Source organism: Clostridium sp. MD294 (assembly GCF_000364165.2).
Taxonomy (GTDB): domain Bacteria; phylum Bacillota; class Clostridia; order Lachnospirales; family Anaerotignaceae; genus Coprocola.
This window is the reverse complement of record NZ_CP097810.1, coordinates 2,767,809-2,825,479: the sequence shown is the minus strand read 5'-3', so window position 1 is coordinate 2,825,479 and position 57,671 is coordinate 2,767,809. Positions and strand designations below refer to the sequence as shown.

General features: G+C 34.9%; 53 protein-coding genes and 5 pseudogenes (2 of these 58 cut by a window edge). 23 read left to right on the top strand and 35 right to left on the bottom strand.

The annotated features are described in order from the left end of the window. The 11 genes from C820_RS14055 to C820_RS14005 form a co-directional block, all read left to right on the top strand. Positions 1-299 carry the end of a site-specific integrase gene (locus C820_RS14055; RefSeq protein ID WP_251855602.1) on the top strand. Its footprint begins 784 nt before the window's first position, so only the last 299 of its 1,083 coding nucleotides appear in the window; its start codon lies off the left edge, out of view; it ends in the stop codon at positions 297-299. 24 nt (positions 300-323) lie between these two features. After that, positions 324-584, top strand: a complete 261-nt coding sequence (locus C820_RS14050; RefSeq protein ID WP_004036612.1) for a plasmid mobilization protein — start codon at positions 324-326, stop codon at positions 582-584. A 109-nt stretch (positions 585-693) separates the two neighbouring features. Next, positions 694-1,809 (top strand): AAA family ATPase, encoded by a 1,116-nt coding sequence (locus C820_RS14045; protein ID WP_035296235.1) that lies wholly within the window; start codon positions 694-696, stop codon positions 1,807-1,809. Positions 1,810-2,257: 448 nt separating this feature from the next. After that, positions 2,258-2,491 (top strand): hypothetical protein, encoded by a 234-nt coding sequence (locus C820_RS14040; RefSeq protein WP_035296238.1) that lies wholly within the window; start codon positions 2,258-2,260, stop codon positions 2,489-2,491. A gap of 1,252 nt (positions 2,492-3,743) precedes the next feature. After that, positions 3,744-4,610, top strand: coding sequence for a PRD domain-containing protein (locus C820_RS14035; protein ID WP_004036618.1), 867 nt, complete (start codon positions 3,744-3,746; stop codon positions 4,608-4,610). A 27-nt stretch (positions 4,611-4,637) separates the two neighbouring features. After that, positions 4,638-6,512 (top strand): beta-glucoside-specific PTS transporter subunit IIABC, encoded by a 1,875-nt coding sequence (locus C820_RS14030; RefSeq protein ID WP_004036619.1) that lies wholly within the window; start codon positions 4,638-4,640, stop codon positions 6,510-6,512. A gap of 270 nt (positions 6,513-6,782) precedes the next feature. Beyond that, positions 6,783-8,219 carry a 6-phospho-beta-glucosidase gene (locus tag C820_RS14025; protein ID WP_004036620.1) on the top strand — a complete coding sequence of 479 codons (1,437 nt, stop codon included), beginning with the start codon at positions 6,783-6,785 and terminating at the stop codon, positions 8,217-8,219. Between the two features lie 9 nt (positions 8,220-8,228). Beyond that, on the top strand, positions 8,229-8,540 hold the full coding sequence (locus C820_RS14020) for a PTS sugar transporter subunit IIB (protein WP_286010441.1): 312 nt from the start codon (positions 8,229-8,231) through the stop codon (positions 8,538-8,540). 112 nt (positions 8,541-8,652) lie between these two features. Continuing rightward, positions 8,653-9,966, top strand: a complete 1,314-nt coding sequence (locus C820_RS14015; protein WP_004036622.1) for a PTS sugar transporter subunit IIC — start codon at positions 8,653-8,655, stop codon at positions 9,964-9,966. Positions 9,967-10,008: 42 nt separating this feature from the next. After that, the gene (locus tag C820_RS14010) at positions 10,009-10,326 is read left to right on the top strand and encodes a PTS sugar transporter subunit IIA (RefSeq protein WP_004036623.1); all 318 of its coding nucleotides are present in this window, start codon (positions 10,009-10,011) and stop codon (positions 10,324-10,326) included. A 180-nt stretch (positions 10,327-10,506) separates the two neighbouring features. Beyond that, the gene (locus C820_RS14005) at positions 10,507-10,788 is read left to right on the top strand and encodes a metal-sensing transcriptional repressor (RefSeq protein WP_004036629.1); all 282 of its coding nucleotides are present in this window, start codon (positions 10,507-10,509) and stop codon (positions 10,786-10,788) included. A gap of 332 nt (positions 10,789-11,120) precedes the next feature. On the opposite strand, the gene C820_RS14000 is transcribed toward C820_RS14005, so the two are convergent. Beyond that, the gene (locus tag C820_RS14000) at positions 11,121-11,636 is read right to left on the bottom strand and encodes a helix-turn-helix domain-containing protein (protein WP_004036632.1); all 516 of its coding nucleotides are present in this window, start codon (positions 11,634-11,636) and stop codon (positions 11,121-11,123) included. Between the two features lie 183 nt (positions 11,637-11,819). Here C820_RS14000 and C820_RS13995 point away from each other — a divergent pair, with 183 nt between their 5' ends. From C820_RS13995 to C820_RS13955, 9 genes and pseudogenes are all read left to right on the top strand, one after another. Further along, positions 11,820-12,002, top strand: a complete 183-nt coding sequence (locus C820_RS13995) for a helix-turn-helix domain-containing protein (RefSeq protein WP_004036633.1) — start codon at positions 11,820-11,822, stop codon at positions 12,000-12,002. 29 nt (positions 12,003-12,031) lie between these two features. Continuing rightward, a pseudogene (locus C820_RS13990) lies at positions 12,032-13,093 on the top strand (site-specific integrase). Further along, positions 13,086-13,409: a plasmid mobilization protein gene (locus C820_RS13985; protein ID WP_004036636.1), complete on the top strand. Its 324-nt coding sequence runs from the start codon at positions 13,086-13,088 to the stop codon at positions 13,407-13,409. Before C820_RS13990 ends, C820_RS13985 begins: the two are co-directional and overlap by 8 nt. Next, positions 13,406-14,521 carry an AAA family ATPase gene (locus C820_RS13980; protein ID WP_004036637.1) on the top strand — a complete coding sequence of 372 codons (1,116 nt, stop codon included), beginning with the start codon at positions 13,406-13,408 and terminating at the stop codon, positions 14,519-14,521. The genes C820_RS13985 and C820_RS13980 overlap by 4 nt, the downstream gene beginning before the upstream one ends. A gap of 463 nt (positions 14,522-14,984) precedes the next feature. Next, a complete protein-coding gene (locus tag C820_RS13975) occupies positions 14,985-15,218 on the top strand; it encodes a hypothetical protein (RefSeq protein WP_004036638.1) in 234 nt (77 codons plus the stop codon). A gap of 1,131 nt (positions 15,219-16,349) precedes the next feature. Next, positions 16,350-17,927, top strand: coding sequence for a type I restriction-modification system subunit M (locus C820_RS13970; protein WP_004036639.1), 1,578 nt, complete (start codon positions 16,350-16,352; stop codon positions 17,925-17,927). Continuing rightward, positions 17,924-19,357, top strand: a complete 1,434-nt coding sequence (locus C820_RS13965; protein WP_251855601.1) for a restriction endonuclease subunit S — start codon at positions 17,924-17,926, stop codon at positions 19,355-19,357. The genes C820_RS13970 and C820_RS13965 overlap by 4 nt, the downstream gene beginning before the upstream one ends. After that, positions 19,356-19,973: pseudogene (locus C820_RS13960) on the top strand (restriction endonuclease subunit S); the annotation flags it as partial. The gene C820_RS13965 and the pseudogene C820_RS13960, both read left to right, overlap by 2 nt. Positions 19,974-20,008: 35 nt before the next feature. Further along, positions 20,009-23,110, top strand: coding sequence for a type I restriction endonuclease subunit R (locus C820_RS13955; protein ID WP_004036642.1), 3,102 nt, complete (start codon positions 20,009-20,011; stop codon positions 23,108-23,110). 388 nt (positions 23,111-23,498) lie between these two features. Here the strand turns inward: C820_RS13955 and C820_RS13950 are convergent, their stop codons facing one another. Beyond that, positions 23,499-23,711 (bottom strand): hypothetical protein, encoded by a 213-nt coding sequence (locus C820_RS13950; RefSeq protein WP_353477524.1) that lies wholly within the window; start codon positions 23,709-23,711, stop codon positions 23,499-23,501. A gap of 117 nt (positions 23,712-23,828) precedes the next feature. Further along, positions 23,829-24,191 (bottom strand): helix-turn-helix domain-containing protein, encoded by a 363-nt coding sequence (locus tag C820_RS13945; RefSeq protein ID WP_004036643.1) that lies wholly within the window; start codon positions 24,189-24,191, stop codon positions 23,829-23,831. A 182-nt stretch (positions 24,192-24,373) separates the two neighbouring features. Here C820_RS13945 and C820_RS13940 point away from each other — a divergent pair, with 182 nt between their 5' ends. Beyond that, complete coding sequence (locus C820_RS13940; RefSeq protein ID WP_004036566.1) at positions 24,374-24,562, top strand: hypothetical protein; 189 nt, start codon at positions 24,374-24,376, stop codon at positions 24,560-24,562. Continuing rightward, positions 24,563-25,335, top strand: a pseudogene (locus tag C820_RS13935) (site-specific integrase). It abuts the gene before it with no gap. Here C820_RS13935 and C820_RS13930 read toward each other — a convergent pair. From C820_RS13930 to C820_RS13815, 24 genes and pseudogenes are all read right to left on the bottom strand, one after another. Next, on the bottom strand, positions 25,243-26,760 hold the full coding sequence (locus tag C820_RS13930) for a recombinase family protein (protein WP_035296247.1): 1,518 nt from the start codon (positions 26,758-26,760) through the stop codon (positions 25,243-25,245). The pseudogene C820_RS13935 and the gene C820_RS13930 sit on opposite strands and share 93 nt — an antisense overlap. After that, positions 26,747-28,378, bottom strand: a complete 1,632-nt coding sequence (locus C820_RS13925) for a recombinase family protein (RefSeq protein WP_004036646.1) — start codon at positions 28,376-28,378, stop codon at positions 26,747-26,749. The genes C820_RS13930 and C820_RS13925 overlap by 14 nt, the downstream gene beginning before the upstream one ends. A gap of 1 nt (position 28,379) precedes the next feature. After that, positions 28,380-29,981, bottom strand: coding sequence for a recombinase family protein (locus tag C820_RS13920; protein WP_004036647.1), 1,602 nt, complete (start codon positions 29,979-29,981; stop codon positions 28,380-28,382). A gap of 135 nt (positions 29,982-30,116) precedes the next feature. Further along, positions 30,117-30,332: a DUF6870 family protein gene (locus C820_RS13915; protein WP_004036648.1), complete on the bottom strand. Its 216-nt coding sequence runs from the start codon at positions 30,330-30,332 to the stop codon at positions 30,117-30,119. 512 nt (positions 30,333-30,844) lie between these two features. Continuing rightward, a complete protein-coding gene (locus tag C820_RS13910; protein ID WP_004036649.1) occupies positions 30,845-31,234 on the bottom strand; it encodes an RNA polymerase sigma factor in 390 nt (129 codons plus the stop codon). A 424-nt stretch (positions 31,235-31,658) separates the two neighbouring features. Beyond that, on the bottom strand, positions 31,659-32,993 hold the full coding sequence (locus C820_RS13905) for a hypothetical protein (RefSeq protein WP_004036650.1): 1,335 nt from the start codon (positions 32,991-32,993) through the stop codon (positions 31,659-31,661). Positions 32,994-33,403: 410 nt separating this feature from the next. Next, positions 33,404-34,315: a stalk domain-containing protein gene (locus C820_RS13900; RefSeq protein WP_251855599.1), complete on the bottom strand. Its 912-nt coding sequence runs from the start codon at positions 34,313-34,315 to the stop codon at positions 33,404-33,406. A gap of 69 nt (positions 34,316-34,384) precedes the next feature. Further along, positions 34,385-35,581 carry a hypothetical protein gene (locus C820_RS13895; protein WP_004036653.1) on the bottom strand — a complete coding sequence of 399 codons (1,197 nt, stop codon included), beginning with the start codon at positions 35,579-35,581 and terminating at the stop codon, positions 34,385-34,387. 209 nt (positions 35,582-35,790) lie between these two features. Further along, positions 35,791-35,976, bottom strand: coding sequence for a hypothetical protein (locus C820_RS13890; RefSeq protein WP_004036654.1), 186 nt, complete (start codon positions 35,974-35,976; stop codon positions 35,791-35,793). A gap of 129 nt (positions 35,977-36,105) precedes the next feature. Further along, positions 36,106-37,464: a M56 family metallopeptidase gene (locus tag C820_RS13885; RefSeq protein ID WP_004036655.1), complete on the bottom strand. Its 1,359-nt coding sequence runs from the start codon at positions 37,462-37,464 to the stop codon at positions 36,106-36,108. 13 nt (positions 37,465-37,477) lie between these two features. Next, positions 37,478-37,852, bottom strand: a complete 375-nt coding sequence (locus C820_RS13880) for a BlaI/MecI/CopY family transcriptional regulator (RefSeq protein WP_004036656.1) — start codon at positions 37,850-37,852, stop codon at positions 37,478-37,480. Between the two features lie 461 nt (positions 37,853-38,313). Then, a complete protein-coding gene (locus C820_RS13875) occupies positions 38,314-39,687 on the bottom strand; it encodes a relaxase/mobilization nuclease domain-containing protein (protein WP_004036657.1) in 1,374 nt (457 codons plus the stop codon). A 27-nt stretch (positions 39,688-39,714) separates the two neighbouring features. Next, entirely contained in the window at positions 39,715-40,038 is a 324-nt protein-coding gene (locus tag C820_RS13870; protein WP_004036658.1) for a plasmid mobilization protein, read from the bottom strand. Further along, positions 40,038-41,069 carry a hypothetical protein gene (locus tag C820_RS13865; protein ID WP_004036661.1) on the bottom strand — a complete coding sequence of 344 codons (1,032 nt, stop codon included), beginning with the start codon at positions 41,067-41,069 and terminating at the stop codon, positions 40,038-40,040. The genes C820_RS13870 and C820_RS13865 overlap by 1 nt, the downstream gene beginning before the upstream one ends. A 60-nt stretch (positions 41,070-41,129) precedes the next feature. After that, a complete protein-coding gene (locus tag C820_RS13860; RefSeq protein WP_004036663.1) occupies positions 41,130-42,947 on the bottom strand; it encodes a reverse transcriptase domain-containing protein in 1,818 nt (605 codons plus the stop codon). Between the two features lie 823 nt (positions 42,948-43,770). Then, on the bottom strand, positions 43,771-43,974 hold the full coding sequence (locus C820_RS13855) for a helix-turn-helix domain-containing protein (RefSeq protein ID WP_004036667.1): 204 nt from the start codon (positions 43,972-43,974) through the stop codon (positions 43,771-43,773). Then, complete coding sequence (locus C820_RS13850; RefSeq protein WP_004036668.1) at positions 43,946-44,404, bottom strand: RNA polymerase sigma factor; 459 nt, start codon at positions 44,402-44,404, stop codon at positions 43,946-43,948. The genes C820_RS13855 and C820_RS13850 overlap by 29 nt, the downstream gene beginning before the upstream one ends. A 258-nt stretch (positions 44,405-44,662) precedes the next feature. Then, a complete protein-coding gene (locus C820_RS13845; RefSeq protein ID WP_004036669.1) occupies positions 44,663-45,265 on the bottom strand; it encodes a cytidylate kinase-like family protein in 603 nt (200 codons plus the stop codon). Positions 45,266-45,363: 98 nt separating this feature from the next. Then, positions 45,364-46,749 carry an MATE family efflux transporter gene (locus C820_RS13840; protein ID WP_156801424.1) on the bottom strand — a complete coding sequence of 462 codons (1,386 nt, stop codon included), beginning with the start codon at positions 46,747-46,749 and terminating at the stop codon, positions 45,364-45,366. Between the two features lie 145 nt (positions 46,750-46,894). Continuing rightward, complete coding sequence (locus C820_RS13835) at positions 46,895-47,320, bottom strand: MarR family winged helix-turn-helix transcriptional regulator (RefSeq protein WP_035296253.1); 426 nt, start codon at positions 47,318-47,320, stop codon at positions 46,895-46,897. Positions 47,321-47,654: 334 nt separating this feature from the next. Beyond that, positions 47,655-49,340: pseudogene (locus C820_RS13830) on the bottom strand (recombinase family protein). A 116-nt stretch (positions 49,341-49,456) separates the two neighbouring features. Further along, complete coding sequence (locus C820_RS13825; RefSeq protein WP_044919915.1) at positions 49,457-49,723, bottom strand: DUF6870 family protein; 267 nt, start codon at positions 49,721-49,723, stop codon at positions 49,457-49,459. A 428-nt stretch (positions 49,724-50,151) separates the two neighbouring features. Next, complete coding sequence (locus C820_RS13820; protein WP_004036681.1) at positions 50,152-50,574, bottom strand: sigma-70 RNA polymerase sigma factor region 4 domain-containing protein; 423 nt, start codon at positions 50,572-50,574, stop codon at positions 50,152-50,154. Positions 50,575-51,025: 451 nt separating this feature from the next. Beyond that, positions 51,026-51,856 carry a class I SAM-dependent methyltransferase gene (locus C820_RS13815; RefSeq protein WP_004036683.1) on the bottom strand — a complete coding sequence of 277 codons (831 nt, stop codon included), beginning with the start codon at positions 51,854-51,856 and terminating at the stop codon, positions 51,026-51,028. Positions 51,857-52,248: 392 nt separating this feature from the next. Here C820_RS13815 and C820_RS13810 point away from each other — a divergent pair, with 392 nt between their 5' ends. Continuing rightward, a complete protein-coding gene (locus C820_RS13810; RefSeq protein WP_004036685.1) occupies positions 52,249-52,605 on the top strand; it encodes a helix-turn-helix domain-containing protein in 357 nt (118 codons plus the stop codon). A gap of 186 nt (positions 52,606-52,791) precedes the next feature. On the opposite strand, the pseudogene C820_RS13805 reads toward C820_RS13810, so the two are convergent. From C820_RS13805 to C820_RS13770, 8 genes and pseudogenes are all read right to left on the bottom strand, one after another. Next, positions 52,792-54,159 (bottom strand): annotated as a pseudogene (locus C820_RS13805) (relaxase/mobilization nuclease domain-containing protein). Positions 54,160-54,304: 145 nt separating this feature from the next. Next, positions 54,305-54,883, bottom strand: a complete 579-nt coding sequence (locus tag C820_RS13800; RefSeq protein ID WP_004036689.1) for a DUF6144 family protein — start codon at positions 54,881-54,883, stop codon at positions 54,305-54,307. Positions 54,884-55,040: 157 nt separating this feature from the next. After that, positions 55,041-55,391, bottom strand: coding sequence for a plasmid mobilization protein (locus tag C820_RS13795; RefSeq protein ID WP_083863831.1), 351 nt, complete (start codon positions 55,389-55,391; stop codon positions 55,041-55,043). Positions 55,392-55,393: 2 nt separating this feature from the next. Further along, positions 55,394-55,987 carry a defense against restriction DarA-related protein gene (locus tag C820_RS13790; RefSeq protein ID WP_004036691.1) on the bottom strand — a complete coding sequence of 198 codons (594 nt, stop codon included), beginning with the start codon at positions 55,985-55,987 and terminating at the stop codon, positions 55,394-55,396. Positions 55,988-56,120: 133 nt separating this feature from the next. Further along, positions 56,121-56,471 carry a cysteine-rich VLP protein gene (locus C820_RS13785; RefSeq protein WP_004036693.1) on the bottom strand — a complete coding sequence of 117 codons (351 nt, stop codon included), beginning with the start codon at positions 56,469-56,471 and terminating at the stop codon, positions 56,121-56,123. Positions 56,472-56,645: 174 nt separating this feature from the next. After that, positions 56,646-57,320 carry a CD1107 family mobile element protein gene (locus tag C820_RS13780; RefSeq protein ID WP_004036695.1) on the bottom strand — a complete coding sequence of 225 codons (675 nt, stop codon included), beginning with the start codon at positions 57,318-57,320 and terminating at the stop codon, positions 56,646-56,648. Beyond that, positions 57,317-57,574 carry a DUF4315 family protein gene (locus tag C820_RS13775; protein WP_035296263.1) on the bottom strand — a complete coding sequence of 86 codons (258 nt, stop codon included), beginning with the start codon at positions 57,572-57,574 and terminating at the stop codon, positions 57,317-57,319. Before C820_RS13775 ends, C820_RS13780 begins: the two co-directional genes overlap by 4 nt. 14 nt (positions 57,575-57,588) lie before the next feature. Further along, positions 57,589-57,671, bottom strand: partial view of a C40 family peptidase gene (locus tag C820_RS13770; protein ID WP_004036696.1) — the 3' portion only. The gene runs 1,615 nt beyond the window's last position; 83 of the gene's 1,698 nt are visible here — the last part of the coding sequence; its start codon lies beyond the right edge, outside the window; the stop codon is at positions 57,589-57,591.

Here is a 57,671-nt window from a genome sequence, read left to right as displayed (position 1 = left end):
TTAAGTTATTTTATAGCTTGAGAGCAAATGACAGGATTTTTCCAGTCACGAAACATTATTTACATCATGAAATGGATAGAGGTTCTCGAATGGCTAATGTAAAAAGGATAAGAATTCACGATTTGCGACATTCGCATATAAGTTTGTTGATAGATATGGGATTTACGGCTCTTGCAATAGGCGACAGGGTTGGACATGAAAGCGAAAAAATTACATATAGATATGCTCACTTATTCCCCTCAAGGCAGTCAGAAATGGCAGACCGTCTTGATTTTGAAAGAACAAGTGATGAGATATAAATTTTACAAAAGGGGAGTGTTGTTATGTCAATAAAAAAATTAGACAAACAAGGGAGATGGCGAAATAAAACAGTATCTTTTAGAGTTTCTCCAGAGGAAGATAAGCAAATTGAAACAGCAGTCAAGCTGTCAGGTATGAGCAAACAGGATTTTATTATTTGCTGTTTGCAGAAAAGAAAAATTGAAGTAACAGGCAATCCAAAAGTGTATAAAGCACTTAAAAATGAGTTGAAAGATGTACTGAATGAACTTAGTCGTATTGAAGCAGGAAACAAAGTATCTTAAAATTTATTGGATACTATCAATTTAATTATTATCACAATGTAGGGTATGAGAAATGGTGAGTAAAAGACTTTCACTATTTCAAATACCAAAAGAAAAAGGAGGAAAACCGATGAGTAAAGAAAAAAAGATTGTCCCTATTACATCTGGTGCAACAGATAAAGGACAATCAACAAAGTCTGATGTTATTATAACAGAAAACCAACAAAAAAGCAATGAACAAAGTACAAAAAAATTTGAACAGGGGGTGTTGTATACGATTACGATGGAAGAATTATATGATACAGTTTTTACACCTAAAGTACCTATTGTGGACGGACTGATTTATAATGGCACATATCTTTTCGTCGGTGCTCCAAAGGTAGGAAAATCATTTTTTATGGCACAGTTAGGTTATCATGTCAGCATGGGTATTTCACTATGGGATTACAAAGTTAATCAAGGCAGTGTATTATATTTAGCATTGGAAGATGATTTCAGCAGACTGCAAAAACGACTTTCAAAAATGTTTGGTATGGAAAGCACAAGTAACTTTTATTTTGCTACAATGTCAAAATCTTTGAACGAAGGTTTGGAAGAACAGCTTAGCAAATTTATGAAGGAACACGCTGACACAAAGTTGATTATGATTGATACACTTCAAAAAATAAGAGAAGTTGGAGGAGATAGATATAGCTACTCTAGCGATTATGATATTGTGACAAAGTTAAAACAGTTTAGTGACAAACATAATGTTTGCGTTTTGGTAGTGCATCACACGAGAAAGTTGCAGTCAGAAGACAGTTTTGAAATGATTTCTGGAACGAATGGTTTACTTGGAGCAGCGGACGGTGCCTTCATCATGCAAAAGAAAAAACGTACAGACAATATTGCTGTGTTGGATATTGCAGGACGTGACCAAGCAGACCAGAAATTGACGATTGAATTTGACAGAGAACATTGTGTTTGGAATTTCAAAAGGGCAGAAACAGAATTATGGAAAGAGCCAATCAATCCGCTTTTAGAGGCTATCAATTTATTATTAACAAAAGAAAGTCCAGAATGGCAAGGAACAGCAACAGAACTGGTTGAAAAACTACCAGATATGCAAATACAAGCAAATGTGGTTACTAGAAAATTAAATGTGTTGAATAGTCGACTTTTACAAGAATATGGTATCCAGTATGAAAATAAACGTGGGCATGAGAGAAAAATTTGCCTGAAACGTGTAGCAGATGGAAAAAAATAAAAAAATGCGTCGATATGCGTCGATATTTTACACAACAGAGGATATATCAAAAATATCGACGCAACTGACGCAAAGCGAAAAACATGAAAAAAGGAAATGCCAAAGAATGCGATAAAATCAAGGAAAACAGGCAATTAAAAATTTTTATAAAGACATATAAATTTGGATAGAAAAGTAAAAAGTGCGTCGATATGCGTCGATATTTTACACAACAGAGGATATATCAAAAATATCGACGCAACTGACGCAAAGCGAAAAACATGAAAAAAGGAAATGCCAAAAAATGCGATAAAATCAAGGAAAACAGGCAATTAAAAATTTTTATAGAAGCATATAAATTTGAATAAAAAAGTAAAAAGTGCGTCGATATACATTGATATTTTACACAACGGAGGGTATATTAAAAATATCGACGCAACCGACGCAAAATGAAAAAGGGGATAGTAGTATGAAACAAGTGCAGATTAGTAAAGATTTATTTCTATTACTAATTAAATACCATATTTTTGAATGTTATAATGATGAAGAAAAAATTGTGGAAGAATTGCAGAAAAAATTTGATAGTATCATCAATAGAAATCTATATACAAAATACAAAACTGCTCCAACAGAAGAAGAAAAGGAAAAGGCTAGACAAGAGTATTTAGACAGAAAAGGAATACATTCTAGTTTTCGTTGGTAGAGTTTTTCCTTTGATTACTAATGACAGAAACGTGACACGTTTCTGTTTTTTAGTTGACAAGGGGGAATTGCTTTTTTAAGTACAAAAGTAGTAATTTGGAATAGATGTATATAACTGACATTTAGAAATGTTGTATGTACAACGTTTTTAGAAATGAATTGAAATGAAAGTATATAAAGTCAATAAAATACAAATAACCTTCAAAAGTGTTGTAGCTACAACGCAAATAGGGCATATAGCATTTTTTATAGATATTCTTTCTTAATGGCAAAAAAGAAATAGAACAAACTTCTTTTTTAGTCTGCTAAGGGAGAATTTTTTTTGTAAAATTTATATGAAGATAGTTTTATTTAAAAATAGCAATATTTATTTATAGTATTAAAAATAAAGCAAAGAAATTTTCTATTTTAAATTTTTAATGGGAAGATTTTTTTACAAAATTTACATGAAAATAGTTTTATTTTTTAATAGTAATTATTATTGATAGTATATAAAAAGGAACAAAGAAATTTTGTATTTTAGGCTATTAAGAGGGAATTTTTTTTTGTAAAATTTTAAATAAGGTAAGGGATTTTTTGCTTGAAAATTTTATCAAAAATGGTTTTACTTTCAATAGTAATTTTTATATACAGTACAATAAAAACGACATTCCAAAAAAAGGAAAAGCCACGCCGAAGGCGTTTTGCAAATTTCAAAAAAATTTGCATTTGGAGTTTGGGGGTGCTGAATGTCCAGTGGACATTCGTTTAGCACCGACCGGAGCAAAGCGTAGACACGCCCCAACAAGCGTGGAAAGGGATATCCCTTTCCCCTGCTTGCACTCAGTGCATAACTATGTTTATATACAATTTTTTATTTTTTTCTATTTATTTACTAATTGATTGTTTTATTTAAAGGAACACTTTTAAAATTTTTGTTATATTGCTTGAAAATAGATTTGAAAATGATAAAAGATTAAAATAATTCCATGAAAAATATTATATAGAAAAAATTAATATTATAGAATTTAATTTATTTGTTTTTTCAAAAAAATATATGATATTTAAATTGTAAAAATAGAAAATAAAATATTATTTTTTTAATGAAAATTTTGCTTTGAAAATTTTATATAGACATAGACAATTTATTTCAGTTATGTTATTATAATAAACAAGTTTGTTATTACGTAAAGGTAAGCAAGACTGTTTATAGTGTTTCTTAAAGGAGAAGCTATAAACAGTCTTTTTTTATAGATATGGAAGGAAATGGAAAAATGAAAATTATTAGAGTTTTGAATACAAACGCAGTTGTAACAGTAGATAAAGAAAAAAGAGAGGTTATTGTTACTGGTGCAGGCATTGGATTTCGTAAAAAGAAAGGAGAATTTTTAGACAAATCTTTAATTGACAGAATATATCGTTTACAAAGTGATGAAGGCAGTAAAAAACTTCAGGAATATGTGCAGGCTGTTTCTGAAGAATATTTAGATATTGCTGAAAAGGTGGTGCAAACAGCAATACAAGAGGAAAAATTAGAGGTTAATGATATCCTTTATGTTACACTTGCTGACCATATCAATTCTGTTTTAGAACGAGCAAAATCTGGTATTATGCTGAAAAATATTATCAAAACAGATATTCAGAATTTTTATCCAAAAGAATTTTCAATCGGTAAAAAAGCAATTCAATGGATAAAAGAAAAAACGGAAATTGATTTAAAAGAAGATGAAGCAGCTTTTATTGCAATGCATATTATTGCTTCTGAATTAGAGGACAATTCCCCATCTGATGTACGAAAAATTACAGAGTTAATCACAGCAATCCTTCATATGATACGACTGCATTTTAAAATTGTATTTCATGAAGATTCTTTTTCCTATCAGCGATTTATTATACATTTAAAATTTTTTGCTGCACGAATATTTAATAAGACAGATTACCATGACAGTATGCAGGAAATTTATGATGTACTCATTACCCAAAATCAATTTATTTTTTCTGGTGTACAAAAAATTGCCGAATTAATTCAAAAACAGTATGGATATACTTTGAGTATAGATGAGTCACTGTATCTTTTAATTCATTTAAAAAGAATATTAGATGAAGAACAAGAGCAAAGAGAAAAAGAACAAAAATCATAATAAATAAAAAAGAGAGAAGGGAATATTATGGATTATGAAAATATTGCAAAGCAAATATTACAGCATATCGGCGGAAAGAAGAATGTTATTACACTCATTCATTGTATGACAAGGCTTCGCTTTACTTTAAAAGATGAGTCAATCGTAGATGATGAAGCAATGAAAAAAACAAAAGGTGTTGTAGGTGTTATGAAAAAAGCTGGACAATATCAAATTATTATTGGCAATGATGTTGGCAATGTATACGACGAACTATGCAAATTGGGAGATTTTGCAAATTTTGCTATAAAAAAGCAAACAATGTCAGAAAAGAAAAAAGGGATTGCAGCACTTATGGAAATCATATCCAGTATTATGGCACCTGTGATTCCTGCTATTATGGGTACAGCAATGATACGAATTTTTGTCAATTTGCTCTGTATGATTGGCATTTTAGATACCAGTGGAACAACTTATACTATTTTTAATATTATGGGTGACAGTGCATTTTTCTTTTTTCCAGTGCTGATAGCTGTTTCGGCTGCAAAACGTTTTTGTGTTAATTCGTATTATGCTGTTACTGTTGCCCTTGTTATGTTGCATCCTCATTTTATCGCTATGATAGATACAGCACATAATATTTCGGAAAATTTATATTTTATGAAATATATTCCTATTTCGTATATTTCTTATGCTTATTCCATTATTCCAATTATATTTGCGGTATGGTTGTTAAAATATGTGGAACAACTAGCAGAAAAAATCATACCAACAATATTAAAAAATCTTTTACAGCCATTTTTTATATTATTGATAGAAATACCGATTGTACTGTTTATTTTTGCCCCTTTTGGTTCTATATTAGAGCATATTTTATACAACATGATTGATTTCATACATAATCAACTTGGTTTTATTGCTGTTGGTATCATTGCGGGGGTATACCCTTTTATTGTAATGGCTGGTATTCATCATGTATTTACTCCTGTTAAGTTAGGTATGATTGCCTCTGTAGGATTTGAAAATTTTATCTGTATTGGAGAATTTTGTTCTAATATCGCACAGGGTGCTGCCTCTGCTGCGGTTGCAGCAAAAAGTAAAAATAAAATATTGAAAAAAAATGCTGCTACTGCTGCTATATCTGCATTGTTTACTGGCATTACCGAGCCAGCACTTTATGGCGTAACACTTCGTCTAAAACGTCCTATGATTGGTGCTTGTATTGGTGCTGCGGTTGGTGGGTTATTTGGTGCTTTTTTTCAACTAAAATGTTTTGCAATTGCCATTCCTGCTATTTTAAGTATTGTACAGTATGTAGAAACAACACATCCGATTAGTTTTTTGATTGCAATATTAACGATTTTAGTAACGATAGTTGCTACATTTTTTATTACAATACTAATTGGTTTTGAAGATATTTCTGAAAATGACACAGAAGAAAAAATAAAAATAGAAGGTTCCTCTAATCAAACACTTTTTGTTACAGCACCAGCAAAAGGAAAAATAATTCCTTTGACAGAAGTAAAAGATGTAACTTTTGCTTCTGAAATACTTGGAAAGGGTGCTGCAATTATACCAGAAGAAAATGAAATTGTTGCCCCATTTAATGGAAAAGCAGTTATTGTATTTGAAACAGGACATGCGATTGCATTACAAAGTGATGAGGGATTAGAACTTTTAATTCATGTGGGAATTGATACTGTCAATTTAAAAGGAAAATTTTTTCATCCTTGTGTAGAAAATGGAACAATCATTAAAAAGGGAGATGTTTTATTAAATTTTGACAGAGAAGAAATTGAAAAAGAAGGATATGATTTATCTACTCCTATTATTATTACAAATACAGAAAATTATAAAGAGATTACATTGTTAAATCAGTCGGAATATTGTGAATTCCTACAAGATTTTCTTTCTGTTCAATAAAATGGAATTTGTTTTACTTTTTTATACAATGCTTTTTGATACAGATTGTCATTTGTTACAAAAATTTTTTTACAAAAATGTTAAAATCTCCAAAAAAAATTTTAGATATAGACAAAAGCATTTGTTTGTGCTATGCTAAATATAGAAAGAAATAGCAACCAGTTTGTTATTACGTAAAGGTAAGCAAGACTGTTTATAGAACTTCTTTAATAGGGAAGTTCTGTGAGCAGTCTTATTTTTTTTCATCAAGAAAATAAAGGATGTGATAAAATGAAAAAACAAATTATTCCTGAAGGGTTTCTTTGGGGAGGAGCAGTTGCTGCCCATCAGTTAGAAGGGGGGTATGACAAGCAAGGAAAGGGAATTTCTATTGCAGATGTCATGACAGCAGGGGCAAATGGTGTGGAACGTCAAATTACAAATGGTATTTTACTAAATCACAATTATCCTAATCATGAAGCAATAGATTTTTATTCTCATTACAAAGAAGATATTAAACTATTTGCTGAAATGGGATTTAAGTGTTTCAGAACTTCTATTGCATGGACACGAATTTTCCCAAATGGAGATGAAACAACTCCAAATGAACAAGGATTGCAATTTTATGATGATTTGTTTGACGAATTGCTCCGCTATGGTATTGAACCAGTGATTACATTGAGTCATTTTGAAATGCCTTATCATCTAGTAAAAGAATATGGTGGATGGCGAAATCGTAAATTGATTGATTTCTTTGTACGATTTGCCAAAACGGTAATGGAACGCTATAAAGACAAAGTAAAATACTGGATGACTTTTAATGAAATCAATAATCAAGGTTCTACAGAACATCTTTGGGCAGCGTGGACAAATTCTGGTATATTGTATCGTCCAGAGGAAGATATACAAACTGTATTACATCAAGCTGTTCATTATGAAATGGTAGCAAGTGCAAAAACAGTAAAATTAGGACATGAAATCAATCCAGATTTTAAAATTGGTTGTATGTTAGCAATGGTTCCTTTTTATCCTTTGTCTTGTGCACCAGATGATATGATTGCATCACAATATGCAATGGAACAAAGATTGTATTATTATGGCGATATTCATGTATTTGGAGAATATCCAAACTATATAAAAGCTTTTGAAAAAAATCATGGAATGAATTTGGATGTTACAGCAGAAGACTTACAAAGTCTGAAAGAGGGCTGTGTAGACTACATAGGTATTAGTTATTATATGAGTGAAGCAGTAAGTGCTTCTGATGAAAATGCAAAACAAAAATTTAATGACCATTGTTATGTTACAAAAAATCCTTATGTAGAAGCAAGCGAATGGGGTTGGCAAATTGACCCAAAAGGATTACGTTATTCTTTGAATTTACTTCATCAAAGGTATCACTTACCTATCTTTATTGTAGAAAATGGCTTAGGTGCTTATGATAAAGTGGAACAAGACGGTATTCATGACCCTTATCGTGTTAACTATCTGCGTCAGCATATTGAGCAAATGAAAGAGGCTATATTAAAAGATGGCGTTCCAGTTATGGGATATACCCCTTGGGGTTGTATTGATTTAGTCAGTGCTGGTACTGGTGAAATGGAAAAAAGATATGGATTTATCTATGTTGATAAAGATAATCAGGGGAATGGCTCTTTAAAAAGAAGTAAAAAAGATTCTTTTTTCTGGTATCAAAAAGTAATTCAAACAAATGGAGAGGAAATTTAAGGAGGTTATATTATGGTAATTCGTTTATTTTGTGCAGCAGGTATGTCTACAAGTGTGTTGGTTAATAAAATGAAAGAAGCGGCTGTAGAAAAAGGAAAAGATGCCGAAATTGAGGCATTCCCTATTGCAGAAATGGAAATGCGTACCGATGGAATTGATGTTGCTCTTTTAGGTCCTCAAGTAGGTTTTCAACTGGATAAAGCAAAAAAAATCTGTGAGCCAAAAGGAATTCCTGTTGCTGTTATCCCAATGGCAGACTATGGTATGTGTAATGGTATGAATGTGTTAAAATTTGCATACAAATTGGCATCTTCTAAATAAATTTTTTTGTAATACCGCATAATTTCATATTAATTCGTTATGCGGTATTCTTTCAAACATTGATATTATTTTTTATTTTATAATATGAAGTAAAACAAGGGAGGGTGATATTATGGGTGAATGGTTTAATAAAAATGTAATTCCTAAAATTCTTGCATTTGTCAATACAAAAGCAGTTCAAGCAATTAAAGATGGTATGGTATATACAATGCCCCTTTTGATTGTTGGTTCTATCTTTTTAATTCTTGCCAATTTGCCAATTAAAGCAGCAGCAGATGCACTTGCAAATGCAGGAATTACAAATATATTTAATCAGGCTTATGGTGCTACATTTAGTATTAGTGCTATCATTGCAGTTGTGGGTATTTCTTACACCTACGCAAAATTGGAAGGACAAGAACCGCTGAGTGGTGCAATGATTGCATTAGCTGTTTTTTTCTTACTTCAGCCATCTTCTATAACATCAGAGAACGGTGATGTTGTTGGAAATATCATACAAAAAGATTGGACAGCCGGAAAAGGTATGATTGGAGCAATTTTAATCGGACTGATTGTTGGTTGGGCATACTCTTGGTTTTTGAAAAAGAATATTAAAATCAAAATGCCAGAAGGCGTTCCTACTGGTGTTGCAAATGCTTTTTCTGGTTTGATTCCTGCCGTTGTTATTGTTGTTACAGCTACTATTATACATGGAATTTTCAGCATTGGATTACATACAACAGCAATCGAATTGATTTATAAAGTAATTCAAATACCATTGCAGGGTATGACAGATTCTTTAGGCGGTGCAATATTGATGTGCTTTGCAGGACCATTTTTATGGATTTTTGGTGTGCATGGCTCTACGATTGTTGGCGGCATTATGAGCGGACTTTTACAGGCAAACAGTTTAGAAAATCAAGCAATATTAGATAAGGGAATGGAACTTACTGTTGCAAATGGTGGACATATTGTAACAGCACAATTTTATGATCAATTTATCAATGTAACAGGTGCTGGCTTAACAATCGGATTAGTTATTTATTTAGTCGCATTTGCAAAATCAAAACAACTAAAAACATTGGGAAATTTGGAGTTAGTTCCTGCACTTTTTAATATCAATGAACCAATTTTGTTTGGGCTTCCTGTTGTAATGAATCCTATGCTTGCTGTTCCATTTATTGCAATGCCAGTAATTTCCTGTGTAATACAATATGCTGCACTTGCAACAGGTTTGTGTCCTCTTTATGGAGGAGTCATGGTTCCTTGGACTTGCCCACCTATTATTTCAGGATTTTTAGTAGGTGGTTGGAGAAGTGCATTATTGCAACTTGTAATTTTTATCATTTCATTTTTTGTTTATATGCCATTTGTTCGTCGCCTAGATAAAGATGCTTTGATAGCAGAACAAAATGCTGCTACAAACGCCGATGATGATGATTGGTAATCAAAAGAAAATAAATTGAAAATGTAGAAAGGAGAATTTAATATGTCTGAAGAATTGAGTGTTACTTGTTTTGAAATCATTACTTATGTAGGTACGGCACGTTCTTGTTTTATCAATGCCATACAGTGTGCAAAAAAAGGTGATTTTGAACAGGCTGAGCAAATGATAAAACAAGGAGATGAAGCATTTTCACAAGGACATGATGCCCATGCAGATTTGCTTACAAAAGATGCCGAGGGTACATTGTCTGATGTTGGTTTGCTCTTACTTCATGCGGAAGATCAATTGATGAGTGCGGAAGGATTTCGCATTATTGCTGAAGAATTTATTGATGTTTATAAGCAGTTGTTAAATAAATAAAAAGAAAATATATTTCTATAACTCACAACGCTAATCTGCTGTTGTGAGTTCTTTTTTGTCAAAAAAATAATCTTTTCTATATTTTATTTAAAATAATTTGAAGAAATAGTTGACAATAGATTATTTAAGGTTTATTATATACATATACTTGTTATTGTATTAAAATTTAGAGAGAATATTATGAAAAAATGTGTGGAAAATGAAAACGAAAAATTGCATTATAGACTGAAAAGAATTATAGGGCAAGTGCAAGTAATTGATAGGATGATTGAGGAAGATGTGCCTTGTGAAGACGTGCTGTCACAAATTAATGCAGCAAAATCTGCTTTGCATAAGGCAGGACAGGCTATTTTAGAAAGTCATTTGAAGTATTGTATTTCTAAAGGTATAGAAAACGGTGATATAGAAGAAATTATGAAAAGTTTTTCAAAAGCGATGGAAAGATTTGCAAATATGAAATAAAAAAAATAGCGTGATAACACTTGATTGATAACAAATTGATAACATTATTTGGAATAGACCATAGATATATGATAATAAAAGACAAATGAAGTCAAATAAAACTAAATCTCCCATACAAAACTGTATAGAACTAGACTTTAATTTGAGAGTGGGAGTAATGAGCCAATGAGAACAAACCCAGTGTTTATGCGGATTACAAGCAATTTTGTTTAGTGATTGGCAACGAAATGGCAACATTTTCTGAAATTACCCACAGAATAATTATTTCAAATTCATAAAAACCTTACTGATTTTCAAAAAGAATTGGAAGTCAGTAAGGTTTTTTTATTTTCTTACTCATTACTTTTATTATCCAATTCTGTTGTAAAAATATCATTGATTGCCTGCGATGGAACTTTTACCCAACGTTGTGAGGTGTCAAATTTAGGATAGTTATATCTCCATTGGTCGTACTGCTCTTTTGTAATTTTTCCCTGTTCCAATTTTACAGATTGTTCCTGCCATGCTTGAAACATCTGAAATAAAGAAATATCAGATTTATCTAAGTGTAGGCAAATTTCATCGTTCATAGTAGTGATTTTTAAACCATATAAATCTTCTAAAGCGAAGAATGTGTGCAGAAGTCCTGTATAGTTGTCTATATTTGGAACAGTAAGAGCGTTAGGACTGATACCAAATAGGTTAGCCATTGTTTTTACAAGCTCTTGTTTGGGTATTCGTGCCCCTGCTTCATACTGTGCCATACGAACATCAGAAGTTTTGCCAAGAAAGCCAAGCATTCTGCCAAGTTGCTTTTGCGTTAATTCTTTTTTGTTACGAAAAAATTTGATACGTTTGCCGATTGCCATAATAAGAACTCTCCAAAAAAATATATTATTTTTAGTATAGCATAAGAAAGATGAAATAACAATAAAAATTAAATAAAAAAAGTTAATATATTTTTCTCTAATCCATTGACTTAACTAAAAATATTTAGTAGTACAATAACAATATACTAAACTATTTTATTTAATATATTAGGAGGAGAAAATATGGAAAATAGAAATTTTATGACGGTTGATGAAGTGGCAAAAGAATTGAAAGTGTCGAAATCTTATGCCTATAAAATTGTAAAGCAATTAAATGAAGAATTAAATAAACTGGGTTATTTAACATTTTCAGGTAGAGTAAACACAAACTATTTTTATAAAAAAGTTTGTTATACAGAGCAGTAGTTAAATGTAAAGCGAAAGGAGTTGACAACATGGCTGTTTATAAAGATGGTGACAAATGGAGGGTAATTTATCGTTATACGAATTGGAAAGGAGAGAAGAAACAGACACAAAAACGAGGTTTTACAACAAAAAAAGAGGCTCAAGCGTGGGAAAGAGAAATCATGTTAAAACAGTAAACGAAGTTAGATATGACTTTTGCAAGTTTTTTTGAGATTTATGAGCAAGACAAGAAAAAGCGACTCAAAGAAAATACTTGGGAATCCAAAAGTCATATTATTCGTACAAAAATATTACCTTATTTTGAAGATAGAAAAATTGCAGAGATTGAAGCGAAAGACGTGATTGCTTGGCAAAACAAGCTGATGTCAGAAGAAAAATATTCTCCAACTTATTTGAAAACGATACATAGTCAGTTGAGTGCAATATTCAATCATGCTGTAAGATTTTATCATTTACCATACAATCCTGCACAAAGAGCAGGAACAGTAGGCAGCGAGGAACACAAAGAAATGTTGTTTTGGACAAAAGAGGAATATATTAAATTTTCTGACGCAATTATGGATAAACCGTTGTCATTTTATGCTTTTGAGTTGCTCTATTGGTGTGGCATCCGAGTAGGGGAGTTACTTGCACTGACACCAGCAGATTTTGATTTTGAGAAAAAGACATTAACAATTAATAAATCTTATCAGCGTTTAAAAGGCAAAGATTTAATAACAAGTCCAAAAACGGTAAAGAGCAATAGAACAATAAAAATGCCTCAGTTTCTTTGTGGTGAAGTACAAGAATATATAGGTATGCTGTACGAAATAAAAGACAATGAAAGACTGTTTCCAGTTACAAAGTCCTATTTACATCATGAAATGGACAGAGGAGCAAAAATAGCAGCTATAAAACGTATCAGAATACATGATATTCGTCATTCTGCAATCAGTTTGTTGATAGAAATGGGATTTTCAGCACTTGCCATTGCTGACAGAGTAGGACATGAAAGTATTGACATCACATATCGTTATGCACATCTGTTTCCGAATAAGCAAACAGAAATGGCAGAGAAATTAAATTTGGAAGGAGGAGAAAGATTTGAATAAAAATTTAGACAAGCAAGGCAGGTGGCGAAATAAAACGGTTTCATTCAGAATGTCTAATGAAGAAGTAAGGTTATTAGATAACTTAGTAGCTTTATCTGGTTTAACCAAGCAAGACTATATTATCAAAAGATTACTTTGTAAAGATGTTGTAGTAGTAGGGAATACACGAGTTTACAAAGCTCTGAAAAATTATATGCAACAGCTTTGTATAGAACTGAAGAAATTAACCAATGGAAATCAAATTGATGATGTGACAACATCAACAATTCAATTTATCAATCAAATTTTACAAGGAATGAAGGAGGAAAACCAATGAGTAAAAAAGAAAAGATTGTTCCTATTTCATCTGCTGGCACAGATAAAGGACAATCAATGTACACTAACAAAAGTATAGCAGAAAGCCAGAAAAAAAGCAATTTACAAGCCACAGAAAATTTAAAAAATTTTGAACAGGGGGTGTTGGAAACGATTACAATGGAAGAATTGTATGACACAGTATATCTACCAAAAACTGCTGTCGTTGACAAGTTGATTTATAATGGTACATATCTCTTTGTTGGTGCTCCCAAAATTGGAAAATCATTTTTAATGGCACAGTTAGGCTATCATGTCAGTATGGGTTTACCTTTGTGGAATTATCAAGTCAATCAAGGTTCTGTATTATATTTAGCATTAGAGGACGATTACAGCAGAATACAAAAGAGATTGTCAAGAATGTTTGGTATGGAAAGTACGCCTAATTTTCATTTTGCAACAAAATCAAAAGCATTAAATGAAGGATTAGAAGAACAACTTACTTATTTTATCAATGAACATCCAGATACAAAATTGATTATGATTGATACTTTGCAAAAGGTAAGAGAAATCAATGGCGACAGATATAACTATTCCAATGACTACGATATTGTAATGAAGTTGAAACAGTTCAGCGAGAAACACAACATTTGTATGCTCATTGTTCATCATACCAGAAAATTGCAATCAGAGGATTGTTTTGATATGATTTCTGGGACGAATGGTTTGCTAGGTGCCGCCGATGGAGCCTTTATACTTCAGAAGACGAAACGCATTGATAATAAGGGTATACTTGATATTGTTGGACGTGACCAACAAGACCAAAAAATTTATTTAGAATTTGATAGAGAAAAATGCTTGTGGAAATTTATCAAAATGGAAACGGAACTCTGTAAAGAAGCACTTGACCCAATCGTGAAAATGGTTGGTGAAATGGTAACAAAAAATAAATCCGATTGGACTGGAACAGCTTCAGAATTGGCTGACTTATTGCCAAAGGAAATATCTCCAAATGCACTAACAAGACGATTAAATGTTAATGCAGAACGATTACTTGAGGAGTTCAACATTTATTATGAAACAAACAGAAATAGGACAGGCAGACAAATCAAGTTGACACTGACGAAAAAATAAAAAGTGTGACGATATTTTTTGTCAATATCGTCATACAATAATCAAAATGTCAAATAGCTAAAAAGGTTGAATTTACAAGGTTTTTAAGATATAAAAGTGATAAAAAAATGATAAGCGTGACGATGTGACGGTATTTTAGATAGCAGAAAAGATATAAAAAATATCGTCACAAATATCCTGAAAAAATAAATCCAAATGTACAAAAAGTATTGATTTTACTGGATTTTATGATAATTGATTTAAAAAATAAAAAGAGAACAATGTGACGGTATTTAAAAAAATAGTAGATATATAAAAATATCGTCAATATCGTCATAGAACTAAAAAAGATAAAATGAAATAACAAAAAAACCTTGATTTTACAGCGTTTTTTGAATGTAAATTTTGAAAAAAAAGTGTGACGATATTTTAAAATTCAACAGACAAAATATCGTCACAAAATTAAAAAATAGAGGTGTAAAATATGAAGCAAGTACAAATTAGTGAGGATTTATTTCTATCACTGATAAAATACCATATTTTGGAATATTATAATGAGGAAGAAAAAATTGTAAAAGGATTAAAGGAAAAATATGACAGCATAATCAACCGAAATCTATATACAAGATATAAAACAGCTCCAACAGAAAAAGAAAAAGAAAAGGCTAGGCAAGAGTATTTAGATAGAAAAGGAATTCACTCCAGTTTTCGATGGTAAGGTTTTTCCTTGTTTACTGAAAACAGAAACGTGACACGTTTCTGTTTTTTAGTTGACAAGGAGGAATTGTTTTTTTAAACAAACACAAAAAGCAGTGATTTGAAACAGATGTATATTACTGATGTCCAAAAATGTTGTATACACAACGTTTTTAGAAATAAGTATAAATAGAAGTATATAAAGTCAATAAAATAAAAACAGCCTTCAGAAGTGCTGTATCTACAACGCTCTAAAAGCAAATAAGGGTATTCAGATTATTTTATAAATTATAGGGGGGATATATAATGTATGTATATATATGTTATATATAGGGGGTAGTATTGTTTTATCAATAATTTTCTTTCTTAATAGTAAAAAAGGAATAAAACAAACATCTTTTTTAAGCTATTAAGAGAGAATTTTTTTTGCAAAATTTACATAAAACTAGTTTTATTTTTTTGATAGTAATATTATTTTATAGTATAAAAAGGAAACAAAAAAATTTTCTATTTTTAAACTGCTAAAAGGAAATTTTTTAATTAAAGATTTTGTTCAAAATCATTTTATTTTTAATAGTAAATATTATATATAGTATAATAAAAACGACATTTCAAAAAAAGGAAAAGCCACGCCAAAGGCGTTTTGCAAATTTTAAAAAAATTTGCATTTGGGGTTTGGGGTACACCCCAACAAGCGTGGAAAGGAATATTCCTTTCCCCTGCTTGCAATCGGTACAGAACCATGATTGTGTACAGATTTTTATGTACACCAATTATTTCCAATTTATTTTATGAGTTTGAGAAAATAGTTTAAAGATTTTAGTTATATTGCTAAAAATACGTTTTAGAATGATAAAAAAATTTAATATTTATAGTATTTTTTTGAAATAAAATTTTTTGATACATACTAAAAATTTGAAAATGAAAATTTTTAAAATAAATAGAGAAAGAAATACAAAATGATAATATTTTTTGTTCTAAGCTTAATTTCTTTTTCAAGCAAACTGGTTCAAAAATTGTTTTTATCTATAACAATGCTTGAAACACAAAAACAAAACATTTATAATGACATTAAATGTTTTCTAAGACTTATTATGGCAAGTAATCATTTTTGAAAACTTTTAATAAGAAGAAGGGAAAGGAATAAAATTTTATGACAGATGTAAAAAAGGAGCAAGAACGTGAGGAATTACATCGTACGATATGGGCGATAGCGGATGATTTAAGGGGAAGTGTTGATGGTTGGGATTTTAAAACGTATGTGCTTGGCACTATGTTTTACCGTTACATATCAGAGAATTTAACGGAGTATATTAACAAAGGTGAAATAGAAGCAGGAAATACAGATTTTGATTATGCTCGCCTAGCAGATGAAGAAGCGGAAGTAATTCGTGCTGATATGGTAAATGAAAGAGGCTTTTTTATTCTTCCGTCAGAACTTTTTATAAATGTATGTACAAAAGCGGAAAAATCAGCAGAAGAAAATACATTAAATGAAATCATTGAAGCCGTATTTAGACACATTGAACAATCGGCACAAGGTACCATAAGCGAAGCAGAGTTTTCTGGTTTGTTTGATGACTATGATGTAAACAGCAACAAGCTAGGTGCTACTGTGCCAAAAAGAAATCAAACACTTGTAAAATTGCTGTTTGGTATTAGAGACATGAAACTTGGTAGTTATCAAAATAATACGATAGATGCGTTTGGTGATGCTTATGAGTATTTAATGGGAATGTATGCCTCCAATGCAGGAAAAAGTGGGGGCGAATATTTTACACCACAAGAAGTATCAGAACTTTTAACACAAATTGCTGTTGTAGGTAGAACAGAAATAAATAAAGTGTATGACCCTGCTTGTGGTTCTGGTTCACTGCTTTTAAAATCAGCAAAAATATTGGGCAAAGATAAAGTGATACAAGGCTTTTATGGACAGGAAAAAAATATTACAACATATAATCTTTGTCGTATTAATATGTTTTTGCATGACATAGAGTATGACAAATTCAATATTGCTTGTGAAGATACGCTCATTCAGCCACAACATTGGGATTATGAGCCTTTTGAGGTAATCGTATCAAATCCGCCTTATTCTATAAAATGGGAGGGCGATGACAATACAACACTCATCAATGACCCTCGTTTTTCGCCAGCTGGGGTACTTGCTCCAAAATCAAAGGCAGATATGGCATTTATTATGCACTCCCTTACATGGCTTGCTTCAAATGGAACAGCGGCGATTGTATGTTTTCCCGGAATTATGTATAGAGGAGGAGCGGAGCAGAAAATAAGAAAATATCTTGTTGATAATAACTATATAGATTGTATTATACAACTTCCCAACAATCTTTTTTTTGGCACTTCTATAGCAACTTGTATTTTGGTGATGAAGAAAAACAAAACCGATAACAAAACTTTGTTTATAGACGCATCAAAAGAATTTGTAAAAGTGACAAATAATAACAAACTGATAGAAGAAAATATTAAACATATTGTGGATGAATTTGTCAGTAGGGCTGATGTAGAATATTTCGCAAGGCTTGTTGATTATGATGAGATAAAAGAACAAAATTATAATCTTTCCGTTTCTACTTATGTTGAACAAGAGGATACAAGAGAAAAAATAGATATAAAAGTGTTAAATCAGCAGATTAAAGAAATTGTTGCTCGTGAACAGGTGTTAAGAAAAGCGATTGATGAAATTATAGCGGAAATTGAGGGAGAAGTATGAGTAGATTGAAAGAACTGATAAAAGGGTATCAAAATAAAAACATCAATATTTGTTGGTGTAATTTATCAGATATAGCAGATATTGGAACTGGAAACAGTAATACAAATGAAGCACTAGAAGAAGGAATATATCCCTTTTATGTACGTTCTCAAGAGGTAAAAAGAAAAAATGTATATGAATTTGATGAAACAGCTATTATTACAGCAGGAGATGGCGTAGGCGTAGGAAAAGTATTTCATTATGTAGAGGGTAAATATGCTTTGCATCAAAGGGCATATCGTATTCATATTAATACAAATGAAGTAATACCTAAATATTTTTATCACTATATGAAAGCGACATTTTTAAAATATATTGAAAAAAATGCTGTTAATTCTTCAGTAACTTCTGTTCGTAAAAAAATGCTAGAAGAGTATTCTGTTCCAGTGCCATCATTAGAAATACAAAAGAAAATTGTCCGAATTTTGGACAATTTCACAGAACTAACAGCAGAACTAACAGCAGAACTAACAGCAAGACAAAAGCAATATGAGTATTACAGAGATAAATTATTAAATTTTACTCTTGAAATACCAAGAAAAAAATTAGGAGAAATAGCAACGGATATTTATCGAGGAACAGGCATAAAACGTGATGAAGTAACTACAGAAGGAATACCTTGTGTTAGATATGGCGAAATATATACTACATACAATATTTGGTTTGATAAATGTGTATCACATACTACTTTAGAAAATATTACTAATCCTAAATATTTTGAATATGGTGATATTCTATTCGCTATAACAGGTGAAAGCGTTGAAGATATAGCAAAATCTATTGCTTATGTAGGTAATCAAAAATGCCTTGCTGGTGGTGATATTGTTGTTTTAAAACATAATCAAAATCCTAAATATTTATCATATGCATTATCAACATATAATGCCCAGAAGCAAAAGAGCAAAGGAAAAATTAAAAGTAAAGTTGTTCATTCGAGTGTTCCTGCAATACAAGATATTGAAATACCTTTACCGCCTATTGAAATACAAAATAAAATAGTAAATATTCTTGATAATTTTGAGGCAATCTGTTCTGATTTAAAAATTGGTTTGCCTGCTGAAATGGAAGCAAGACAAAAACAATATGAATATTATAGAGATTTACTATTGACATTTAATATAAATGGAAACACAATTTTGACAGACAGACAGACAGACAGACAGACAGACAGACAGACAGACAGACAGACAGACAGACAGACAGACAGACAGACAGACAGACAGACAGACAGACAGACAGACAGACAGACAGACAGACAGACAGACAGACAGACAGACAGACAGACAGACAGACAGACAGACAGACAGACAGACAGACAGACAGACAGACAGACAGACAGACAGACAGACAGACAGACAGACAGACAGACAGACGCTAATAGATTCTATTAAACTCTTACAATATGTTTATGGTTATGTAAAAGTTCCTTTGCATCTGTTTGCATCAATAACAAGAGGTGGAAATTTTCAGAAAAAAGATTTTGTAGATAAAGGAACACCTTGTATTCACTATGGACAAATATATACAACATATGGAATTTATACAAATAAAACAATTACTTACTTAACATCAGAAGCTGCTGAAAAGGCAAAATATGCAAGTACAAACGATATTATTATTGCTGTTACAAGTGAAAATATGGAAGATGTTTGCAAGTGTGTTGCTTGGTTGGGTATAAATGATGTTGCTGTAGGAGGGCATACAGCAATTATCAAGCACAATCAAAATGCAAAATATTTGTCTTACTATTTTCATACAAGTATGTTTTTTAAACAAAAGAAAAAGCTTGCTCATGGTACTAAAGTGATAGAAGTTACACCAAATGCTTTGAATGATATTATTGTACCATTACCATCACTTGAGGAGCAACAACGTATTGTTACAATACTTGATAGATTTGATAAACTTTGTAATGATATTTCAGAAGGTCTTCCTGCCGAAATAGAAGCGAGACAAAAACAATATGAGTATTATAGAGATAAATTATTATCTTTTGATAAAATTTAATTTGTTTATGATAGAGAAAGTAGGATAAAAATAATATGAATCAATACAATATAATTCTTTCTTCAGAAGAAAGCACAGTTGTGGCAGAATATGAACCACAGAAAAACCGTTCGGACGCCTACCAAAGTGAGACAGCACTAGAACAGGCTTTTATCAAACAGCTTTGTGCACAAGGTTATGAATATGTTGCGATACATCATGCTGATGATTTAAAAATAAATATTCGCAAACAGATGGAAAATCTAAATAAAATTACTTTTACAGACAGTGAATGGGAGAGATTTTTTTATACTGTAATAGCAAATACAAATGAAGGTATAGAAGATAAATCACAAAAATTGCAGGAAGAACATATACAAAGCTTCAAACGTGATGATGGAACAACTAAAAATATAACATTAATTGACAAAAATAATATTCACAACAATCATCTGCAAGTAATCAATCAATATGAGGAAAATAGCGGAAACTATAAAAACCGTTACGATGTTACTATTCTTGTAAATGGTCTGCCTCTTGTACATATAGAACTAAAAAAAAGAGGAGTACCATTAAAAGAGGCATTTAATCAGATAGACCGTTATCAAAAAGATAGTTTTTGGGCAAATTCGGGTTTGTATGAGTATGTGCAGATTTTTGTAATATCAAATGGTACAAATACAAAATATTATTCCAATACCACTCGTTTTAGTGCTATAAAAGAGCATAACGGAAAGCGTACGGCAAAAAAGACAAGCAACAGCTTTGAATTTACTTCTTTTTGGGCGGATGCAAAAAATAAAATTATACCTGATTTGGTGGATTTTACTAAAACATTTTTTGCAAAACATACCATTTTAAATATGATTGTAAAATATTGTGTGTTTACATCAGAAAAGTTATTGCTTGTTATGCGCTCCTATCAAATCGTTGCTACAGAAAGTATTATGAATAAAATAAAAATTAGCTCTAATTATCATAAAGAGGGAAAACTTTCTGCTGGAGGATATATTTGGCATACAACAGGCAGTGGAAAAACTTTAACTTCATTTAAAACCGCTCAGCTAGCTAGTAAATTAGATTGTATTGATAAAGTGTTGTTTGTTGTTGACCGTAAAGACCTTGACTATCAAACTATGAAAGAATATGACCGTTTTGAAAAAGGGGCAGCAAATGGCAACAAAAATACAAAAACTTTGCAAAGACAATTAGAGGATAAAGACAAAAGCGGAGCATATCACCCATACAAAATTATTGTAACTACCATTCAAAAACTTGATGTCTTTATTAGTAAAAACCCAAAGCACGACATTTATCATAAACATATTGTTATTATTTTTGATGAATGTCATCGTAGCCAGTTTGGAGATATGCACACAAGAATTATAAAACATTTTAAAAAATATCATATTTTTGGATTTACAGGTACACCTATATTTGCAGCAAACGCAAGCAGTCAAGGTAACCCTCAATTAAGAACAACCCAACAGGCTTTTGGAGATAAATTACACACTTATACTATTGTTGACGCTATTAATGATGGAAATGTGCTTCCATTTCGTATAGACTATATTAACACTGTACGTAAAAAAGAGAACACAGCAGATAGTCAAGTAGAAGCGATTGACAATGAAAAAGCATTATTAGCTCCTAAGCGTATCAGCGAAATAGTAAAATACATTATAGAGCATTTTGAACAAAAAACAAAACGAAATACTGGTTATTATGATTTTAACAAACTAAAAAATATAGAGGATGTAGCAAGAGGAAAAACAGAAAATGAAGAAAAAATAAAACAAAAATTGAATGGTTTTAATTCTATTTTCGCTGTATCCTCCATTACTGCTGCAAAACTATATTATACAGAATTTAAAAAACAACTTACTGAAAGATTTGACAAAGATATAAAAATAGCAACAATATATAGTTATACACCAAATGAAGTGATGGACGAAAATGGTTTTATGAATGATGAAAATTCAGATGATACAGAAGGACTTGACCAAAGTTCAAGAGATTTTTTGGAAAAAGCAATTGAAGATTACAATGCTTATTTTAATACAGCTTATGATACGAGTGCCGAAAAATTTTCTAATTATTATAAAGATTTATCACTTCGTATGAAAAATAAAGAAATTGACATACTCATTGTTGTAAATATGTTTCTTACAGGTTTTGATGCTACCACTCTTAATACTTTATGGGTAGATAAAAACTTGAAAATGCATGGACTGATACAAGCATATTCCAGAACAAATCGTATATTAAATTCTGTAAAAACATATGGAAATATTGTTTGTTTTCGTAACTTGCAGAAAGAAACGGATGAGGCAATAGCACTGTTTGGAGACAAAGAGGCTTGTGGAATGGTGTTGTTGAAATCTTATAATGAATATTTTGATGAATATAAAAAGTGTATTGAAAAACTGAAGCAAAAATATCCACTTGAAAAACAAATTATAGGAGAAAATGCAGAAAAAGATTTTATTTGTATAATAGGTGGTATTTTAAGATTACACAATATACTTTCCTCTTTTGATGAATTTTTAGGCAATGAACTACTTTCTCCTATAGATTTTCAAAATTATATCGGCAATTATAATGATTTGTATGATAAATATAGAGTGAATGTTGAAAAAACAGACATAAATGATGATGTTGTTTTTGAAATAGAATTGGTAAGGCAGATTGAAGTAAATATTGATTACATTATTATGCTTGTAATGAAATATCATCAATCAAATTGTGAAAATAAAGAAATACTTTTAAGTATAGAAAAAGCAATCAAATCAAGTTTGGAATTGCGTTCTAAAAAAGAGCTTATTGAAGAATTTATATTAAAAATAAATACACAGACAGATGTTCAGAATGATTGGAAAAAGTTTGTTAATGAGCAATACAATATAGATTTACAAACACTGATTATGAATGAACGTTTAAAGTCTGACGAAACAAAACAATTTATCATACAGTCTTTTAAAGTTGGAGAAATTAAAACTACAGGTTCAGATATAGATAAACTTATGCCACCTATATCACGTTTTGGAAGTGGGGATAGAAATATGAAAAAACAAAATATTATAGAAAAATTAAAGACATTTTTTGAAAAGTATTTCGGTATTGTCATTACTGATATGATAAATCAAAAGGATATTTAATATGAATTGAATTTTATAAATATAGTTGTTTTTTTAGATGGTTGTGTTATAATAAGTGTATGGCAACAATTTGGCAACAAAAAATCAGTGAGTCAGAATAAAATATGGAATTGAGAGAAAATATCGACAAAAATAATACAGAAATGAAGCATATACATTTAAGTTCTGTTTGAGCTTGCCGAGTGGGAATAATTAAAATTTTTTTGAACCCCGCATAAACAGCGGGTTTCAGAAATTTTAAAAGGGCGTTTGATAACAATTTGATAACATTTGTAAAAAGGCATTTATTCATCAGCAAGTGAGTGGCTGTCGAGTACCTATAAAAAAGAATAAGTGGTCTTACCAAATAAATGAATTAATTTGGTAAGACTTTTTTTATTGCCAAAAGTTATTTGTTATTTTTTCCTATATTAGGATAGTTATATCGCCATTGGTCGTACTGCTCTTTTGTGATTTCACCAGAAGCTAATTTTGCCCTTTGTGATTGCCAAGCAGAAATCATATCAAACATGGAAAGGTAGGTTGTCCCTTTGCTTTTATCAAGGCGAATACAAAGTTCTCCATTGATTTCATCAGCGTACAGACCGTAAATGTCTTCCATTGCAAAAAGTGTGTGCAGAAGTCCGTTGTTATTTTTTCCTATATTAGGATAGTTGTATCGCCATTGGTCGTACTGCTCTTTTGTGATTTCACCAGAAGCTAATTTTGCCCTTTGAGATTACCAAGCAGAAATCATATCAAACATGGAAAGGTAGGTTGTCCCTTTGCTTTTATCAAGGCGAATACAGATTTCTCCATTGATTTCATCAGCGTACAGACCGTAAATGTCTTCCATTGCAAAAAGTGTGTGCAGAAGTCCGATGTAACTATCAATATCAGGAACAGCAAGTGCCTGAGGGGATACCTCAAAAACTTCTGCTAATGCGTTCAAATATTTTTCTTTAGGACTGCGAACACCTTTTTCATATTGAGCAATGCGAACATCTGCCTGCATATCGTTGAAGCCAAGCAATTTTCCTAAATATTTTTGTGTAAAGCTATGTAATAATCTAAAATGGTGTATTCTTTCTCCGATTGCCATAATTCTATCTCCTAACAAATGTTGATAATTCAGTATAACATAAAAGTGTGGCAATAATCAATAAAAAAATAATACAAAAAAGTATAGAAATTTTTGAAAATTACTTTACAAATACAAAAAAGTATAGTATCATATCATTATACAAATTAGTATAGTGAATAGTAGTGAAAGGAATGATGATAATGGAAAAAATGTTTTTAAAAGTATCCGATGTAATGAAAGTATTAGATGTTTCAGAGTCTTATGCTTATAAGCTAATACGCAAGCTAAACAAGGAACTGGAAAAGAAAGGCTGTTTTGTAATGGCTGGGCGTATTGACCGTCAATTTTTCTATGAACATTTTTATGGGACACAAAAAAGGAGGGATTAAATGTCAGTTTATAAAAATGAAAAAAATAATACTTGGTATGTTATGGTTCGCTACAATGACTGGAAAGGCGAACGTAAGCAAAAGTGTCAAAGAGGTTTTACTACCAAACAAGAAGCTCAAAATTGGGAGCGTCAGTTTCAGCTACAAAAGAAGGCTGATGTGAATATGACGTTAGAAAGTTTTTGCAAACTGTATGAAAAGGATATTCGTCCTCGTTTGAAGGAGAATACTTGGCTAACAAAAGAAAGTATTATACAAAGTAAGATATTGCCCTACTTGGGACAACGCAAACTGTCAGAAATTACAGCAAAATTGAAATGTTGTATTGGTGTGGCATTCGAGAGGGAGAACTGCTTGCTTTAACCCCTGCCGACTTTGATTTTGAAAACAGAACAATGACAATTAACAAATCTTATCAAAGGCTAAAAGGAAAAGATGTTGTGACTGTTCCGAAAACAAAAAAGAGCAACAGATTAATTAAAATACCACAATTTTTAGCAGATGAGATGAAAGACTGTTTTAAATCATTTTACAGTTTAAAGGCAAATGACAGGATTTTTCCAGTCACGAAACATTATTTATATCATGAAATGGATAGAGGTTCTAAAGCTGCTGGAGTAAAGAGAATCCCTATTCATTCCCTCAGGCAACTAAAAGTCAAGTCCAAGACAAAAATTTTATTATCTTTTTTGCAAAAAATCTTCTATTTTCCATTTGACCTCTATGTGATTCTCTTTAAAAACATAGATTTTGTCAATAAAGATGTCAACTAATTCTTTGGTAAGAGAATGAAAGTCATATTTTACTATTTTTTCTATCTGATTTTGAAAGGAATCTCTTTTTTGACTATATTGTAATTGAAAATCTATTTCTTCCAGTTTATTTTGTATTGGTTCTAACTCTTTTGTAAGTTCTAAGTTTATTTTACTAAACTGTTGTTCTATTAGCTTTCCTTCAATATATTGCTCATAAAATAGTTTCTTTTTTTGTTGATACAACTTTACTTGCTTTTGTAATTCTATTTTTTGAGTTGTCTGTATTTTAATACTGTTCGTTTGTTTTGAGTTCATTATGATTTCAATTTGTTTTGAAATCATTTGAAACACAATTTCCTCTAATTCTTTTTCTAATATTGCTAAATTATGGCAAGGAAAAGTAGCATCTACTTCTGAGTATCTGCACACAAATACAGCACTTTTTTTCGGTCGTCTATCCAAATTGTGGTGACAATAACCACAATATACTTTTTCTTTTAACAAGTATTCTATTTTTTTTCTACTTTTTATTTTTATATGAGATGATTGTTTTTGTACCTGTTGAAATGTTTCCTTTGTAATAATTGCTTCATGATGATTGGGAATTTTTATACAATCTTTTTCTTCTCTTTTGATACGCTTTCCTCCCAATTCTTTTACAATAGTTTTTCTCATGATATATGTGCCAATATATTGTTCATCAGAAAGTATCCTCTGAATGGTTGATAAATTCCAAATATAAGGACTATATAAATCAGGCATTTTCTGTCGTCTCTTACGTCCTTTATACACTTCTGGTATTGCAATTTTTCTATGATACAATTCTTTTGCAATTTGTGTAATACTTTTTCCTTGTAATGCTAATTCAAATAGCAATCTAACTGTATTTGCTGCTGGTTCATCAATTTTTAATGTGTTATTTTCTTTTTTGTAACCATAACAGCAATTTTTTTGAATATATTCTCCTTTTTCCATTTTAGAATACTTTGCACTTTTTGATTTTTGTGATAAATCTCTGCTGTAGTATTCATTTTTTAAAAATTGTATGGTAACAGGTATACCTCCAGTATTATTTTTACTTTTGTCACTATCATAATTTTCGTTGATGGAAATAAATCGAACATGATACAAAGGAAAAACTTGTTCTAAAAAATAACCTGTTTGAATAATATTTCTGCCAAATCTTGAGAAATCTTTTACAATAATGCAGTTTACTTGATGAGTTTTCACAAGTTCCAAAAGTTCTTGCATTGCAGGACGTTCAAAATTTGTACCACTATATCCATTATCTACAAATTCTAATAATTTGATGTTTTGCATTTCCATATTTTCTGTATATTTTGTTAATAACAGTTTTTGATTTTCAATGCTATTACTTTCTACCTTTTTGTCATTTACAGAAAGGCGAATGTAAAGGGCAATTTTATAATCACTCAATATCATTCACCTCTATTTCATTCAACAGTTCATCAAAATAAAAAGCTACAGTTACAATATTATCTGAAGAAACTTCTATTCGTTTAATGAATTTATCTGCAAATTCTTTTGTGATTTCTGAAATTTGTTCTAATTGAAAAACTTCTTTTAATTTCAAAATATGTTCTATTTTTTGACTATGATATTGTTGTATTTCTTCTAAGCAACTAATTTCAGATAATAAATTTTCTATTTCATTTTGATAATTCTCTCTTAATTTTTTGTATTCTGATTGTGTAATCACTCCATCAACAAGACTTTCATATAATGTTTGTAAATACAATCTTTTTTCATTCATCTGCATTTCTAGTGCAGTTTGTTGTTGTTTCCACAATGTTATGTTTTTTCGCATGGATTGCACTTGTTGTTGTAAATATTGTTCTTTTTCTAAAAACAAATTTCTCTTTTTGCTAAAAATAAAAAGTATTTTTTGAAATAAATCTTTTTGCTTTATAAAAACACCCTCACAACTACCTTTTTTAATACGATAATTTGTAATACAATGAAAAAGATATTCTTTTTTGGAATTTCTATAATAATGTAAGTTTCTTTCGCAGCATTGACAAAAAACCTTTCCTTTTAAAATATTTTCTTCATAAGGAACTTTATTTTGAGATTTACTTTTTTTCGCTATTTTAGCACGACATTCCTGTACTTTTTCAAAAGTTTCTTTTGAAATAATTGCTTCATGCGTATTTTTTACAATAATCCAATCTTTTTTATCTGTTCTTACTTGCTTCTTTCCAATTTTAGTTGATTTTCCCTGTACCATATCACCTGTATAGGTTTCATTCTCAATAATATGAATAATCGTAAATGTATTCCAATAGCCTTGTCCAATCAACTTTTTACTTGAAATCAATCCTTTCTCTTTGCTATAAAAACTAGGAGTTAAAACACCAGATTCATTTAGCATAAGTGCTATTTTTTCTAAAGAAACATCTTCTAACACCCATTGAAAAATTTGCTTTACAATAGGAGCTGTTTCCTCATCAACCATTAGTTTGTGACAATCATCAGGTGATTTTTTATAACCATAAGGTGGTCTTGCTCCTATAAATTTGCCTGCTTTCCTATCTCTTGTAGCTTGTTCTTTTATTTTTTTGCTGGTGTCCAGTGCATAAGATTCATTTATCATGTTCAGCACTGGAAGTAGTATATTGTTACTATCTTCTTTTTCCGTATCAAAATTTTCATTTAAAGCAATAAAACGTACTTTATAGGCTGGAAAATAGCTTTGTATGTAATAACCAGTGTCAATGTAATTTCTTCCCAAACGGGAAAGGTCTTTTACAATGACACATTGTATTTTTCCTGCTTCTATATTTTGTATCATTTCTTGAAATGCAGGACGTTCAAAGTTTGTACCTGTTTTTCCGTTGTCAATATATGTCTTTACTACTTGAAATTCTGGATTGACTGCAACAAAATTTCTTAGCAGCATTTGTTGATGTTCTATGGAATTTCCTCTATTTTTGTTGTCCTCAACAGACAATCGAATATAAAAAGCAGTATTAATTGTAAAATTTGATTTTGAAACAGTAATTTCATTTAAAGTATCATTTTTTCTACTTTTTCTAGCCATGTCAAATAACCTCCTTTTGAGAATGGAACATTTTTATTGTTTCTTCATATTCCGATTGATAACGGAACGTAATTTCAATTTGTTTTTTTTCAAAAATTTTTACAGATTGCACTAGCTGAATGACTGCATTTCTATCCAGTTCTGTAATATTTGAAAATTTCTTAAAATGTTCTATCCATTCTTTTCGGTCGTGCCATAGCTCTTTTTCTAGTTTTTCGTTTAAAGCAGAAATTTCTTTTTCTATCATTTCTAACTTTACTGTATATTCTTGCTTTAACATTCTATAGTCTAGTTTTGGCAAAATTCCTTTGATATAGTTTTCATATAATGAAGATTGAAAAACTTTTAATTCTTCTGCCATCTGTTCTTTTTCTGCAATTTCTTTTCCATACTTTTGCACAATTTTTTGATTGATTCTTGTACTTTCTATATTCTGCAATAGTTTTTCTAACGAAATGACACTGCTGATGTGTTTTTTCACACTTTCCAAAACACAAGCAATCAATTCATCTTCTTTTATCATGTGAGAAGATGTACAACCCTTTTTACCAGTTGGACAATAATAATAAAAATATTTTTTATTTTTATATGTCACTGTTTTTCTTGTCATACGACTTCCACAGTCAGCACAAATTAACAAACCAGAAAACAAATATACATTTTCTTGAAATGGTGCAGTTCTGGTATCTAAAAAGAGAATATTTTGCACTAAATCAAACTCTTGTTTTGAAATAATTGCTTCATGCGTATTTTCCACATATACCCATTCACTTTTTGGTTTTTTAATAATATTTTTTAACTTATAATTGTATGTTGTTTTTTTGCCTTGCACCATTGTTCCTGTGTAAATTTCATTTTTTAATATTCTCAGTATGGTTGTTGCAGACCATTTTGCATTATTTTCTGTAATGTATCCGCCTTTTGCATAAGCGTATCCATTTTGTTTTTTGTACATCACAGGAGAAAGAATACCTTTTTCATTGAGAGCATCAGCAATTCTTGCTGCACTCATACCGTCTAGTTTCATTTTAAAAATATCTTTTACAACAGGTGCTACTTTCTCATCAATGACAAGCTGATTTTTATTTTCCGTTGCTTTTTGATAGCCGTAGGGAGTAAAAGAAGCGACATATAGTCCTTCTTTTCTTTTTTGCTCCAAAACGCTTCTAATTTTTTTAGAAATATCTTGGCTATAAGCGTCGTTGATTATGGTTTTTAACGAAACATCTAAACCAGTACAATTTTCTTTTAAAGTATCAATATTATCGTTAATTGCGATAAAACGAACACCAAGTGACGGCAATATTTGTCGCAGATATTTTCCTGTTTGTATATAATCTCTACCAAATCTGGACAAGTCTTTTACAATAATACAATTTACTTTTTCTGCTCTGATGTCCTCCATCATTTCCTGAAATGCTGGTCTATCAAACAAAATACCTGTATAGCCATCATCCACTTTTTCAGAAACAATTTCAATATCCGAATGTTTTTTTACAAAATCTCTGATGAGAGCTTTTTGATTAGAAATACTGTTACTTTCATTGTCTTTGTCATTGGTATAGGAAAGTCTTGTATAGCTGATTGCTTTATATTTTGACATAAAAAAATCACTCCTTAAAAATTTACAGACTTCTCCCGTAAATTCAAGAGTGATACCATTTACCTTTATTCTATTTATACCTTTTTCCAATGTTAGTATATCACACTTTTTACAAGAAGTCTACTACAAAATGGATTACAATAATATTCCCTTTAAACAATCCTCCAATGACAAACCATTCTCTGAAAATTTGGATAGTACAACGTATTTCCCACATTTAAAACAGTAAGGATTTTTAATTTGTCGTACATAATCTTTTATTCTTTCCTCTTTGGGTAAATCTGTATTGATGACAACATCTCTAATATCCACTAATTTATCTCTGTCAATCACTTTTTGCTTATTTTTCATATTTTTATTCCTCCTCTTTTTTTAAAACGAAAGATAAAGCATTTTTTTTAAAATGCTCTATCTTCTATATTAAAATTTCTGTTAGACTACAATAATGTAGTCTAACAGAAACTATATTTTTAAAAATCTTTTCTTTTGTACTGTATTCTAATATAACAGGATTATATTTTTGGCTCACTCCCCAGTACGGAATATACAAACTGCTTGAAGCTGTCACAAATACCACCGATACGTGTATAACGCAGTTGACAAGTCTGCACACAATATTCGCAGTATCCCTCCTTTAAAATGCGAGGTACACAATAGTGACTTTCTAAAATTTATGAAATCGCTCCAATACTTTTTATCCTTTCCTTTTTATTGTATTATCATGGCAAGTTTGCATTCATACTAGAAATCATTTGTATACTGATATAAATAGTTTCCTATTTTTTGTCAAAGTACAGTAAAAAGGTATCACTTGAAACCCTCTTACTATATAGGTAACTTCTAAGGCGAAATTAGGGGTATTTTTATAAATTTCTTTTGATTTTTTCTAAAACAGCTATAATAGACTCTTTTACAGAAGTCATATGACATTTTTCTATCTGTGCAATTTCCGTATAGCTGTAGCCACAAATGCGGTTTAGATAAAATCTTCTTTGTTGTGTTTTTGTGCAAGTGCTTACAATTTTTTGGATTTCTTTTAACTGTTCTCTGTTGATACAATAGTCCTCCAAATTTTCAGCCACTCTTTTCTGATGTACTATGTAGTCGTTCAACTCTCTCGCATCAATATGTTTTCTTCTTTCGTATCTTTGATGTTCTTGTTCCTTGTTTTCTTCCTGTAGAACTTCATAAACTTCTTCTAATACCTCAACAGAAATCATTTTTCTGTTGCCGTCTTTGATTTCAATTTTCATTCTCTTACCCTCCAAATTTTGAATTTTTTCTGAACTCAAAATTGGATAGGTGGAGAACGACAGTGTTTTTTTAATAAAAAAAAAGACAGGTAAAGTATAAAATTTACTTGTCTTTTGTTTTTACTTCTATTTTTATTAAGGTAAATATAATTTAATCTTTTTATTTGATACTTTTTGATAAATTTTTTTGTTACAATTCCATTATTTTCAATGTTTTCCCTCTATTTTTTGTAATTTATTTCCTACTTTCTGTTTTTAAATTGTTCCTATCATCTAAAATTTTTAGTATAAATAAAAAAAGCACAAACAGAAATACTCTGTTTGTACCTTTTTTGTTTTATAATGATAAACATTCTATTATTTCACAATGAACATTTTCTTTTAATTTTTTGAGAAAATTAAATAAAAAATAAATGATAGTTTTTTATTGTTTCTCATCTAAACTGCATTCGTAATATAAAACAAATACACCACCATATTCATCTATACATGATGTTTTTACAAAAAGCATTGGCACTAAATCTTCATTTAAAACTTTTTTAACTATTTGTTCTTCTACGATAACATCATCAGGAACTTCTTTTCTTGCTTCCTTTTTCGCTGCTTCAATTTTGCTTTCAAGCGAGGTATCTTCTTCAAAAGCGATTGGTGTTATCATTAAATTTTCAATATCACTCTTATCAAATGTTGCAGAATATTCAATATTATCATCTTCAACAAAAACAATTACCTCATATGGTGTCTGAAATTCACCTATTTCCATACCATATAAAATTGTATAATAATTTTCACCAGGTATAGAATTGTGAATTACTTTTACTTTAAATAAATTAGAGTCAAATCCCTCTACATTTTCTTCAAGATAGTTTGTTAAATCAGTTATATTTTTATTACTACAATCAATATTCAAATTTTTATCTATTTGTATTAATCCATTCTTAGTTGTTTCTTCTGTACTTCTGCTTTTATTATTGGATAGTTTTAAATCTTTATCTCCATAAAAAACGTTTTGTATTATATCCTCACGAAATGCAAAACCATTAAGCGTATTAGCTTCCTTTGTTGCATTATAAATAGTTGAACCCCTAGAAGAAACATTTTCAAAAAATCTTCTTTCCCATTTGTGTAAATCAGGAGAGCCAACTTTCACTTTCCATCCAATTGCTGATTTTGCTCCATTTTCTACAACACTTTTCGTGATGTTTGAGTTTGTTTTTGCTGCTTCACAGCACGCAAATAATACAAATTTACAGGCAGACATATTTCTTTTTAAAATACCTACAAGTTTTGCGTTATATGTTTTGTCAACAATACTTTTACTTCCCATATAAACACCAGTGCAATTATCGTCTGTTTTATCGCTTTCTGCACTTGGAGAAATGACAACTCTATCATAATTTCCATGACCTGTATACATTAAAACATCGGTACAATTATATAAACGGTCAATGTTTACATATCTAGGATTTATATAACGTTCTACAGAATAATTCAGGTAATTTCCACCTAAATAGTCTTCAGCAATATCAACGTCTGGAATAGTATCTATATCACCTCGCACTGGTGCATAAAGAGCAGCATACATTTCATCTGTTGCTGTTTTCTCAGTGTTTCTTTCTGGTTCTATAAAATCACCTGAAATTGATTCAATTTCTTCCTCAGTCATTTCACGCCATCCTTCTGGAATTGCTGCAAAAGCTGAAATTGTGGTATTAAAACATAAAATTAATGAAACAGCCATTGTAATAAATTTTTTCATATAAATTCCCCCCATCTTAAATTAAGATTCTGTTATATTAAAATAATATAGACAACAGCCCCCTTATTGAAAATACAATAAAATGAAATAAAAAATAGTTTCTTCTAGAAAGGAGCTGTTTCTATACATAAATATAAAAATTACTTTTAAAGATTTTGTTCTTTTTTGTCCTTTTAATATTGCATTTTTAAAAGTTTTTTTTGTATTTTTATTTTCATATTAAATTAACAGAACTAAACTAATAACTTTATTATGTTAAAATAAATATTTTTTTGAATATTATAATAATATAAACAATAATTTTTTTATAAAAAAGGAAAAATAAAATTAGATAAAAAACAATTCGAAATGTCATATTCAATTACTATTTTAATATTTGCTACAAACATATTAATATTCATAATGTATCTTTATTGCTTAAACATATGCTGTCTTTTATAATATTCATCTTCTGGCAGATATATCGTTTCTTTATTCCATATTTTAATACCTTCTTCTTTTGTAATATATACTATTTTTAACTCATCATCCCAATAAATATCATATCCACCCAATGTAGCCAAATCTCTTACAGCAACATATATAATTTCATCTGTTACTTCTCCATATAATGGTACAGGTTTTTCTTTTCGCACAGAAACCATTTGTGTTTTCACATCATATGTTGCTTGTGTATTTAATGCTGTATTCAATTCTTTAAATGGTACCATCATTTGATTATTTTTATTGATATAAGGTTTTCCCCATTTATAAGTTACTTTTTTAGTATCCACAAACACTTCATTATTATAAATATCTTTCTCATTTAATTCGAAAGTATATCTTTGATGTTTTTTTTCTGCATTTTGAAGAAATTTATAAAATTCGTTTTCTTTGCCATCTTCCATATTTCCAGATACAAACACCCAATCATGTGTAAATATTTTATCTGCAGTCACTGAAAAACTTGTTAATTCTTCACCATTTTTATAGAATGTTACATGATACCTTTCTACGTCACTTGGATAAGCACCATCATTTTTATCTATTTCAAAATAAGTAGGAGCATCTACTATTTTTTCTAAAGGCATATTCATCAATATATCATATCCTTGTTTCACTTCATTTTCATCTACTACATGACATATACCATATTTATGTACATAAACTTGTATCATAGAAATGGTGGAGGAATTTGGTATATTAATAAATTCTTCCATTGTTATAACGTCCTCATTATTTACTGCCTCATTGATTTTGTCCTCTGTTATTTCATTTGCAAAAGCTATAATACAATATAATAAACAAAATAACATTGTAAATAATATACCTATTTTTTTCATATTTTATCTATTCTCCTTTTTTATAATGAAAGGCAGAAGTAAAACAACTTTTACCTTATCAATAATTTTTTAGCAAGATAAAGTAATCACACTATTTGATGTTTTATCATAAGGTATATATCTTACAGATGTTGTTCTTCCCCCAATAATGCCAAAGTATATTTTATCATCTTTTCTATCATACATATATTTTTCATAAGATACGACCAATACAAAATGGTCATTGTATATCTTGTTATTCATTAAAAATAAAATTTGTGGACTATCGTTAATAATATTACTTCTTATAGTGTCTGTATTAACTCTTGCAGAATAGGAACAATTCAAACGAGTTACACCTACATCATCTATAAATGTTTCAATTGCATTAAATAAATCTTTTGCAAGAGCTCCGTTTCCACCAGCAGCACCACTTGTTTGTAATATTCTTCTATAAGTTGCATCCCAACTGCCATTAAGTTTTAATTTATTCATACCATATATCTCATCACAGTATGCAAATGCATTAACTGCTGCTACCGCAGAACAATTATCCCTATCTGGATATTGACCTTGGGTTACATATTTTACTGTATTATAATCATACATTTCTTGTCCATCGAAATCATCCCAATCTTCTTCAATATCAGCAGGATCTTCGATTTCAGCAACCTTACTAGCTCGTTCTAATGCATCATTCCATTCATTTTTAAATTCATCTTCAGAATCTCTTGCTTTTTTTAATGTTCCTTGTAATTCACTATATGTACCAATGTTCTGTCCATCTAAGTCAACAAGTTCCTCAGCTTCATTCTCTACTAAGTAGTCAATTCCACCAACGTAATACATTTTATTAGCATTTCTTGTTTTATTGGCTGCTGTGTCAAATATGCTTTCTCCATCAGAACAACTAAATTCTATAACTGGATGGTAACATTTTTGTGCTCCAATTACAATATAGCCACTATATGAACCATTTTCATCTAAAACATCAAATTTATATGCAGAAGGAGTATCACTTAAATCATACATTGTTATATTTTTTTCAAGAGTAAAATTTTCTGGAAATGTTTCTGTTACTCCTGGTGCTTTTGACCTTGATATAATAAATTGCTTTGCAACTAATTCTGCATCTTTTTCACTAATTTCATTTACGTTTTCTTTTATACCATTTTCAGTTTCTTCTAATACTACATTAATATTTTCCTCTAATTGTTGAGCAAATCCTGTTACTACAGAACCAGTTGCTATAACACAGCTTAATGCTAAAGCTATCATTTTTTTCATAATATATTCCTCCTAAAATTAACATTTGAAATTTTATTTTTTATTTGTTATACTTAGGAAAATGTCTTATAAAAATATAGAATTTTACTGCTGCCACGCAATACAAAACGCTATATTATAAGGCATTTTTTATTTTGTTATCCACCTCTCCAACGCATTTCAATCTTCTCCTTTCTTTTTTGTATTTATAATATTAGTTAAATGCTATATTATTTGTCATCTGATTCAGAGTCATTCCAAGTTTCCCTAATCCATTTTCTTAATTCTTCTGCTTCTTCATGTGTAAGACGATGTCTTGGGTCGCCAAAACAACGATTGATTGCAAATCCTTCTGTAAAAGGAAATAAGTATATTTCTTTTAATCTGCAAAAAAAATCTGCCAAAAATGTTTTCACTATTTATTCTCCTTTTTATCATGATATAAAAAATATGCTATATATAAGTCTTTATATAAAACTTACACATAGCATACCACTTTTTTGACAAAATGCAATACTTTTTTTAAAATTTAACAAAATATTTTTTTAATGAGGACACTTTTTATAGGATATTGAATTTTGTTCTTCTCTATTTCTTTCTGCTCCGCACTTACTGCATATTTCAGCGGTATAAATTGTTACAGTACAGCCACCATTCCCATCTTTTTGGTGATTACTATATTTGGTACTTCTATAATTATGAGAACAGCTTGCTCTTTCTATTGTTTCATTTTCATACATAGGCTCTGTTGTACCATCTTCATACATAATATAATTGTCGCACCCCTCTACTAATGTAAACTGCGGTAAAGAAGGATCTTCTAATGGTGATACATCATCAGGATATACATATGTGGTTATTTCTCTTTTAGGGTCATATTTTTCTACATGTGTTACTCGTTCCTCTTGATAAGCTAAAATTCCTACAGAAGATACCATCATCATAACAATCCATACACCAGTTGTTACTACTATTTGTAATTTTGTCATTTTTCTTATTTTTTTCATCGCTTTTAATCTCTCCTCTACTCTTTTTTTTGTACTATTTCCAAAGTAACTAATAGGTAAAAAACTTGTATTTTCATATTCTTCTTCATTATTTAAAAATTCTATCAAAAATTGCAATATTAACTTCTGGTATTGTTTTATTTCTTCATTTTTTAATGTCAAAACAACTGTTTCATCACAACTTAACTCAGAAATGGTATTGATTTGTTTCAGCAAAATATAACTAAGTGGATTAAACCAATGAATCATAACAACAAGTGTTCCCATTATTTTTAAAATAAAATCTTTTTTTTGAATATGCACCATTTCATGCTTTATAATTAATTCTAATTCTTTTTTTGTCATTTCTTCCACAGGCAAAAAGATGGTAGGCTTTAAAAATCCTATTGTCATAGGTAGTTCTACACCATATACTTTTTTAACAGAAATATCTTTTTTAATTTTTCGATATTTTTTCTCTTGTTCTATAAAATTTTTTTGATATTCTTCCATCTTTTTAGAAATACTATTTTGTAAAACAAAATTTAACTTTTTATACTGTGTTCTTTTTTTTATTAACATCACTATCATAACCATAATCCATGAACAAAAAAATAGTATCGTTACATAATGCTTTATATCAAAATTGTATAGGCTACCATCTGGTGTTATATAAAGGATATGTTTTATTTCTGTAACCTCTTTTATTCCTTGCTTTTCATAATGGAATAAATACTTTAATAAATCTAAATAATAATTTTTTAATCTTGGAAAAGGAATTAAAAAAGAAATTGTAGTAATTCCTAAAAGATTTCTTTTAAAAGAATGCGAAATCACTTCTATTTTTGAAATAAAATACCAAAATAAAAATAATATACTTCCTGTTAAAGACATCGCAAATATTGTGCTTTGTACCACTTTTCTGCCACCTTTATTCTTCAATCATATCTTTTAATTCTTCTATCTCTTTTTTGCTTAGTTTTTCTCCTCCAGTTAATGCACAGACAAAGTTTTTTAAAGAACTTGAATACATTTCATTTAAAAGGTTTTTCGTCCATTTTTGCACATACTGTTGTTTGGTTTGTATTGCAATATAGATGTAACTTCTTCTGGCAGTTTGTTCAATTCTTAGAAATCCTTTTTCTTCCAATCTTAATAAAAAAGTTCTTAAAGATTGTCTTTTCCATTCTTTGCCTTGCTCTGTAATAAAATGCTGTACTAAATCTTTAAATAACACCCCCTCTTTATGGCTCCAAATATAATCCATTACCTCCAATTCTAAGTCAGATAAATCATATTTTTTCATTCGATTTCTCCTTTCTTTTTTGAAAATCATTTGTAATATAAATAAGTCTTTTCTACTGATATTTCTATAATAAGTCATGTTTCCTTTTTCGTCAATCTATTTTTAAATTTCGTATTGATAAAAATAAAATTGTTTTAGAAATTAGATTTTTTAAAAATTTTTATAAATATTTTTTTAGTCTATAAACAAATTTGTAAACAATTGGAATCTATAAAAATCATATAAAAAATAAAATCTGCACTGAGTGCAAGCAGGGGAAAGGGATATCCCTTTCCACGCTTGTTGGGGCGTGTCTACGCTTTGCTCCGGTCGGTGCTAAACGAATGTCCACTGGACATTCAGCACCCCCAAACCCCAAATGCAAATTTTTTTGAAATTTGCAAAACGCCTTCGGCGTGGCTAAAAACAAAAAACGCAAATAAAAAAAGAGGGAAAACAACATCAAATTGTTTTCCCATTTTTTATATTTCTTGGTCTTTTTCTGAGCTTTTTTGTTTGGTTTGGAGCAGTTTATCCATGTTTTGCTTTGCTGTTTGATACTCCAGCATTTCCTTTTTTGCTGTTGTATATTGTTGATAAAGCTGTTGTTTTTCTGCTAATAAATTTTGATTTTGTTGCTGTAATTCCTTTACTTTTGGCAGCTTTTTTTGATTGGTTTTTTCAAAAAATGCTTTTGCTTTTTCGTGCTTTATGATGTCCTCGTTATGCTCTTTTTTGAAATTTTGTTTGTCTTTTGTTTTCTGATATTGCTTATAAATATCAATGGTTCTAGCGTAATAAATGATGTTCGTCTTTAACTCCAAAACCTCTTTTATTTGCTTTTCTTTTTGTTTTAATTGATTAGATATTTCATTAAATTGCTTTGTGCTATTCTGTACTTGTTGCTCTAATTTTTGATAATCTACATTATTTTCTGTTAAAAAATTTACGGTATTTGCTGCTTGTTTTACATTAAATATTTTTGCCCATTGTTCATAAGCTGCACCTTTTCCATCTTTCTTTTTTTGCTCTATATCAATAAAGGAAGTGATACTTTTTTTAATTGTTTTTTCTTTTGACTGCTGTAATTTTATTTTTTCTGCAATGGCAGTTTCAGTATATTCTGCACCCAAAGTTTTCATTCTTGTAAAGCGATTTTGTCCGACTACTCTGAATGAAATTTGTTTTCCTTGTTTCACTTCATAACCTTGTTTCCTTATATTTTCAATAAAATCTTCAAAATTTTTGCTTTGTGGAATCATTTCATCTATGGTACTTTTTAATGTTTGTTTCCAACTTTTATTTTCTTTTTTTGCTTTCCATTCTGCATATTGTTTGCTTTTTTGTTGCGGTTCTTTTACAGTAGATAGACAATGTTCCTTACAAATTTTATCACTCAATTTTTGTGCTGATATTCCCCATCGCTTATAAGCATTAAACTTGTGTGTACAATCTAATGAAGTGCTATTAAATTCTACATGATTATGAATATGTTCTTTATCTGTATGTGTAGAAACTACAAATTGATGTTCTCCTTTTGTAAATTCATAGGCAAATTGATAACCAATTTCATGTGCTTTTTGTGGTGTAATTTCTTCTGGTTTAAATGACTGCATAAGCATATAGCTAATATTATCTTTATCTTTTAGCTGACTTCTTTTTGTTATCATTTCATACATTTTTTTGCTGATTAAAAATTCTTCTGCTGCTGTTTCTGGACTGCACCCATAAGCACTGACAAGCAATCCATTTTGTGTTTTTTCTGGATTTTTAGCGTAATCAATATGAAATTTGATACACTCTTTTACTGTTTGGTTTTTAGAAGTATGTCTGTTATGAAAATGAACAACTGCCATATACTCACCTCTTTTTTACAGAACTTTTTATAAAAATTGGTTCAATATTTGTTCTACAGAACACCATATTTTTTGGTAGTATTGTTGTAATTCTTTCATTTCTTCTGCATAAAAATTTCCTGTTTCATTTGTTCTTTTTGCAATCTGATTGATATTGTTGGATATAGAACGAAGCAATATAACAAGTTCTTGTATGCTATTCATATCTACAGAAATGATATAGCCTTCTGTTGCCATTTTTCTTAAATATCCTCTCATATTGTTTGTGTTAGCTGATTTCATTTTTTCATGAATGATATTTTTTTCTTGTTCAGAAACTTTAGTATAAAGTCCTATAGTTCTTTTTTGCATTACAACATCACCTCTTTTTGTTTTTTGATTTCTGTTGTATTTTCTTTTGGTTTAAAACTGTTTAGTGCAGTTAATATAGATGGCTTTTTTTCTTCTGCTTTTTCTGCATTTTGTTGACTTTGTGATGTAGAATTTCTTGGCTGTTCCATATCCAATTCTGCATTTAATTCTGCTAATCTTTTACTTTTTTGTTTTAATTCTTCTTCCTGCAAAAAAGGTTTTTCTACTTCTGCTTTTGCTTTTTCTAATTCTAAATGTAATTGTGTTAGCTTTTCTTTTTGTTTGTCTAATAGATGAGGAATATTTTCTATGGCATTATTTATTCTTGTGATATTTCCAAAAACATCTTGTCCTAATTCTATTTTATAATTGTTTGCTTGTTTTAGTGTAATTTCAAAATGTTTTCCTTCAAAACCTAATTTCATGTCAAAACCTTTGTAATTCCCTATAGAAAGTGATTGCTCTGTAGTTGTAATTGTTTTACAAAGAGAAAGAATTTTTTCTCCAGCTTCTTTTTTTTCTGTAAAATTTTTTCCTTGCAATATCATAAAAAAGTCATTTTCTTGTTTTGGATATTGTTGCAATATTGTAGTAGCTTGTTCTAATCGTTCTATTGTTTGTTCAGTATTTTTTATTATTTCAGGATAATGTATCGTAATTTTATCTTGTAAATAATATAATTGTGAAGTATAGTTCGTTTTCAAAACTTTTAATTTGTTCACTTGTACATCTAAATCCATTTTTTCTTTAATTCTTTTATCACCAGTTGTAAGAGATTTAATTTCTGCATACGAAAGAGTGGTACTGTCAATATCTTCTGCGGAACGAGCAGGATTTTTAGAAGTCATAACCTGTCCTATAAAACGCTGTTTGTTTTCAATTAGTGTCCAGTTGTACGAATCAAATGTATCTTTTGTTACATATCGAAATATATTTACTTTTTGATTTTCATTTCCTTTTCTGGAAATTCTACCCATGCGTTGTAGGTTAAGTACCCACCGCCTTACCATATCACTATGGCAGGTTTGCAAGTACTCGCCCCCGAACCGTGCTTGCACCTCTCAATGCACACGGCTCTCCATTAAAATCACTCAATCTAACAGTCCATGATGCAATTTTACATGACAATCATGACACAATGCGATTGTCTTGCGATTTCTTGCAATCATCAGTTTTTCCCAGTATTTTTTACCTTTTAAATCTTTTAATTTATGAACATGATGGATTTCTATTGGTACATTTTCTGCACCACATATCTCACATTGATTTGATTTCAATCTCTCCATCAGGCTTGTACTGTTGGTATGAAATATATATTGTGAAATACTATCTACAGAAATACCTTTTGCTACTTTTTTGCGTTTAAATCCTTTATTATAAAATAATCGGACTTTTTTATCACCATTTTTTACACTGTAGTGTATGCCAAAATCTTTCCCAACACGATATTTTGCTATCATTTTTTTCTTCGTGGAGCGATATTTTGTTGCATAAGTTTTGTACATACTATATTCCATAATATATTGAAAGCTGTTGATAATAAAACTATTATTCGTTATAGAATAATAATTGTAAAATCCTCGTATTTCAGCATTATATTTGTCAAGAATTTCGAGGTCATCACTATCTTTTAAAAAATATCGTGCTTTTGGTTTCCATATTTCTTTTCCATTTACATACGTTATCTTCATGGCTTGGTATTCCAGAAGTTTTTTACGCATAGTAGAGGAATGAATTGCTAATACAACAAGACCGCCATAATTTCTAACCATTCTTCCAATTTTATCTCTTTTAGGCAGATTTGATTTTCTAATATAAATATCATAGCCTAAAAATTTTGCTGCTTTTTGTGCATGAGTTATCAATGTTTTTTCTTCAGACAATTCCAGTTTTAACTGTTCTATAAGGAACTTTTTAATATCCCTTTTTATCGCTTCACAATCTACTTTACTGCCTATAATGCCTATTAAAAAATCATCAGCATAACGAGTATACTGCAACCTTTTATAGTTCTTATCCATCGCTTCAGAATAAGGAACATAACGCCTCTTTCGTTCCAATAATTTTATCTGTTTGATAATCTCTTGCTTTTGCTCTTTATCTGTACAGCTTTTTAATTTTCTTACCAAATTTCCTCTTTGTACTTCTAGTTTACGATATTCAGAGTTCCTTTTTCTTTCTTTACCGATATTAAATTTTTCAGCATATGATTTTATGTATTTGTCTAACTCATCTAAATAGATATTTGCTAATATTGGACTGATAATTCCTCCTTGTGGTGTTCCACTATATGTTTTATGATACTTCCAATCTTCCAGATACCCTGCATTTAAAAATTTTCTGATTAACCTCAAAAATCTTTCATCTTTGATTTTTTTCCTCAATAATGTAATCATAATGTTATGGTCTATATTGTCAAAAAAGCCTTTTATGTCTCCTTCCATAAACCATTTTACACCTGTAAATTTTGTCTGTATCTGTAACAAAGCTGTATGACAGCTTTTGTTCGAACGGAAACCATGAGAACTATTTTCAAAACTGCCCTCATATATAGCTTCCAGTATCATTTTTATTACTTCCTGCACCAATTTATCATCGAATGAAGGAATTCCTAAAGGTCTCAACTTTTTTCCATATTTCTTTTTGATATAAACTCTACGAGATGGATTAGGTTGATAACTTTCCTTTTTTAATTGTTCTATTAGCATATCAATTCTTTTTAGGCTCATTCCGTCAATCGTTTTTCTATCAGAACCCTTTGTCATATTTCCTTTGTTAGCATAAATTTTTTGATATGCTGCAAGGTACATTTCTTTGTTAAAAAGAATTCTGTATAATCGTTCATATTGATATTCTGTGTTTTTACTGTGGTCTGTTAGACTGTTTAACACTTTTTTTGGATTTCTCATAGTGTATCACACACCTTCCTAAATTCATGTTAAAGTATTTTAACTGCTGTCCTTCGCCATGTAAACGGCTTTCCCGTTCTCAGACTACTACGACAGCTCCGTTACCATACCGAATATTCAGTGTCATCTTTCTTGCTTTTTGGCTTGAAATTTATCCCCTCATGGCATTACACATAGCTTATAAAAGCATTTCGGCTTAGGTAATCTCCGTTTAACAATAATATAACTTAGCTTTATAGATTGTCGGATACAGTTTCCGTCCTTTTATACTTATTGTATATACGCTGTAATAAGTCTCTGCCATTTTACCTGAACAGCGGTAAAGTGGTACTACAGTATAGCGATTTTAGTTATCTTACGCTATCGTCCTGACACAAACCGTTCAGACTGCTGTTCAACCAGTATGGGCTTTATCCTCTTATCTATATTTCATCTCCCCGCTCAGTATCAGCTTGATAACTAGCTGACTTACGGCTTTTTCGGTATGCTATTTTCCTTGTTATTTGGTTTCCCTCACAAGTCAACCGAATGATGACAGACACTCTAACTTTTCACTGTTAGAGTTAAGACACTTGTCTGCTGTCTTGCTATTGACAGATTTATATTATTGTCTTTACGGACGCACATTCCATGTCTGCAAGCCGCCAAAAAAAAACAAGCTGAAAAGGCTCCCTACTGCGTAACAAACTCCATAATAAATTGAGGGCGAAAGAAGTTTACTGATTTCACCCTCTTGACTGCCCAACAGCAAAGGCGGGAAAAGCTGTCAAGGGCGCGTAGCGCGAAGTTTACCCTTGACAGCTTTTTCAGTCTTTGCTACTTCTTATCGGTCGAAGCGGAACTTCAATATGGCTTCAACCAGTTTTGCTTTTAATCTGTCCTGTGTATCGTCATTGATATATCCCTTATACATAGACAGATATTTGATGTGTGCGGTGTAGTGCTGCAATACTGCGTCTACTGCTTCCGGCTCTCCGGCAACGGCTTTTTCGATTACTTCAAAAGGTATCAGCTTTTTGTTCCTCATGTTCCAATTTCTCCCGTTCTTTCCGTAATTGTTTCAGCGCAACATTTCTCCTGCGGTTTATAGAACTCCTGCAACGCCCGTACAGTCTGCCAATTGCTTCATCACGATAACCAAGGAAATAATAAAGCAACAAGACCTCCTGGCGTAATTTCGGCAATCTTGATAATGCCGTAGCTAACGGTTCACTATCAACCACAACTTCTTTTCCCAACACAAGAAATACAGTCGGCTTGTCCCGCTTTTCAAAGTAGCTGTCCATAGCAGACGGTTCAAAATATTTCTCTGACATCAGATAGTCAAGGGATATTTCCCGTTCCTCTTTCCGTTTCAAATCCCGCCAAGCGTTGATTGCTTCATGGCGCAGGACAATCTTACAGAACGCATTGAACGCATACTCGATATATTCCATGAACCTTTCAGAATATCTCATTTTCTCTCACCCCCTTTCTTCCCAACAGGGGGCTATTACAGCAAACACCTAATACCGCATAAGGCGGCACAAATATCGGCGTAATATGAGTTATTAAGACATACTAAATGATATGTGTATTCATATTCATAGGCAGAATTTTCTGTTTCATAGAATAGAATTTTTTTAATGGTATTTTATATCCAGAAATATACTGGTAATAAAAAAAGGACATGACAGTACCCCTCCTATACCGCCATATCCTTAAAATAAATAATCTTATTTTTTGAAAACCTCTGTAATGATGTTCACGCATACTTCTTCACCCAATGCGTCACTGTTAAGGCATAAATCGTAATTCTGCGGTATGCCCCACGGACGGTCTGTATAGTGTGAATAGTAGATTTTTCTCCGCTCGTCTTTATCGGTGATTCGCTTTTGAATAGGCTTGTCGCTTTCTCCGTAACGTTCAAGAATACGTTTCGCCCGGTTCTCCCTGTCTGAATAAATAAAAACGTGTATGCAGTCGCTGTTATCCCGAAGAATATAATCACTACACCGCCCGACAATTACGCAGCTTTCTTTTTCCGCAAGGCTCTTAATAATCTTTGTCTGTGCAAAGTAAATCGTATCAGCGGGGAACGGTTCCATACGTCCATGCAAAGAACGGTTCATAACAAGGTTAAACAAAAGACTGTTCTTTGCGGTAGAATATTCTGCGGCTTCTTCAATAAATTCTTTTGAGAACCCTGTTTCCTCTGCAATTTTTTCCAATAGTTCCTGATCGTAAAATCCAATCCCCAGCGTTTCGGCAACAATTTTTCCTATGCTGTGTCCTCCGCTTCCAAACTCACGGCTAATAGTGATAATTCTCTTTTTCATGGTACTGTTCCTCCAATCTTTTCGTATGTCCCTATATGTCAAACAAAAGGCAACGGATAAAGCCTTTCTGTTGTTTGCGGCATATACCCATAGATAAATTAGGACGCATTTTCACTTATCTGATCCATTTTCTTAATTTCTTTATAGCAAAAAGCCCCCGAAAGGATAAATGCTAATGCGTCTGCGGTAGGTCCTGCCATTAGAATACCTGTCAAACCAAAAAAGCGTGATAAAATCAGCATAGCGGGAATGTAGAAAATTACCTGCTTTGACAGGGAAGTAATCGCTGCTTTCATGGGCTGACCGATTGCCTGGAACAACACCCCAGCACACATCTGTAAACCGTTCAAAAATGTAAGCAGTAAATAAATGTGGAAGCACTTAACGGCAAATTCTTCATACAGACTGGATTCCGTACCGAATATCCGAATAAGCTGCAACGGGAAGCACTGGAAAATAACCCATGAAACAAAGGTAATAATCGTGGCAACTCCGGCACTCAACAAAAACGTCTTTTTTACACGGTCATATTTCCTTGCTCCGTAATTAAACCCGATAATCGGCTGGCTTCCGCTTGCAACGCCAATACCAATAGAGAACGCAAGCATACTCACTTTCATACACAAACCAAAGGTCGTGAGGGGAATATCTGCGCCATAAACGGAGAGCGCGCCGTATTTTGTCATCAGATTGTTTGAAACAAATGCTACCACTGTTGAAGTTAAATTATTTGCCCCACTTGCAAATCCAAGGCTTGCAATTCGCCCCGCAGTCCAAATATCCAAAGTAAAAGACTGTCTGGAAAGTTTGATTGTTTTCAGCCGGAATAGATAAGCGATATTAAACAATAGTCCGAATAGCTGGCTTGCAACCGTGGCAATCGCCGCACCCTCAACACCCCAATGAAATACAAATATGAAAATTGGGTCAAGAATGAGGTTAAGAACCGCCCCGATCATCATGGCAAGCATGGCATAGCGTGGGCTTCCGTCTGTTCGGATTGCACTGTTAATGGTATTTCCGATAATCTGAAAGGTAAATCCAAGTACAATGATGCGTCCATAATCAAGAGCATAGGGCAATATATTTTCTGTTGCTCCGAATATCAGACATAACGGTTTCAAAAAAGCAAAGGCAAGAGCAGTCCAGATAATGCCGAAAATGCTTCCAAACATAATTGAAGTCCCTAAACCTTTTGCAGCTTTCTCACCCTCGCCTTTCCCAAGGCTAAGACTGAAAAAGGCGGCAAGCCCGTCACCGAAAAGCGTTGCAATAGCAATGGTAATCGTTGCGATTGGGGCGATAATGTTTGTGGCTCCATTCCCTAAAAATCCTACGCCCTGACCAATAAAAATCTGGTCTACCATGTTGTAAAGGGAATTGATAATCAGTGCTATGATACTGGGTATGGCATAGCTTGTAAGCAGTTTTCCAATTTTTTCATAGCCAAGTGGATTGGCTGTTGTCTGTGTGTCATTCATCATCGTGTCCTCCTTTAATTAGAATTCTAAATATAAAGGCAAAAAATAGATTCAGGTAATTATCGAAATAATTGTCGTGGGTGGTAATCTCATATGAAAACCTCCTTTCCGTTTGATTAGAATTCTAAGTATATGGGCAAAAGAATACCTATTTTGTATTCTCCGTCATTTGCAGAATGACCTTTTCAAAGACTTCCAAATCATTTTCGGATATACCGACAAACATACTGTGCATATACTCATTGACACGGCTTGTAATATCGTCTTTTATCGCAAGTGTCTGTTCCGTCAATACAAGTTTTTTATAACGTCTGTCGCTGTCCAAACTTTCCCGGCGCAAATAGCCATTGCGCTCCAGATTGCTGATAAGGCTTGTGACAGAAGAACCCTTAATCTCTAAAAATTCTTCTATATCTTTCGGGAATATGTCCCTTGCTTCCGATTCAACGATAATATAGTGCAGGATAAGACCTTGAATACTGGTTATCTGCGTACCTGTGAAAAAACTTGAAAAGTATCTCAACATTCGCCGATTTAACTTGTCATATTTTTCCATTAGCTTTTTCTCGTCCATTATGGCATTGCCCCTTTACTAATTAGAATTCTAAGTAAGTATATCTATGTTACTACTATGACTTTCGATTGTCAAGTGGGGGACAAAAAAATTCATATCATTTTCACAAATGACACAAAAGAGAGTTTTGCATAATCTGAACAGAACCGCCTTAAATAGTATTATAGGTCGTAAGATAGCTTTTAGAGGGTTTGGGATTCTTCCCAACAAGCGAAATCTATCCAGCAAGCCATAGGGCGTAGTTGGGCAGATTTACGGAAAGGGTACTCCTTTCCTAAGATTGCGTTTTATTAGGAAAACACACTGTCAAAAGGATTTCATGCTTTGGCGGGGGTCAGCCCGCCTCGGCGGTGTCAGTGGTATTGATTTCAATGTACTCGGCAATCCGGCGGAACTCGTCCGCAAACTTAAAGTGAACACTGATATTGCCGTTTTCGTAAACCTTGATATGGTCTACCAGCTCAATCAGAATTTCGCGGGTCAGCTTTTCGATGTTCTGATATTTCGCAAAGGCTACCAGCGCGGGATGCTGCTGGTCAACGCCGTTTGAGAGCTCTTTCCGTTCAGCCGTCAGCCGGGCCAGCAAATCCGAGAGCCCAGCGGCCTGCCGTTCATAATCGGCTTTCATTTCCCGGTATTCCTGCTGGGTGATTTCCCTGTCTTTCCAGTCTTGATACAGTGACTGCTTATAGCGGGTAATTTTCGTCAATTCCTTTTCCTTTGCGGCTATCTGGTCGTTAAGGCGGTGGGATTGACTTTTTTTCAGTGGAGCCGCATTGATATGGGCTACTATTTCCGAATAGGAAACGGCGGTGCTCACTTGATACTGAATAGCGAACAGAACGGCGGCCTCCAGACGGTTGTGCTTGATAGAGTGCATGGTGCAGGCTGTACGGGAGCGTTTCTTGTAAGTGGAGCAGGAATAATAAACATTCTTCCCGCTCTGGCTCCGGGTCACGGCCTTGCCGCAGTCAGCGCACCTTAGAAAGCCGCTGAATAAATGGAGCTCCCGCTTTTTAGGGGCCGTCCGGGTGTCACGTTTCAGAAGTTCCTGCACCCGGTCAAAGGTTTCGTGGGTGATGATGGCCTCGTGGGTATCGGGGACGCGCACCCATTCATCCTTCGGCACAGCCTCAATCTGGTGTACCTTGTAGCTTTTCACCCGGCGGCGGCCCTGCACCAAATCCCCAGTGTAAATAGGATTTCTGAGAATATCCGTTATAATCTTGTTCCCTCACATGGGAGCGTCCGATATAGCCGGGGAGTAGGGCAGGCCCTTTAGCTTTCTGTATGCCGTGGGGCTGGGTATGCCGTGGTCGTTCAGATACATCACAATTTGAAGTTTGGCCGTACCTTGCAGGCACATCTCGTATATCTTTTTGACGGTTTCAGCGGCCTCCGGGTCAACGATTAGCTGGTGCTTGTCTTTGGGGTCTTTTATGTAGCCGTAGGGAGCAAAAGAGCCTATGTACTGGCCGTTGCGCCGCTTATAATCAAAAACCTGCCGGATTTTCTTTGAGGTCTGATAACAATACTGGTCATTCATCACGTTTGTTATCGGAACGATGATGCTGTTCACGCTGTCCGGGTTTAGGTAGCTATCCACGCCCTCGGCCAAGCTGATAAAGCGGACGCCCATCTGCACAAAAAGGTTATCAATCAGACTTCCAGCATCGCTATAATTCCGGACGAAACGGGAAAGGTCTTTCACCACAACGCAGTTGATTTTCCCGCTCATCACATCCCCCAAGAGCCGCTGGAAACTTTCGCGCTCCGTATCGGTTCCCGTGTGGCCGTCATCCACATACTCGGTGTAGCTTTCAAATTCTTCCGCATGGTTGAAGTGAAAATCATTAAGAATGTCGCGCTGGTTTTTCACGCTGTTGCTATCGTCAAGCCCCCGGTTGATTTTCTGTAAATCCTCTCGGGAAAGCCGGATGTAGCCGCCCATTTTCCAGAGCCGGGCCGTATAGGTAGGGGTCAAAGTTTGCTGATACCATCTGTTTTTTGTTCGTGCCATTGTTCCTCCTTCCCTATCACATTACACTTATATTATACCTCTGCCCGGGGCAATCAACAAGGATGTCGATGCTTTGGGACAGTTTGTCTCGAAGTAGGAACGGGCCGCAACAGCAGTTACAGCCCGCTCTTTTGCCGGATAAGAAAGGCGGTCAGCGTCTCCTGCAGGGAGGGGCCGCCCTCGGCAAATTCGATTTTCACGCCCACGCCGCCCACGCTAAAGCAGTAGGGATTGACGGCCCGTTTTACGAACCGGGCCAGCCGCTCCTCCCGGGGGAGGGTGCGGTCAAAGGCCATACCGCTCACGTCAGCCAGCGCATCCGCGCTCACCGCGCCGATGTTCACGCTTTTCATTTGTTCCAACTCTTGTGCGGTCAGTTTCACGGCAAAACCTCCTTTTGCGTTTTTGGTTGGTGGGGAAACGCGAAAAGGCAGCACTCCGAAAAGTGCCGCCCTTTAGCCTGTCCTCACCTTGGGACAATTTGTCTCGAACTTGTTTGAAATGGGGAGCGCCGGGCCCGTATGTTTGGCCCGTCAAAAGACAGCAGGTAGCGGCCCGGCGTTCCCTTGTTTTGTGCGGCGGCCCCGAGCGGCAAGCGGCCAGCTTGTCCCTCGCGGATCGTGGCCGTGGGGCTGGCAAACTCCCCACTTGCAGCGGTGATGTTGGTCGCTCGTCCTCCCGTGGGAGAAGTCCCAGCGCACCCGCCGCCCGGCTCCCCGCGTTCACCCGGGGCCGCCTGCTATTCAGTTGTGGAGAAGAAAAAACTTCCTCTCATATACCACCAGAAAAATGGAGCAAATGGAGACGGCAATCACGGATTTTTTCTCAAATATTTTTTCATCTGTGCGATGCCGCTGAGAACGGAGCGCCGCACCGCGCTCTTATCCACGCCCTCGGCTTTGGCAATCTCCCAATAGGTCATGCCGAGGATAAAGTGAGCATCCACCCTCCGGCCTTGGGTTTCCGGCAGGCTGTTCAGCGCGTTCCACAGACGGCAGAACCGCTCCTTGAGCTCCAGAACCTCGTCCGGGGTGAGCTCGTGCAGGCAGGCGGAATACTCGATGCCGTCATCCGCATCCAAGGAATAGTACGCCTTGTTGTAGCGGGCCCGCTCGGTATAGGCCGCCTCATAGCGGACACTGGCCCGGAGCGCCTCGGCCACATCGTCAGAAACTTCCATATATTCATCCTGGGTGTACCAGTAGTAAAAGTCGCGCAAGTTGATGATAGCCATTGTATGTACCTCCATATCGTTTTTGTGGTTGGGTTGCTGGGAAACGATATGGAGGGCGGCGGGGAGCGACACCCGGGGGAGCCGTTCCTCACCTTGGGACTGTTTGTCTCAAAGTGGAGCCGACAAGAAACGACAACGCCCGCACAGCGTTGTACTGTGCGGGCGCATGAAATGACGCAGTTCTTTATGTACTTACAAATTTCGCATTGATGGCCAGAGTAACCCGGTGGAGGGGCTAAACTTTTTTTGACAAGTTAAGTGGGACAAATATAGAAAGAAACATAGCGACATCTCCTAAATACCGCCATGTCTCAAATAATTCAGTCCATATTAAAGAAAAATGACGGTTATTTCAAAACCGTCACTCGCCAAAACAACTTGAAATGGGCATAGCAAATCACCCTGCCGATTTACGGTTTTTTTTAATCGCCAGGGTGACTGCCAGTACAAATTATTTTTTCAACAAAACTGCAAGAGTTGAACTGTGTTCGCTGTATGTGCTACCAGATACATCACCAAAATATTCGCATATTTTGAAACCGCTACCAACTGTCTCCTCTTCCAGTGCTTTTTTAGAAAAGTAAGTATCCCACAAATAGTAATTGCTTACTTTCTTCTTTGCGATAACCAATGTTTGGCGAAGTGTTACATTATCGGGGTATTTACAAGCCCTGTTTAATGCGATGTAGTTTTCTGGACACCAAAAGCCGCCGTCAGGACAGACTTCCCATGTTTGGCTTTCTTGAAAATTTTCAAGCTGGGTGAGAGAAAATACATCCAGCAAAAACCTTCCGCCGGGTTTGAGATGTTGGTAAATGATTTTCAATAATTGTTTTCGGTCATTTGTCGATAATGCCCCGAAGTCGCAGTAAATCATTGTTGCGAAGTCAAATTTTTTATCTAAAGATAATTTCAGATAGTCTTGATAAAAATAGTCAATAGGTAGTCCTTTTCTCTTTGCGTTCATCTGAGCATAATTTATAGAACGGTGTGAAAAATCAACACCTACAACCCTATACCCCTTTTTTGCATACCGCTCAGTATAAAGACCGGGGCCACATCCAATGTCAAGTACTGATGGATAGTGTTCTGAGGGAAGTATTTTGCTGATCCAATCAACTGATTTTTCAATAAACTCCAATTTTCTACTTGCTCCATCATAGTTTGGATTTAGATGGGCGTTAAGCATCTGTAGTGAAATGTGTTCATCATCCCAAAAAGGTATCTCTGTTTTAGTATAGAGAGGTGGCTTTTTGAAAAGCGGTGTTAATTCTGTTAGCATACAAGTTCTCCTTTCGTAATTGGACAAAATAAAAAGCCGTAGATTTTACTCTACGGCTAACTTCCTTAAAAAGATGAAAGATAGATAAGAGTAAAATAAAATCAAACAGTAGGCGCAGAAACAAAACTGTAAAAACAGTTGTTTCTTAACCTATTCAGTTGATTTTATCTACTCTTTTCCAGTCACGCCCATGCCACTGATTATGTGACATCTGATGTGCCGGACTTCATCACCTTTTCTTTTTTAATTTTATTGTTTTATTCTATCAGATGGATTCTCTTTTGTCAATGGCATATCCAAAAAAGTGAAATTAAATACTACTTAAAAATAAAATTATGTTTCGTTCTCATATTCCACCCCGAAATGTAAAATAATATAGGGGTGATGTGAGAATGTACCAATACGAAAAACGCCTGGACTGTCATGCCCTGGGCCAAGAAATCAAGCGCAGACGAAAAGCCAAAGGCTGGACGCAGGAGCACCTGGCCCAGCTTGTAGACCTCACCCCTCGCTCCATCATGTATATTGAGAACCGGGGCCAGCACACCAGCCTCAACGCCTTTTACAAACTCGTTACCCTTTTTGATATTTCCGTGGATGAATTTTTCTACCCGGACAAGCTGGGCGGCGAGAGTGAGCGCCGGAAACACATTGACCGGATGCTTAACGATATGGACGAAAAGGAGCTTATCATCATAGAGGGAGCCGCAGAGGGTATCAGAAAAGCCAGAGAAACGGAGAGAACGTAAGAAAACGCGACCTCCGTTTTTTCGCGCCATGTATAGGGGAGCGCACAAACGGCAAGCAATTCGGGTGTGGCCACACTCCGAAATTTTTGCTGGGCCGTAGGCCCGCAAAAATGCTTGTTGGGGAGCCTCCCCAAACCCGGCTCTTTGGGACAAAATGTCCCAAAGAGATTGGCTGCGTCACCGCCGCTATCGCGTTTGTTCCTTATCGTCCCGCCCGTCCGTCAGTCCGAGCAGATGGTCGATGTTGGCCTTGACCGCCACGGCCTACCGCATATCCTGCTGGGCCTGCCGCATATCCTGCTGGGCCTGCCGGTACTCGGCGTAGAGGGCCTTTTTCCTGTCCGCCAGCTCCCGCTGCTGTTTTTTCAGCACGTCCATTTTGGGGAGCTTTTCACCGTTTAACAATTCATTCATAGCGACCCGCGCCGCCCGGTAGGTGGCAAGCTCCGCCTCGTGCTCGGCCAGATACTTTTTTGAGTACCGGGCCGCCTTGTAACCGTCAAACACGGGCCGGGCCTTGGCATACTCCACCACGGCCCCCATCAGCCCGGAGACTTTGGAGAGGGCGGCCTCGGTGGTCTGGAGCTCCCCGGCCAGCGCGTGGGCCCGGTCAACCGCCGCCGTGGTCTTTGCCGCCAGCGCGTCATAGTCGGTCAGATTGTTTTCCTGCAGGAACTGGAGGGCGGCGGCCATCTGTTTCAGATTGTAGACCTTGGCCCAGCGTTCATAAGCGGGGCCCTTGCCCTCGGCCATGCGCTGTTGAATGTCAACGATAAGGCCCACCTGCCGGGGCGGGGGCGGCGCGTCCTTGGGGAGCTCCGGGAGGGGCCGCTCCCCGGCAATCACTGCCCGGATGTCCTCTGGGTCAAAACCCGCGCCGAGGGTGGATGCCCGGAGCCGGGTGTACTTGTCCTGCCCCGGCGCGAGGAACGACACCACGCCGCCCCGCCCGCGCTTGACGGCAAAGCCGGACTCCTCCATCAGCCGCAGGAACGCAGCAAAGTCGGCGGGCTTTTTTTCAAGAGCCGCGATGATTGCCAGCCGCACCCGCTGCTGCGCGGAGGGCGGCTTGTCGCCTACCCACTGGCCATAGTGGAGGAAACGACCTTTGCTGTGCTGTTTGGGATTTTGTATCACGGACAAATCATGCTCCAGACATACTCGGTCGGACAGCCGCCGCAGGGCGAAGCTGGAGCCGAGGAAGTTATGGAATTTCCGGGAACAGTCAAAGGCCGTGGAATTGAAATAGATGTGGTTATGAATGTGGCCCTTGTCGGTATGGGTGCAGACGAAAAACTGGTACTTGCCTTTCGTCCAGCGCATCGCCGTTTCATAACCGATTTTGTTTGCTTCGTCCGCCGTCACCTCGCCGGGTGGGAACGCCTGCCGGATCTGGAAGAACAGAGCCCCGCGCTCCACGGGCCGGGCCGTGGCCGCCTGGTATTCACTTTTCACCAGCAGAAACTCAGCGGCGGCTGTGGCCGGGTCGCAGAGGTGGGAGGACACGGCCCCCAGCTTTTGGGGGTTGAGCCCGTAGGCAAACCGCTCCTCCATCGTCTGAACGGCACTCAGTCCCGCCGCCTGCTTGTAGGGCCGGATGTAGGTCGTGGCCGTGGTAGCACCTCCTTTCGCCATGAAAAAAGACAGCAGGCAAAGTGCCTGCTTTCTTTGGCAAGGTAACTATTTTATAAACTGAAATTTATTGAAATGTAATTCTCAAAAGACAAAAATCAAATCCTTGCCGTATGCTTTGCACAATTTCTGCATAGACAGGTTTTTCAAAAACAATCTCAAATAATTTTTTGTTATATCCAGCAGTGCAGTGACACCATGTTAATGAATTTGAATTTTTTGCTTTTTCTAACATAGGACATTCACAAGTAAACATTTTTGTATACAGTTGATTATCTTTAATAAACCAACCGGCACCATTTTCGTTCAGAGCATTGACAAATCTATGCAAATCCTTATCCAAAGAGAGATAGAGTTGTTTCAAGTTATTTGCTGTATCTTCTAACCTACCATTTTCATTACAATAGCACTCTTGGCGAATGTTTTTTACCGTTTTTTTATCAAATCTATTTTCAAGAATAGCAGATAGCTTTTCTACCCACTCGGCTCGAATGTCTGGTGTTGAATTTATAGATAATGGAATTTCCTTTATTATGCTTTCTGCAACTTCCCTTGATACATTCTTTTCCAAACTATGTTTCAACCTCATTAACTCATCTATTTCTAATGTCGGAGAAACTTGCTCTGGCATAGAAAAATTTTTCATATTCTTTCTCCTTAAATGATGATTTGTTGGTCAACATTTTATGTTAGAGGTCAAGTATAGCACTTTCTTGTATTGTTGTCTATCCCCCACCTTTGGGACAAAATGTCCCGAAGTACGAAAAAAGCCGGGGAGCGGCACAGCACCGCTCCCCAGCAAATCACAGCTCCACCAGCGCGGAAAGCTGTTTCAGCAAATCGGACAAAGGGCCCCACAAGGCGGAGTAGTCCCGTTGCAGGGCCGATATTTCCTCGGGGTAAATCCCCCCGTAGGTGTTGGCATGGATAGCCACTTGATTGAGATTGTTTGAGCACCGCCGCTGGAGGGACACCAGCTCCCGGACGGGGGCAAGGTCAATCTGGAGCACATAGCCGCAAAGGGCCATCCTCCGCATATAGGCCCCCATGTTGCGGATGCCCGCCTGGGCCATGCGTTCCCGGATAAGCGCCTGCTCTTCCTCGGACACCATCACATGGAGATGGACGGGGCGGCGGCGCTTTTTTCCGGCCATGCCTACCTATCGCCCCGGTCGGGCGCGTTCCGTTTGGGCGCGGCGGGGGCCTGCCGTTCCCCGGCCAGCCTTGCTGCCTCTTTCATCTGCTCGGCAATCGGGCGGGGCCTGTCCTCCCGCAGTAGGTCGGACACCTCCGAGGCGGGCCGGAGCTCATAGTCCGCCGCCTGCTTTTCCGTCAAAGGCTTTGTGTAGGTCAGATGCCCCCACGCAAGGAACGCGCCGCCCTCCACGGGTACGCGCTTGTCGTAGTTTTCGATCTCGTCCGGCTCGTTGCCCGCAGGCTTGGGGAATGTACCGATGTCAACGGGCCGCTGGGTGGAATAATACTTGTAAAGGCCGGGGGCCTCAATGTGCGCCACCTTGACGGAGAACTGCTGCTGGTAGCTTTCCACCCGCTCCAGCAAGTCCTGCTCCAGCGCGGCCCGGTCACTGCCGTAATGCCCCCACTCATACTGCCTTACGCCGTGTTCGTCATCGTAGCAGGCCCACGTCACAAAGGGGGACGGGGCCCGGGGATGCTCCCCCAGCGCAAAGCCCCGGCCATTCTCCAGCATGACGGCCTTTAAGATTGCATAGCCTTGATTTTTGTCCATAGGAACCTCCTCTCGAAATGTTAGCACTATTTTGGGAAATCGGGGCAGGACGTGTAAAAGTACGCCCCGCCCCAAAAGCGGCCCCGGAAAGCCTTGAAAACAGCGGGGTTTTACACCCCCAAATTCTCACGCATCACCTCCGGTATTTCCGCATATATCCCCGCTGTTTTTTCTGCCTTGCGGCTTTGGAGCAAGCCTCGGAGCAGTAGCGCCGCCGCCCGGCCGGGAGAAAGGGCCGCCCGCAGACAGGACAGGGCCGGGTTTCCGGGGCGGGCCCCTCGGTATTGAGGGCGGCCTCCAGCACCGGATTTAGGGGGAGGACGGCCTCCCGGAAGTATCTGCAATAGGCCCCCGTCCAGCACTTCCCCAGCATATAGCACTCACAGTCCAAAGGCAAGCATCCCATTTCCCGGTCATAGTTGGCGCACCATTTCACTACAAGGGAGCGGATAGCGGCCTTTTCCTCACGGGTCAGCTCGCGCAAAGTATCACCTCCCGCCCGGTCTTTTCAAAAGGCTCTGAAAGCAGGAGCCGCAGGGGATGCCGCGCCAGTAGGGACAGCCGCAGCACCGGGAGCCCTCCCGGGGCTTTTCCGGGCGGGGAGCCCGGGGCCGGGGGCGGCGTTTCATTTCCCGTTCCAAAGGGTTGTTTGTGAAATTCATTCTCCGCCCTCCGTTTCCTCTTCCTCATCCCACGGGGGGAGGTCGTCATATTCACCGCCGCCATAGTCCTCGCCGTATTCCTCCGCCTCGTCAAAGTCCTCACCGGGAGCGGCGGTCTGCCGTTTGGGGCGGTATATCTTGAAGTACCACCCGGCCCCGCCGCCGAGGGCCAGCACCGCCAGCACCAGCAGGAGCGTCCCCGCCCCGCCGGATTTTTCCGGCTCGGGTTCCGGTTCCGGCTGGGTGGTGGGTTCGGGCTCCGGCTCCGGGAGCGGTTCAGGGACGGCCTCCGGGGAGGGCTCCGCAAGGGCCATCAAATCGGCCACAGTGACGGCGTTCAAGAAGTACACGTTTTCCGTCTCCCGCTGGCGGTCAATCACCAGATAGAACACGGACTCGTCCGCCGCCATGATGGTGAAAAATTCCTTGCCGTCCTGGTCGGTGGCGTTATCCACCATCGTCCCCTGCCCGTCCGGGGTGAACGGGTTGGGCTCGGGTTCCGGCTCCGGGGTGGCCGGGGGCTCCACGGGGTCAAGCCCCTCCCATTCCGGGCCGCCCGTACCGTCCTCCCATTCCTCACCGCCCCCGGCGTAGGCCGTGGTGGTGATGCCGCACAACAAAAAAGCGGCGCACAGAGCCGCCGCCAACACACGATATTTTTTCAGTTTCATTCCGCGTCCTCCTTTTCCGGCCCGGCGGACTTCGGGACATTTTGTCCCAAAGTGTCCCCGGCCTTGATGCGCTGGAGCACCAGCGGGAGCTCCTCAAGGGAAATGCTCATGCCTCGCACGATGTCCACGATTTCCTCGTTCTCGGCCTCCTTGTGTTTCTGTTCCAGCTCTTTCAGCCGGGCCTGCTGGTCGCTGATTTTGCCCTTGACCTTTTCGATCTCGGCCATGATTTTTGCGCTCTTGCTAATCGCCATTGAAAACCTCCTTTTCACGGTAAACGCCCGTAGGCGTAGAAGTGGGCCTGCCAGTAGCTGCTGTTCAAGTTGGCGTAGCTGATGGGGTCGCCACAGT

Coding starts and splice junctions, on each gene's coding strand:
- C820_RS14050 (WP_004036612.1), top strand. CDS start 324: ATGTCAATAAAAAAATTAGACAAACAAGGGAGATGGCGAAATAAAACA.
- C820_RS14045 (WP_035296235.1), top strand. CDS start 694: ATGAGTAAAGAAAAAAAGATTGTCCCTATTACATCTGGTGCAACAGAT.
- C820_RS14040 (WP_035296238.1), top strand. CDS start 2,258: ATGAAACAAGTGCAGATTAGTAAAGATTTATTTCTATTACTAATTAAA.
- C820_RS14035 (WP_004036618.1), top strand. CDS start 3,744: ATGAAAATTATTAGAGTTTTGAATACAAACGCAGTTGTAACAGTAGAT.
- C820_RS14030 (WP_004036619.1), top strand. CDS start 4,638: ATGGATTATGAAAATATTGCAAAGCAAATATTACAGCATATCGGCGGA.
- C820_RS14025 (WP_004036620.1), top strand. CDS start 6,783: ATGAAAAAACAAATTATTCCTGAAGGGTTTCTTTGGGGAGGAGCAGTT.
- C820_RS14015 (WP_004036622.1), top strand. CDS start 8,653: ATGGGTGAATGGTTTAATAAAAATGTAATTCCTAAAATTCTTGCATTT.
- C820_RS14010 (WP_004036623.1), top strand. CDS start 10,009: ATGTCTGAAGAATTGAGTGTTACTTGTTTTGAAATCATTACTTATGTA.
- C820_RS14005 (WP_004036629.1), top strand. CDS start 10,507: ATGAAAAAATGTGTGGAAAATGAAAACGAAAAATTGCATTATAGACTG.
- C820_RS14000 (WP_004036632.1), bottom strand. CDS start 11,636: ATGGCAATCGGCAAACGTATCAAATTTTTTCGTAACAAAAAAGAATTA.
- C820_RS13995 (WP_004036633.1), top strand. CDS start 11,820: ATGGAAAATAGAAATTTTATGACGGTTGATGAAGTGGCAAAAGAATTG.
- C820_RS13980 (WP_004036637.1), top strand. CDS start 13,406: ATGAGTAAAAAAGAAAAGATTGTTCCTATTTCATCTGCTGGCACAGAT.
- C820_RS13975 (WP_004036638.1), top strand. CDS start 14,985: ATGAAGCAAGTACAAATTAGTGAGGATTTATTTCTATCACTGATAAAA.
- C820_RS13970 (WP_004036639.1), top strand. CDS start 16,350: ATGACAGATGTAAAAAAGGAGCAAGAACGTGAGGAATTACATCGTACG.
- C820_RS13965 (WP_251855601.1), top strand. CDS start 17,924: ATGAGTAGATTGAAAGAACTGATAAAAGGGTATCAAAATAAAAACATC.
- C820_RS13955 (WP_004036642.1), top strand. CDS start 20,009: ATGAATCAATACAATATAATTCTTTCTTCAGAAGAAAGCACAGTTGTG.
- C820_RS13950 (WP_353477524.1), bottom strand. CDS start 23,711: ATGGAAGACATTTACGGTCTGTACGCTGATGAAATCAATGGAGAACTT.
- C820_RS13945 (WP_004036643.1), bottom strand. CDS start 24,191: ATGGCAATCGGAGAAAGAATACACCATTTTAGATTATTACATAGCTTT.
- C820_RS13940 (WP_004036566.1), top strand. CDS start 24,374: ATGGAAAAAATGTTTTTAAAAGTATCCGATGTAATGAAAGTATTAGAT.
- C820_RS13930 (WP_035296247.1), bottom strand. CDS start 26,760: ATGATATTGAGTGATTATAAAATTGCCCTTTACATTCGCCTTTCTGTA.
- C820_RS13925 (WP_004036646.1), bottom strand. CDS start 28,378: ATGGCTAGAAAAAGTAGAAAAAATGATACTTTAAATGAAATTACTGTT.
- C820_RS13920 (WP_004036647.1), bottom strand. CDS start 29,981: ATGTCAAAATATAAAGCAATCAGCTATACAAGACTTTCCTATACCAAT.
- C820_RS13915 (WP_004036648.1), bottom strand. CDS start 30,332: ATGAAAAATAAGCAAAAAGTGATTGACAGAGATAAATTAGTGGATATT.
- C820_RS13910 (WP_004036649.1), bottom strand. CDS start 31,234: ATGAAAATTGAAATCAAAGACGGCAACAGAAAAATGATTTCTGTTGAG.
- C820_RS13905 (WP_004036650.1), bottom strand. CDS start 32,993: ATGAAAAAATTTATTACAATGGCTGTTTCATTAATTTTATGTTTTAAT.
- C820_RS13900 (WP_251855599.1), bottom strand. CDS start 34,315: ATGAAAAAAATAGGTATATTATTTACAATGTTATTTTGTTTATTATAT.
- C820_RS13895 (WP_004036653.1), bottom strand. CDS start 35,581: ATGAAAAAAATGATAGCTTTAGCATTAAGCTGTGTTATAGCAACTGGT.
- C820_RS13880 (WP_004036656.1), bottom strand. CDS start 37,852: ATGAAAAAATATGATTTATCTGACTTAGAATTGGAGGTAATGGATTAT.
- C820_RS13875 (WP_004036657.1), bottom strand. CDS start 39,687: ATGGCAGTTGTTCATTTTCATAACAGACATACTTCTAAAAACCAAACA.
- C820_RS13870 (WP_004036658.1), bottom strand. CDS start 40,038: ATGCAAAAAAGAACTATAGGACTTTATACTAAAGTTTCTGAACAAGAA.
- C820_RS13860 (WP_004036663.1), bottom strand. CDS start 42,947: ATGAGAAATCCAAAAAAAGTGTTAAACAGTCTAACAGACCACAGTAAA.
- C820_RS13855 (WP_004036667.1), bottom strand. CDS start 43,974: ATGAGGAACAAAAAGCTGATACCTTTTGAAGTAATCGAAAAAGCCGTT.
- C820_RS13850 (WP_004036668.1), bottom strand. CDS start 44,404: ATGAGATATTCTGAAAGGTTCATGGAATATATCGAGTATGCGTTCAAT.
- C820_RS13845 (WP_004036669.1), bottom strand. CDS start 45,265: ATGAAAAAGAGAATTATCACTATTAGCCGTGAGTTTGGAAGCGGAGGA.
- C820_RS13840 (WP_156801424.1), bottom strand. CDS start 46,749: ATGATGAATGACACACAGACAACAGCCAATCCACTTGGCTATGAAAAA.
- C820_RS13835 (WP_035296253.1), bottom strand. CDS start 47,320: ATGGACGAGAAAAAGCTAATGGAAAAATATGACAAGTTAAATCGGCGA.
- C820_RS13820 (WP_004036681.1), bottom strand. CDS start 50,574: ATGGCTATCATCAACTTGCGCGACTTTTACTACTGGTACACCCAGGAT.
- C820_RS13815 (WP_004036683.1), bottom strand. CDS start 51,856: ATGCTAACAGAATTAACACCGCTTTTCAAAAAGCCACCTCTCTATACT.
- C820_RS13810 (WP_004036685.1), top strand. CDS start 52,249: ATGTACCAATACGAAAAACGCCTGGACTGTCATGCCCTGGGCCAAGAA.
- C820_RS13800 (WP_004036689.1), bottom strand. CDS start 54,883: ATGAAAAATTTTTCTATGCCAGAGCAAGTTTCTCCGACATTAGAAATA.
- C820_RS13795 (WP_083863831.1), bottom strand. CDS start 55,391: ATGGCCGGAAAAAAGCGCCGCCGCCCCGTCCATCTCCATGTGATGGTG.
- C820_RS13790 (WP_004036691.1), bottom strand. CDS start 55,987: ATGGACAAAAATCAAGGCTATGCAATCTTAAAGGCCGTCATGCTGGAG.
- C820_RS13780 (WP_004036695.1), bottom strand. CDS start 57,320: ATGAAACTGAAAAAATATCGTGTGTTGGCGGCGGCTCTGTGCGCCGCT.
- C820_RS13775 (WP_035296263.1), bottom strand. CDS start 57,574: ATGGCGATTAGCAAGAGCGCAAAAATCATGGCCGAGATCGAAAAGGTC.